Source organism: Streptomyces sparsogenes, assembly GCF_001704635.1.
Classification (GTDB): domain Bacteria; phylum Actinomycetota; class Actinomycetes; order Streptomycetales; family Streptomycetaceae; genus Streptomyces; species Streptomyces sparsogenes.
Genome location: NZ_MAXF01000146.1, coordinates 1 through 41,450, shown reverse-complemented (window position 1 = coordinate 41,450; position 41,450 = coordinate 1). Strand labels below are relative to the sequence as shown.

General features: G+C 73.9%; 41 protein-coding genes. 18 read left to right on the top strand and 23 right to left on the bottom strand.

Annotated features, from left to right (window positions below; all coding sequences use genetic code 11):
- Window positions 1-101: 101 nt before the first annotated feature.
- The gene (locus BBH68_RS30110) at window positions 102-878 is read left to right on the top strand and encodes a DeoR/GlpR family DNA-binding transcription regulator (RefSeq protein ID WP_065966888.1); all 777 of its coding nucleotides are present in this window, start codon (window positions 102-104) and stop codon (window positions 876-878) included.
- Between the two features lie 680 nt (window positions 879-1,558).
- On the opposite strand, the gene BBH68_RS30105 is transcribed toward BBH68_RS30110, so the two are convergent.
- Complete coding sequence (locus BBH68_RS30105) at window positions 1,559-2,155, bottom strand: HhH-GPD-type base excision DNA repair protein (protein ID WP_065966887.1); 597 nt, start codon at window positions 2,153-2,155, stop codon at window positions 1,559-1,561.
- 232 nt (window positions 2,156-2,387) lie between these two features.
- On the opposite strand from BBH68_RS30105, the gene BBH68_RS30100 reads away from it, so the two are divergent.
- Both BBH68_RS30100 and BBH68_RS30095 read left to right on the top strand, forming a co-directional pair.
- Window positions 2,388-3,173, top strand: coding sequence for a SigB/SigF/SigG family RNA polymerase sigma factor (locus BBH68_RS30100; RefSeq protein WP_065966893.1), 786 nt, complete (start codon window positions 2,388-2,390; stop codon window positions 3,171-3,173).
- A gap of 19 nt (window positions 3,174-3,192) precedes the next feature.
- A complete protein-coding gene (locus BBH68_RS30095; protein ID WP_065966886.1) occupies window positions 3,193-3,879 on the top strand; it encodes a dienelactone hydrolase family protein in 687 nt (228 codons plus the stop codon).
- A gap of 41 nt (window positions 3,880-3,920) precedes the next feature.
- On the opposite strand, the gene BBH68_RS30090 is transcribed toward BBH68_RS30095, so the two are convergent.
- Window positions 3,921-4,982, bottom strand: a complete 1,062-nt coding sequence (locus BBH68_RS30090) for an ATP-dependent DNA ligase (protein ID WP_065966885.1) — start codon at window positions 4,980-4,982, stop codon at window positions 3,921-3,923.
- A 77-nt stretch (window positions 4,983-5,059) separates the two neighbouring features.
- On the opposite strand from BBH68_RS30090, the gene ligD reads away from it, so the two are divergent.
- Together ligD and BBH68_RS30080 are read left to right on the top strand one after the other, a co-directional pair.
- The gene (ligD, locus tag BBH68_RS30085; RefSeq protein ID WP_065966892.1) at window positions 5,060-6,064 is read left to right on the top strand and encodes a non-homologous end-joining DNA ligase; all 1,005 of its coding nucleotides are present in this window, start codon (window positions 5,060-5,062) and stop codon (window positions 6,062-6,064) included.
- A 40-nt stretch (window positions 6,065-6,104) separates the two neighbouring features.
- Entirely contained in the window at window positions 6,105-7,217 is a 1,113-nt protein-coding gene (locus BBH68_RS30080; protein WP_079151280.1) for a GlxA family transcriptional regulator, read from the top strand.
- Between the two features lie 27 nt (window positions 7,218-7,244).
- On the opposite strand, the gene BBH68_RS30075 is transcribed toward BBH68_RS30080, so the two are convergent.
- The 3 genes from BBH68_RS30075 to BBH68_RS30065 all read right to left on the bottom strand — a co-directional run bounded on the left by BBH68_RS30075 (window position 7,245) and on the right by BBH68_RS30065 (window position 10,522).
- The gene (locus BBH68_RS30075) at window positions 7,245-9,320 is read right to left on the bottom strand and encodes a SpoIIE family protein phosphatase (RefSeq protein ID WP_065966884.1); all 2,076 of its coding nucleotides are present in this window, start codon (window positions 9,318-9,320) and stop codon (window positions 7,245-7,247) included.
- Between the two features lie 139 nt (window positions 9,321-9,459).
- Window positions 9,460-9,963, bottom strand: coding sequence for a hypothetical protein (locus BBH68_RS30070; protein ID WP_065966883.1), 504 nt, complete (start codon window positions 9,961-9,963; stop codon window positions 9,460-9,462).
- A 133-nt stretch (window positions 9,964-10,096) separates the two neighbouring features.
- A complete protein-coding gene (locus BBH68_RS30065; RefSeq protein ID WP_065966882.1) occupies window positions 10,097-10,522 on the bottom strand; it encodes an ATP-binding protein in 426 nt (141 codons plus the stop codon).
- Window positions 10,523-10,829: 307 nt separating this feature from the next.
- On the opposite strand from BBH68_RS30065, the gene BBH68_RS30060 reads away from it, so the two are divergent.
- Window positions 10,830-11,726: an SDR family NAD(P)-dependent oxidoreductase gene (locus BBH68_RS30060; RefSeq protein ID WP_079151276.1), complete on the top strand. Its 897-nt coding sequence runs from the start codon at window positions 10,830-10,832 to the stop codon at window positions 11,724-11,726.
- 206 nt (window positions 11,727-11,932) lie between these two features.
- Here the strand turns inward: BBH68_RS30060 and BBH68_RS30055 are convergent, their stop codons facing one another.
- Window positions 11,933-13,351 (bottom strand): NsdA family TPR-like regulatory protein, encoded by a 1,419-nt coding sequence (locus BBH68_RS30055; protein WP_065966880.1) that lies wholly within the window; start codon window positions 13,349-13,351, stop codon window positions 11,933-11,935.
- A gap of 277 nt (window positions 13,352-13,628) precedes the next feature.
- Between BBH68_RS30055 and BBH68_RS30050 the strand changes: the two genes are divergently transcribed.
- The 3 genes from BBH68_RS30050 to BBH68_RS30040 all read left to right on the top strand — a co-directional run bounded on the left by BBH68_RS30050 (window position 13,629) and on the right by BBH68_RS30040 (window position 15,578).
- Window positions 13,629-14,450 (top strand): helix-turn-helix domain-containing protein, encoded by an 822-nt coding sequence (locus BBH68_RS30050; protein WP_065966879.1) that lies wholly within the window; start codon window positions 13,629-13,631, stop codon window positions 14,448-14,450.
- Window position 14,451: 1 nt separating this feature from the next.
- Entirely contained in the window at window positions 14,452-14,691 is a 240-nt protein-coding gene (locus tag BBH68_RS30045; RefSeq protein WP_065966878.1) for a DUF397 domain-containing protein, read from the top strand.
- Between the two features lie 74 nt (window positions 14,692-14,765).
- Window positions 14,766-15,578 (top strand): SAM-dependent methyltransferase, encoded by an 813-nt coding sequence (locus BBH68_RS30040; RefSeq protein WP_065966877.1) that lies wholly within the window; start codon window positions 14,766-14,768, stop codon window positions 15,576-15,578.
- A 44-nt stretch (window positions 15,579-15,622) separates the two neighbouring features.
- Here the strand turns inward: BBH68_RS30040 and BBH68_RS30035 are convergent, their stop codons facing one another.
- The gene (locus tag BBH68_RS30035; protein WP_065966876.1) at window positions 15,623-16,849 is read right to left on the bottom strand and encodes an acyl-CoA dehydrogenase family protein; all 1,227 of its coding nucleotides are present in this window, start codon (window positions 16,847-16,849) and stop codon (window positions 15,623-15,625) included.
- 153 nt (window positions 16,850-17,002) lie between these two features.
- On the opposite strand from BBH68_RS30035, the gene BBH68_RS30030 reads away from it, so the two are divergent.
- Window positions 17,003-17,653 (top strand): TetR/AcrR family transcriptional regulator, encoded by a 651-nt coding sequence (locus BBH68_RS30030; RefSeq protein WP_065966875.1) that lies wholly within the window; start codon window positions 17,003-17,005, stop codon window positions 17,651-17,653.
- 13 nt (window positions 17,654-17,666) lie between these two features.
- On the opposite strand, the gene def is transcribed toward BBH68_RS30030, so the two are convergent.
- Window positions 17,667-18,215 (bottom strand): peptide deformylase, encoded by a 549-nt coding sequence (def, locus tag BBH68_RS30025; RefSeq protein WP_065966874.1) that lies wholly within the window; start codon window positions 18,213-18,215, stop codon window positions 17,667-17,669.
- Window positions 18,216-18,452: 237 nt separating this feature from the next.
- Between def and BBH68_RS30020 the strand changes: the two genes are divergently transcribed.
- The 5 genes from BBH68_RS30020 to BBH68_RS42240 all read left to right on the top strand — a co-directional run bounded on the left by BBH68_RS30020 (window position 18,453) and on the right by BBH68_RS42240 (window position 22,943).
- Window positions 18,453-19,691 (top strand): Mur ligase family protein, encoded by a 1,239-nt coding sequence (locus BBH68_RS30020; protein ID WP_065966873.1) that lies wholly within the window; start codon window positions 18,453-18,455, stop codon window positions 19,689-19,691.
- A gap of 38 nt (window positions 19,692-19,729) precedes the next feature.
- On the top strand, window positions 19,730-20,458 hold the full coding sequence (locus tag BBH68_RS30015; RefSeq protein ID WP_065966872.1) for a type 1 glutamine amidotransferase: 729 nt from the start codon (window positions 19,730-19,732) through the stop codon (window positions 20,456-20,458).
- 154 nt (window positions 20,459-20,612) lie between these two features.
- Window positions 20,613-21,638 (top strand): 6-phosphofructokinase, encoded by a 1,026-nt coding sequence (locus BBH68_RS30010; RefSeq protein ID WP_065966871.1) that lies wholly within the window; start codon window positions 20,613-20,615, stop codon window positions 21,636-21,638.
- A gap of 75 nt (window positions 21,639-21,713) precedes the next feature.
- Window positions 21,714-22,664 (top strand): cytochrome c oxidase assembly protein, encoded by a 951-nt coding sequence (locus BBH68_RS30005; protein WP_065966870.1) that lies wholly within the window; start codon window positions 21,714-21,716, stop codon window positions 22,662-22,664.
- Between the two features lie 123 nt (window positions 22,665-22,787).
- Window positions 22,788-22,943: a hypothetical protein gene (locus BBH68_RS42240; protein WP_043488071.1), complete on the top strand. Its 156-nt coding sequence runs from the start codon at window positions 22,788-22,790 to the stop codon at window positions 22,941-22,943.
- On the opposite strand, the gene BBH68_RS30000 is transcribed toward BBH68_RS42240, so the two are convergent.
- Genes BBH68_RS30000 through BBH68_RS29980 form a run of 5 tightly spaced genes read right to left on the bottom strand, consistent with a single transcriptional unit; the run spans window position 22,912 to window position 27,324 of the window.
- On the bottom strand, window positions 22,912-24,414 hold the full coding sequence (locus tag BBH68_RS30000) for a cytochrome P450 (RefSeq protein ID WP_065966869.1): 1,503 nt from the start codon (window positions 24,412-24,414) through the stop codon (window positions 22,912-22,914). The two genes, BBH68_RS42240 and BBH68_RS30000, sit on opposite strands and share 32 nt — an antisense overlap.
- Window positions 24,411-25,052, bottom strand: a complete 642-nt coding sequence (locus tag BBH68_RS29995) for a GTP-binding protein (RefSeq protein WP_065966868.1) — start codon at window positions 25,050-25,052, stop codon at window positions 24,411-24,413. The genes BBH68_RS30000 and BBH68_RS29995 overlap by 4 nt, the downstream gene beginning before the upstream one ends.
- Entirely contained in the window at window positions 25,033-25,392 is a 360-nt protein-coding gene (locus tag BBH68_RS29990; protein WP_065966867.1) for a DUF742 domain-containing protein, read from the bottom strand. Before BBH68_RS29990 ends, BBH68_RS29995 begins: the two co-directional genes overlap by 20 nt.
- A complete protein-coding gene (locus BBH68_RS29985; protein ID WP_065966866.1) occupies window positions 25,389-25,775 on the bottom strand; it encodes a roadblock/LC7 domain-containing protein in 387 nt (128 codons plus the stop codon). Before BBH68_RS29985 ends, BBH68_RS29990 begins: the two co-directional genes overlap by 4 nt.
- Before the next feature lie 25 nt (window positions 25,776-25,800).
- Window positions 25,801-27,324, bottom strand: coding sequence for an ATP-binding protein (locus BBH68_RS29980; protein ID WP_065966865.1), 1,524 nt, complete (start codon window positions 27,322-27,324; stop codon window positions 25,801-25,803).
- Between the two features lie 339 nt (window positions 27,325-27,663).
- Between BBH68_RS29980 and BBH68_RS29975 the strand changes: the two genes are divergently transcribed.
- Complete coding sequence (locus BBH68_RS29975; protein ID WP_065966864.1) at window positions 27,664-28,716, top strand: NAD-dependent epimerase/dehydratase family protein; 1,053 nt, start codon at window positions 27,664-27,666, stop codon at window positions 28,714-28,716.
- Window positions 28,717-28,789: 73 nt separating this feature from the next.
- Entirely contained in the window at window positions 28,790-29,653 is an 864-nt protein-coding gene (locus BBH68_RS29970; protein WP_065966863.1) for a TIGR02452 family protein, read from the top strand.
- 98 nt (window positions 29,654-29,751) lie between these two features.
- Here BBH68_RS29970 and BBH68_RS29965 read toward each other — a convergent pair whose 3' ends face one another.
- From BBH68_RS29965 to BBH68_RS29930, 8 genes are all read right to left on the bottom strand, one after another.
- Complete coding sequence (locus BBH68_RS29965) at window positions 29,752-31,326, bottom strand: alpha/beta hydrolase (RefSeq protein ID WP_174589109.1); 1,575 nt, start codon at window positions 31,324-31,326, stop codon at window positions 29,752-29,754.
- A 90-nt stretch (window positions 31,327-31,416) separates the two neighbouring features.
- Window positions 31,417-32,280, bottom strand: a complete 864-nt coding sequence (locus BBH68_RS29960; RefSeq protein WP_245738367.1) for an urease accessory protein UreD — start codon at window positions 32,278-32,280, stop codon at window positions 31,417-31,419.
- Window positions 32,277-32,999, bottom strand: a complete 723-nt coding sequence (gene ureG / locus BBH68_RS29955; RefSeq protein ID WP_065966861.1) for an urease accessory protein UreG — start codon at window positions 32,997-32,999, stop codon at window positions 32,277-32,279. Before ureG ends, BBH68_RS29960 begins: the two co-directional genes overlap by 4 nt.
- A 112-nt stretch (window positions 33,000-33,111) precedes the next feature.
- Window positions 33,112-33,810, bottom strand: a complete 699-nt coding sequence (locus BBH68_RS29950) for an urease accessory protein UreF (protein ID WP_065966860.1) — start codon at window positions 33,808-33,810, stop codon at window positions 33,112-33,114.
- A 57-nt stretch (window positions 33,811-33,867) separates the two neighbouring features.
- The gene (locus BBH68_RS29945; RefSeq protein WP_065966859.1) at window positions 33,868-35,589 is read right to left on the bottom strand and encodes an urease subunit alpha; all 1,722 of its coding nucleotides are present in this window, start codon (window positions 35,587-35,589) and stop codon (window positions 33,868-33,870) included.
- Window positions 35,582-35,893, bottom strand: coding sequence for an urease subunit beta (locus tag BBH68_RS29940; protein ID WP_065966858.1), 312 nt, complete (start codon window positions 35,891-35,893; stop codon window positions 35,582-35,584). Before BBH68_RS29940 ends, BBH68_RS29945 begins: the two co-directional genes overlap by 8 nt.
- A 16-nt stretch (window positions 35,894-35,909) precedes the next feature.
- Window positions 35,910-36,212 carry an urease subunit gamma gene (locus BBH68_RS29935; protein ID WP_065966890.1) on the bottom strand — a complete coding sequence of 101 codons (303 nt, stop codon included), beginning with the start codon at window positions 36,210-36,212 and terminating at the stop codon, window positions 35,910-35,912.
- Window positions 36,213-36,383: 171 nt separating this feature from the next.
- Window positions 36,384-36,776: an ATP-binding protein gene (locus BBH68_RS29930; protein WP_245738366.1), complete on the bottom strand. Its 393-nt coding sequence runs from the start codon at window positions 36,774-36,776 to the stop codon at window positions 36,384-36,386.
- 191 nt (window positions 36,777-36,967) lie between these two features.
- Here BBH68_RS29930 and BBH68_RS29925 point away from each other — a divergent pair, with 191 nt between their 5' ends.
- Entirely contained in the window at window positions 36,968-37,825 is an 858-nt protein-coding gene (locus BBH68_RS29925) for an RNA polymerase sigma factor SigF (protein WP_065966857.1), read from the top strand.
- Window positions 37,826-37,842: 17 nt separating this feature from the next.
- Here BBH68_RS29925 and BBH68_RS29920 read toward each other — a convergent pair whose 3' ends face one another.
- The gene (locus BBH68_RS29920; protein ID WP_065966856.1) at window positions 37,843-40,170 is read right to left on the bottom strand and encodes a SpoIIE family protein phosphatase; all 2,328 of its coding nucleotides are present in this window, start codon (window positions 40,168-40,170) and stop codon (window positions 37,843-37,845) included.
- The coding region (locus BBH68_RS29915) for a response regulator (RefSeq protein WP_141713087.1) at window positions 40,167-41,450 on the bottom strand (1,284 nt) is incomplete at its 5' end. The genes BBH68_RS29920 and BBH68_RS29915, both read right to left, overlap by 4 nt.

Below are 41,450 nucleotides of genomic sequence, written 5' to 3'. Positions count from 1 at the left end.
CCCGATGCGATGACGCGAGGACGCCCGGTGACGCGAGGACGCCCGGTGACGCGAGGACGCCCGGTGACGCGAGGACCAGAAGGACGAGTGAGACGTTGACGATGCCTGCCCAGGGAGCGCGGGGCCGCCGCGATCAGATCGTCCACCTCGCCACCACCACCGGCCTGGCCAGCGTGGAGGAGCTGTCCCGCACCTTCGGCGTCACGGCCTCCACGATCCGCCGCGACCTCGCCCAGCTGACCGCCGCCGGGCGCCTGGCGCGCACGTACGGCGGGGCGATGGCGCTGGTGGCACACCCCGAGGCGTCGCTGCGCCAGCGCACCGGCGAGGCGTTCGACGCCAAGCGCGCCATCGCCCGATGGGCCGCGAGCCGGGTCGGTACGGGCGAGACGGTCCTGCTCGACGCGGGCTCGACCGTCGGCGCGCTGGCCCACGAGCTGCGCGCGGCCGAGGATCTGACGGTCGCCACGACCGGGCTCACCGCGCTGCAGGAGCTGGCCGACGCGGAGGGCGTCCGGGTGGAGTGCCTCGGCGGCACCCTGCGCCCGCTGAGCCAGAGCTTCGTCGGCCCGCTCGCCGAGGCCGCGCTGGAGCGGATGACCTTCGACCGGGTCTTCCTGGGCGCGGACGGCGTGACCGCCCGCTACGGCCTGTGCGAGGCGGACTTGCGCCAGACCCGCCTCAAGGAGCTGATGGCCCGCCGGGCCGACGCCGTCTATGTGCTGGCCCACTCGGCCAAGATCGGCCGCCGCCCCTTCCACACCTGGGTCCAGCCGCCGCCGGGGTGGACGCTGGTCACGGACGGCGCGGCGGACCAGGACGAGGTGCGGGCGCTGCGGGCGGCGGGGGTCGAGGTCGTGCTCGTCGACGGCGGGTGAGCGCACGGCCGGTGAGGGCGGTGGGCGAGGCCCGGCGGATAGGATGAGGTCGAGGAAGATCCGGAGATTTGGAATCCGGATCAGGGAAGCGTCGCGGGGCGCGCCGACGCCCGTGACGCCGCTCCCGTCGGCCGGTCGGGTTTTCCCGCGATCCGGCGGGGGAGGCGTGGACGGGGGACGGCGGGGCACTCGCGTCGCGATGGATGAGTGGCCGTCGCACGACTTTTGGAGGTCACCGTGACACGGCAGGCCGATCCCCGGCACCTCTCCCCCGACGACCGCGACCCAGCGCCGCCGTCGCCGACCCCGTCGCCCGGCCCGGGTGGACCGGAGCCGGGTCCCGCGCCGGGACCGGAGCCCGGGCCGTCACCCGGCCCGCCGCCGGACCCCGCGCCCAGCCCCCCGCCGGGCCCGCCCCCCACCCCCGCGCCGGGTCCGGTGCCGGGCCCGCCCCCGCACCCGGTGCCCCAGCCGCCCGGCCCGGACCCGGTCCCGGAACCCTCCCCCGCCCCGGGGCCGCTCACCCGGGAGTCCGGCCCGGGGGCGACCGGCTGAGCCACGGCATGGCCGGCTGAAGCCACGGAGCACGACCGGCTGAGCCACGGCATGCCCGGCGTACCACGCCACCGAGGCCAAGCGGCCGGCGGCCGAGGCGGCGGCGCCCGTCAGGAGGGCGCCCGTCAGGACGTGGGCCGCTTGGCCGCCGCCTTGGCGGCCCGCTTGGCCTGTTGCTTGTAGGCGCGGACCTTGTCCAGCGACTCGGGCCCCGTGATGTCGGCGACCGAGCGGTACGAACCCTCCTCGCCGTAGGGGCCCGCCGCCTCCCGCCACCCCTCGGGCCGCACCCCGAACTGCTTGCCCAGCAGCGCCAGGAAGATCTGCGCCTTCTGCCTGCCGAAGCCCGGCAGCGCGTTCAGCCGGGCGAGCAGCTCCCTGCCGGTGGCGACATCCCGCCACAGGGCGGCCGCGTCCCCGTCGTAGTGGTCCACCAGGTACCGGCAGAGCTGCTGCACCCGCTTGGCCATCGACCCCGGATAGCGGTGCACGGCGGGCTTGGCAGACAGCACCTCGGCGAACCGCTCCGGGTCCCAGGCGGCGATCTCCTGCGCGTCCAGGTCCTCGCCGCCCATGCGCCGGGCGATCGTGTACGGCCCGGAGAACGCCCACTCCATGGGCACCTGCTGGTCGAGCAGCATGCCGGTCAGCGCGGCCAGGGGGCTGCGCGCGAGCAGCGCGTCGGCCTCGGGCCGCCGGGCGAGGCGGAGGGTGATGTCCATCGCGCCCGAATACCCCGCGCGGCGCGGCCGAATCAGCCTCCCCCGCCCGGGTTCCCCCGCCCGGGGGACGATCCGGAGCCAATTCGGCCGAATTGCGAGGCATTCGGGACCATGCGAGTCTGGTGGCGATCGTGAATTGGATCAACCAGAGGGAGGGCCGGGAAGAGCGGGACATTAGCGCATCGATGTGCCGCGGGCAGGATGTGACATCGGACCACGGAGACGAGTGACCATGTCAGCAACCGCGACTCGCCACCGGCGCCATGACGACACTCCCGATACCGACGGCGATTTCCTTCGCCTTTCCCGATTGCCGTCGGGGCCGGAGCGCGACGCCTTGCGTGAGGCGATCATCTGCGCCTGGCTACCCGTGGCGAAACGCCTGGCGCTGCGTTTCCGCAACAAGGGCGAGAATATGGAGGACCTCACCCAGGTCGCCTCCCTCGCCCTGGTCAAGGCGGTCGACCGCTACGATCCCGACCTCGGTCACGCGTTTCCCTCGTATGCGATCCCGGTCATCACCGGCGAACTCAAGCGGCACTTCCGCGACTATCTGTGGACGCTGCACGTCCCCCGGAACATTCAGGAAGTCCGCTCCCGCACCCGCTCGGCCCGCGACGCCCTCGAACAGGAACTCGGCGGCCGCACCCCCACCATCACCGAGATATCCACGCGCACCGGAATGCCCCAGGAAGACGTGAAAGCGGGCCTGGAGGCCAGCGCCTCGTGCACCCCGCTGTCGCTCAACGCCGCGGTCCAGGGCGCGGAGGAACGGCTGCTCGCGGAGACGGTGGGCGCGGACGACGCGGCGATCGAGCGCGTCGTCAACCGGGAGGCGCTGCGGGCGCTCATCACCCACCTTTCGGAACAGGACCGGTACGTCCTGTATCTGCGGTTCTTCGTCGGCCTCTCACAGAGCCAGATCGGCGAAATCCTCGGCTTCTCGCAAATGCACATATCCCGCAGGCTCTCCCGGCTGTACAGCGAGTTGAGGCAGGGCCTCCTGGCCCACGTCTGAGCCGCGCAGGAGGTGGCCCATGGTCTCGGCATCGGAGACGGCCCGCATCGCCGCCGACGGCGCGCTGCTGGTGGGCGACCTGGTGGTGCCCCGGGGGGCGCGCGGCGCGGTGGCCTTCGCGCACGGCAGCGGAAGTTCCCGGCACAGCCCGCGCAACCGCGCGGTGGCCGAGGTGCTGCGGCGGGCGGGGCTGGGGACGCTGCTGTTCGACCTGCTCACCGTCGAGGAGGAGCGGGTGGACGCGATCACCGCCGAGCACCGCTTCGACATCCCCCTGCTGGGCCGGCGCCTGGTGGCGGCGGTGGACTGGCTGGGCGGGCACCCGGCGACCGCGGCGCTGCCGGTCGGTCTGTTCGGCGCCAGCACGGGCGCGGCGGCCGCGCTGGTGGCCGCGGCGGAGCGGCCGGACCGGGTGCGGGCGGTGGTCTCCCGCGGCGGCCGCCCCGACCTGGCGGGCGGCGCGCTCTCCCGGGTCCGGGCGCCGGTGCTGCTGGTGGTGGGCGGCGACGACCGCGAGGTGCTGCGGCTCAACGAGCAGGCCGCCGCGATGCTCGCGGCGCCCCACGCCGTCCATGTGGTGCCCGGCGCTACCCACTTGTTCGAGGAGCCGGGGACCCTGGAGCAGGCGGCCGAGGCGGCCCGCGACTGGTTCCTGGACATGACCGCGGCCCCCGCGGCGGGCCCGGGCGGCTCCCGCCGCCGTTAGCGGCCGACTCCGCCGTCGGCTGGTCAGGAGCCGTCGGCGGGTCAGGAGCCCAGCACCTCCCCGAGGTCGTAGCACACCGGCTCCTCCAACTGGGCGTAGGTGCACTCGCGCGGCTCGCGCTCGGGCCGCCAGCGGCGGAACCGGGCCGTGTGGCGGAAGCGGTCGCCCTGCATGTGGTCGTACGCCACCTCGCACACCCGCTCCGGCCGCAGCGGCACCCAGGACAGGTTCTTGAGCCCGCTCCAGCGGCTGGGCGCGCCGGGCATGCGGTCGCGCGCCTGCGCCTCCTCGCTGGCCCAGTCGGCCCACGGGTGCCCCTCGGCCGACTCCATCCGCAGCGGCTCCAGCTCGGCCATCAGCTCCTGCCTGCGCCGCATGGAGAAGGCGCCGCACACCCCGACGTGCTGGAGCCGCCCGGCGGTGTTGTACAGGCCCAGCAGCAGCGAGCCGACGACCGGGCCGGACTTGTGCGCCCGCAGGCCCGCCACCACGCAGTCCGCGGTCCGCTCGTGCTTGACCTTGACCATGACCCGCTCCCCCGGCCGGTAGCCGAGGTCGGGGCGTTTGGCGACGACGCCGTCCAGGCCCGCCCCCTCGAACTGCCGGAACCACCGCTCGGCGAGTTCCAGGTCGTCGGTCCACGGGGCGGTGAACACCGGGTCGGCGGCCGCGCGCAGCGCTTCGGCCAGCGCGTCCTGCCGCTGTCGCAGGGGCGTGTCCATGAGGGACCGGTCGTCCAGCGCGAGCAGGTCGAAGGCCACGTAGCTCGCCGGGGTCACCTCGGCCAGGTGCCGCACCCGTGAGTCGGCGGGGTGGATGCGCTCCAGGAGCGCGTCGAAGTCCAGGCGGCCCCCGCGCGCGATGACGATCTCGCCGTCGAGGACGCAGCGCGGCGGCAGATTGGCCCGGAGGGCGCCGACCAGCTCCGGGAAGTAGCGGGTCAGCGGCTTGCCCGAGCGGCTGACCAGCTCGGCCTCGTCCCCGTCGCGGAAGACCAGGGCGCGGAAGCCGTCCCACTTCGCCTCGTATCGCATGTCCGGCGGGATGGCGGCCGCCGACTTGGCCAGCATCGGCTCCACGGGCGGCATGACCGGAAGGTCCATGCCCCGATTGTCCGTCCCCGCCGGCCCGCGCGCCCGCCGGGAGGTGGCCTGCGGCGCGCGGGCCTAGCGTGGAGCTCATGGGAGAGACGGCGGAGCTCACGGTCGGTGAGCGGACGGTACGGCTGACCAACCCCGACAAGGTGTATTTCCCGGAGCGCGGATTCACCAAGCTGGACCTCGCCCGCTACTACCTGGCCGTCGGCGAGGGCATCGTGCGGGCGCTGCGGGACCGGCCGACGATGCTGGAGCGCTACCCGGACGGCGTAGAGGGCGAGTCGTTCTTCCAGAAGCGGGCGCCGAAGAACCTGCCCGACTGGATCCCGACCGGGCGGATCTCCTTCCCCAGCGGGCGCTACGCGGACGAGATCTGCCCCACCGAGCCCGCGGCGGTCGTCTGGGGAGCCAACCTGGGCTGTCTGACCTTCCACCCGTGGCCGGTGCGCCGGCAGGACACCGACCACCCCGACGAGCTGCGGATCGACCTGGACCCGCAGCCGGGGACCGACTACCGGGACGCGGTGCGGGCGGCCGGTGAGCTGCGGCCGGTGCTGGAGGAGCTGGGGCTGCGGGGGTGGCCGAAGACGTCCGGCGGGCGCGGGCTGCATGTGTTCGTGCCGATCGAGCCGGTGTGGACCTTCACCCAGGTGCGGCGGGCCGCGATCGCCATCGCGCGGGAGCTGGAGCGGCGGGCTCCGCGGCGGATCACCACCGCCTGGTGGAAGGAGGAGCGCGGCGAGAAGGTGTTCGTGGACTACAACCAGACGGCCCGCGACCGCACCATCGCCAGCGCCTATTCGGTGCGCCCCTGGCCGCACGCGCCGGTCTCGGCACCGCTGCGCTGGGAGGAGGTGCCCGACGCCCGGCCGCGCGACTTCGACCTGGCCTCCATGCCGGTGCGGTTCCGGGAGGCGGGCGATGTGCACGCCGACATGGACCGGGAGCCCTGCCGCCTGGAGGCCGCCCTGGAGCTGGCCGACCGGGACGAGCGGGAGCACGGCCTGGGCGACCTGCCGTATCCGCCCGAGCATCCGAAGATGAAGGGCGAGCCGAAGCGGGTGCAGCCCAGCCGCGCCAAGAAGTGAGGCCGGTGGCCGGATGGGCGTGCCGTGCGAGAATCGCGCCATGCCCGCGTCCGTGCCCGCGTCCCTCTCCGTGACCGCGTCCGTGCCCGTGACCTCGGCGGGCTCCGCGTTCTCGCACCCCGGCCGCCACCGGGTGGCCGTCCTGGTCCGGCACGGGCTGCTGCCGTTCGAACTGGGCCTGGTGCACCGGCTGTTCGGCCAGGCGGTCTCGGCCACCGGCGAGCGGCTGTACGAGGTGGTCACCTGCGCGGTGGCCCCAGGCGAGATCCGTACCGCCACGGACGTCAGCGTCAATGTCGCCCATGGCCCGGACGTCCTGCGGGAGGCCGACACCGTGGTCTTCCCGGCCGCGGGCGAGCCCGACGAGCCGCAGACCGAGGGCCGGCTCGGCCCGGCGCTCGGCGACGCCTTCGCCCGGATCCGCCCCGGCACCCGGATCGCCTCGATCTGCACGGGCGCCTTCGTCCTGGGGGCCGCCGGGCTGCTCGACGGCCGCCGGGCGACCACGCACTGGCAGGCGGCCGACCAGTTCCGGAGGCTGTATCCGGCGGTGGACCTGGACCCGGACGTCCTCTACACCGACGAGGGCGATGTGCTCACCTCGGCCGGGGACGCCTCCGGGCTCGACCTCGTGCTGCACATGATCCGGCGCGACCACGGCTCGGCGGTGGCCGCCGAGGTGGCCCGCGGCGCGGTCGTGGCGCCGCACCGCGAGGGCGGCCAGGCCCAGTTCATCCGGCGGCCGGTGCCCGAGCAGCGCGGCTCCTCCACGGCCGCGGCCCGCGCCTGGGCGCTGGACCACCTGGAGCGGCCGCTGAGCCTGCGCGAGCTGGCCGCGCTGGAGTCGATGAGCGTACGGACCTTCTCCCGGCGGTTCCGCGAGGAGGTCGGCATGACCCCGGTCCAGTGGCTGACCCAGCGGCGGGTCGAGCGCGCCCGCCACCTGCTGGAGGAGACCGACCTGCCGGTCGAGCGGATCGCTCGGGAGGCGGGCTTCGGCACGGCGGTCTCGCTGCGCCAGCACCTCCAGGCGGCGCTCGGCGTCTCGCCGAGCGCCTACCGCGCGACGTTCCGCGGTCCCGCCGCGCCGAACCCCCTGGCCGGGGACGGGGCCAGGGACGGGGCGAAGGCCGGGGCCGCCGCCGGCCGGTGACGGACCGGACCGCCCGGACGCCGGTCTTCAGCGCCCGGTCGGCCGCAGCCGCGCCAGGAGCAGCGCCACGTCGTCGTCGGGCGCCCCGTGCAGGGCGGCGAGCACCTGGTCGCAGGTCCGCTCCAGCGGGCCCTGCTGGTGGTCCAGCAGCTCCAGCAGGGTGCGCAGGCCCACGTCGATGGGCTGGTGGCGCTTCTCCACCAGCCCATCGGTGAACAGGGCCAGCAGGGTGCCGGGCGACAGCTCGCACTCGGCCGCGGCGAAGGGCACGCCGCCCACGCCCAGCGGCGCGCCGCTGGGCATGTCGAGGAGTTCGGGCCGTGCGCCCGGGCGCGCGAGCACCGGTGGCAGATGGCCGGCGGTGGACAGCCGGCACCGGCCGGTGCGCGGGTCGCAGACCGCGTACAGGCAGGTGGCGATCGACTCGCCCAGGGCGGTGGTGATGTCGTCGAGGTGGCGCAGCAGCTCGGCGGGCGCCAGGTCGAGCTGGGCGAAGGCGCGGGTGGCGGTGCGGAGCTGGCCCATGATGGCCGCGGCGTGGATGCCCTTGCCCATCACGTCCCCCACCACCAGGGCCACCTTGCCGTCCTTGAGCGGCAGCACGTCGAACCAGTCGCCGCCGGCCGCGCTGACCGCGGGCAGATAGCGGGAGGCGACCTCCAGGCCGTCCAGGTCGCGCGGCTGCTGGGAGAGCAGGCTGCGCTGCAGGGTGAGCGCGGCGTCGCGCTCCCGGGCGTACAGCCGGGCGTTGTCGATGCACAGCGCGGCGCGGGTTGCCAGCTCGCAGGCCAGGGTGAGGTCCTGCTCGTCGAACGGCCGGTCGTTGACCGTGCGGTGCAGGCTGAGGGTGCCGAGCACGCTGCCGCGGGCGATCAGCGGGGCGGCCAGATAGGAGTGGACGCCTTCCTTGCGCAGCACGGCGCGGGCCGCCTCGTTGCGCGCGATGCGCCGCAGGTCCGCGTCGCTCACCCGGGGGAGGAAGATCGGCCGGGCGTCGCGGACGCACTGGGTGATCATGCGGCTGGGGTCGTACCGGGCGATCTCGCCGACGGGGTCCGCCGCGTGGACGGCGTCGGTGGGGTATCCCGCGGCCACGGCCAGCGCGCGGAAGCGGGCCGAGCCGTCCGGGCGCACCCGGGCCACGGGCTCGCGGCGCACCACCGCGTCCAGGACGTCCACGGCGGCGAGGTCGGCCAGCCGGGGCACCGCCACATCGGCCAGCTCCTGGGCGGTCTGCCGCAGGTCCAGGGTGGTGCCGATGCGCACGCCCGCCTCGGCGATGAGGGCCAGGCGCTCACGGGCCTCGGCGATCTCGCTGGCCGCCCGGTGGCGCCTGGACACGTCGATCACGGAGACCGCGATGCCCAGGACCCGGCCGCCGGGGTCCTCCAGCCGGTAGTACGACTCCGACCAGGCGTGCTCGTGCTCCGGGTCGGCCGGGGTGCGGCCGACGGTCTGGTGGTCGAGGACCGGCTGCCCGGTCTCCAGGACGTGCAGCATGGCGCTCTCGATGGCCCGGGCGTCCACCTCCGGCAGCACCTCGCTGAGACGGCGGCCGCGCAGCTCCTGCCGGCCCAGGCCGTTCATGTCCCGCAGCGCGGGGTTGGCCAGGACCCAGCACAGGTCGGTGTCGAAGACGGCCAGGCCCACGGGCGACTGTTCGACCAGGAAGCCGGAGAGGGCCAGATCGGTCTCCAGCTGCCGTACGGTCCGCTCGTCGGCCGCCAGCCCGAGGGCGTACGCGTCGCCGCGGGAGTCGCGCAGGCCCATGGTGCGGAACTCCACCCGCAGGGCGGCGCCGTCCTTGTGCCGGACCGGGACGACCCCCGCCCACATCGGGCCCGCGCGGACCCGCTCGAACAGCTCCACCGCGCGCCGCCGGTTCTCGCGGTCGACCAGCAGCCGGACGGCGTTGCGCCCCAGGGCCTCGGCGGCGCTGTAGCCGATCAGCCGCTCGGCCTCCGGGCTCCACAGGGCGATCCGGCCCTCGCTGTCCAGCACGACGGCGGCGACCCGGAGCAGGTCGAGCAGACCCCCGGGGGCGGCGGCCGGGCCGTTCGGGTACGCCTCACCGTCCGCTCGCGGGCGGTCTTGCGCAGTCATCCCGGCACCTCATTCCCGCTGCCCCTTCTGTCATACCTCAGATGGGGAAGGGCCGCTGCCGGACGACGGTCGGACGGCCGTACGTACGGGCGGAGGGGCAGCCGTACGGACGGCCGCCCCGGCCGGGCGGAGGGGCCGGCTAGCGGAACAGGGCGTACGAGGCGCCCTCCCGGGGCCGGGGCGCCTCGCTGTCCCGCAGCGCGGCCCACAGCGCCCCGCTGTCGGTGAGCGGGCCGCCCGGCCGGACCAGCCAGACGTGGCCCCGCCGCACGCACCCGGGCCGGGGGCAGCGCAGCACCCGGCCGGGCCCGGCGGCGGCCACGGCCCTGCGGCGGCGGTGGCCGGTCCCCTCGAGCCACGCCTTCCACTGCTGGGCCGAGCCGGGCGGCACCAGGAAGGAGAGCACCTGGCTGGCGCCGGCCAGCATCACCGGGCCGACCACCGCGTCGCTGTGCCGCAGCTCCCGGAGTACGGCCATCCCGAGCCGGCCGGACATCCTGACCAGGTCGAAGAGCGGGCCCACCGGGAGGTCGGCGAGGCCGTCGCCGCTGGCCCACTGCAGGCGCACCCGGCCGGGCTCCTCGCCGGCCGACGACAGCAGCCAGTCGGCCGCGCCGGTCTCCACGGTGCCTCGGCTGTGCATCGCGCCTCCGCTCTCCCCTCTGCCTCGTCGGCGTCCCGTCTCCGCCCCGTCGGCGTCCCGTCCGCGTCGTGGCGGCTCCCGGCGGCGTACGGCCGGCGTGCCGGCGGCGTCCACCGGCGGCCTTCCCGTGCCCTTACGGCGTCCGCCCGAGCGCCAGCGTGAACCACACCTTCTTGCCCGCGCCGTCCCCGTCCGGCGGCGAGGTGCCCCAGTCGCTCGCCAGGATGTCGACGATGGCCAGCCCCCGCCCGGCCTCGTCCGTCTCGGCCGGTGTGCGGAAGACCGGCCGGGCCGGCGAGCCGTCGGCCACCTCGATCCGCAGCTCGTCCCCGGCGGGCTCCACCCCCGCGGTGACGGTGACGATGTCGCCGGGGCCGCTGCTGCCGTGCTCCACCGCGTTCGCGAAGAGCTCGTCGGTGGCCAGCACCGCGCTGTCCACCACGTGGTCCAGCTCCCAGTCCAGGAGGAAGGCGGTGAGCATCCGGCGGACGGCGAAGGCGCGGTCGGCGCCGGCCGGGAACCGGGCCCGGAAGAAGCGGCGGGTCGCCAAGGAGATCACCGGCCCCTCCCCGCCCGTCCGCTCCCTGGGGCCGATAACGCCCCTGGTCCGGGTGGTTGGGGCCCCGGTAAGCGGGTAAGCGCGTGCCGGCGGCCTCCACCGCGGCATCCGCGCCGGGGGCGGTGGGTGCCGGGGTGCGGCATGGACCCTCCTCGGAAAACAGCGCGAGACATACATCGGTCATCGTTCACGTAGACAAACGGTTGAACGGTCCGGTCGGCGAGGGGGCACGGGGGTTGTCCGGTTGTGCGGGCGTAGTGGTTCGGGTCGCCGGTCCCCGGGGCTGTACGGTCCGGGCGTGGCAAGCGTGAGTGAGGACCACGGGCGGGCGCCCTGCCCGGTGGGGCGATCCGGGGTGGCCGACAAGCGGATCGTGGTCACCGGGGGCACCCGTGGCCTGGGCGAACAGATCGTACGGCTGCTGCTGGCGGACGGCGCCGCGGTGGCCACCTGCGCGCGGACGGAGCGCGGTTTGGCGGCCCTGAGGGGGGCGCTGAGCGCGTCCCCCCGTACGCCCCCCAGTGCGCCCCCGCCGAACATTCCGGCCACCCCGGCCACCCCGCCCGCCGGATCACCGGGCGGCCGGGGGCGCGAGGCGCTGTTCACCCGGGCGCTGGACGTGGCCGAGCCGGGGCCGCTGGAGGCCTTCGTCGATGCGGCGGCGGAACGTTTCGGCGGACTGGACGGCGTGGTGGCCTGCGTCGGCGGCGCCCGCGGCGGCGGGCTGGAGGAGGCGGACGCCCGGGACTGGACCGCGACCTGGGAGATGAACGTCGGCCACACCGCCCGGCTGGTGCGCGCCGCGGTGCCGCACCTGCGCGCGGCCGGCGGCGGGTCGGTCGTGGTCATCGCCTCCATCTCCGGCTGGAAGCCGGGGCCGCAGGCCCAGTACGGCGCGGCGAAGGCCGCCCAGATCCACCTCGCGGCCTCGCTGGCGCGCGAGCTGGGGCCCGCCGGCATCCGGGTGAACGCCGTCTCCCCGGGGTCGATGCTGATCCCCGGGAAGCGCTGGGACCGGATGCGCGGCGAGGAGCCGGAGGCGTTCGCCAGGTTCGCGGCGGAGTTCCCGCAGGGCCGGCTGGTGGCCCCGCAGGAGGTGGCCCGGGTGGTCGCCTTCCTCCTCTCGGACGCCTCCAGCGGCGTCTCCGGCGCCCATGTCCCGGTCGACCGCGCCCAGAACGCGCCGAGTCCGGAGGGCTACTAGGGGAAGTCAGCTCTGGGGAGACACCCGTGAGCGAGACACCCGTGGGCGAGACACCCGTGGGCGGGCCACCCCCAAGCCCTCGGAACACCCGCGGCTTCGCCCGGGCCCCGTACACCCCCGCTGGTGCGGGGTCCGGGCGAAGCCGCCTTCCGGGCCGCATGGCGGTGCCGCCCGGAAGGAGCCGGGGGGAGGCCCCGCCGGGCGGGTCAGGCCACCGTGCCGAGCAGGGCGCGGGAGCGGAGTTCGAAGTCGCGGACCAGGGGCTCGCCGCGGTGGGGCCCCAGCCGGGTGCGGAAGTCGCGCAGGGCCTGGATCGAGCGCTCGCTGTGCACCCCGCTGAGTGCCTCCAGCGCCTCGTTCGCCGTGCCGATCGCCTCGTCGAGCCGGTTCTGCTGGAGATGGGCGGTGGCCAGCACGGAGCGGCTGATGGCCTGGCGGCGGCGCCGGTCGCCGTTGGCCCGCACCGACTCGTCGGCCGCGCGCTCGGCCTCCGCCGCGTTGCCCAGGTCGCGGAAGCACAGGGCGGCCTCGGCCTCCAGGTAGTGGTGGTCGAGGAAGCGGACCCACTCCGACTCCTCCTCGGCGCCCCGGCTCGCGTCCAGCGCCGCGTCCGCCGCGCGCAGCTCGCGGGCGGCCTCGCGGGGCTGGTCGAGGGCGGCGAAGCCGCGGGCCGCCATGGCGTGCAGGCGCATCAGGCCCAGGGGGCTGCCCGCGTGCCTGGCGGTGGCCACGCCCACCCGGGCCAGCTCGACACCCGCCTGGGGCTGGCCGAGGTTGGTGGCCAGATGGGACAGGCCGGCCAGGATCTGGCCGCCGAGGACCCGGTCGCCGCCTTCGGCGCACAGCCGCAGCGCCTGGGTCATATAGCGCTGCGCCAGGCCGTACTCGGCGTGGTCGTAGCTGCTCCAGCCGGCCATCGCGGCCAGCTTGGCCGCGGCGGTGAACAGCTCGCGCCGCTCGCCCGCGGCCAGGCCGGGCCGCTGGAGCATGGGGACGACCTCGCTCGACAGGTACAGGACGATGCTGGCGCGGACCTGGCCGCCGCCGAAGCGGTTGTCCATCTCGTCGAACATGCTGATCGCCGCGCGGACCTGCTCGATCCGGCCGGCGTCGGCGGCCGCGGCCGGAGCGCCGGCGGCGGGGCCGGCCGCGTCCTGGCTCTCGACCAGCCACAGCAGCCACTCGCGCTGCGGGGTCAGCAGCGCGCCGGCGACGAAGGGCACCGCGCCCAGCAGGCTACGGCGGGAGATGTCGGTGGAGCCGAGTTCGGCGAGCGTGTGCAAGGTTTCCGCCACGTCCTCCCGGTAGGCCAGCGCCCTGGCGACGACCGGGCGCTGTCGGTCGGGGATGAAGCCGAGCTCGGCGGGGGCCACCGGCCGGCCGAGTCGGTGGGAGAGCACGGCCGCGATCAGTTCGGGCGTCGTGCCGCGCGGCTGGCCGCCCCGCAGCCAGCGGGTGACGGACGCCTTGTCGTAGTTCGAGCAGTGCCCCTGACGGCGGCCCAGCTCATTGACGCGCAGGGCCAGTGAGGCGTACGAGCAGCCGGATTCCTTCAGGGCGGCGGCCAGCGCGTGGTTGGGGGCCGAGCCCCCGCGCCCGGCGTCCGGCGCCGCGCCGCCGGTCACCGCGGGCCCTGCTGGGTCGTGCCGCCGGGTGTCCGTAACTCCCTGACCGACAAGGGGCGTTGGGGGCACCAGCCGTAGTACGTGATGTGCGTCACGTGCCCACTATGCGCGCCGGTGGGCTCAGCTCGCAAGCTTCGTTCTGATAATTTCAAAACGATCGACATCGCTCTGTCCGGTGCTCCACGGCCGTGGCACACTGCACCCACATGACGGTGATTCCGGGAGGCAGGACGTGAGTGAGGCACGGCCGGGGAGCGCCGCCCCCACCGTCTTACGCATGGTCCTGGGCAAGCGCCTGAGACATCTGCGGGAGCGGGCCAAGGTGTCGTTCGAGGAGGCGGCCCGGGCCGTCGAGGTCACCCCGCTGACGGTGCGCCGGATGGAGAAGGCCGAGGTCGGCCTGAAGATCCCGTACGTCAAGGAGCTGCTGCGGACCTACGGCGTGCCCTCGACCGAGATCGACGACTTCCTGGACCTGACCCGGGAGGCCAACCAGCCCGGCTGGTGGCACCAGTTCCGCGATGTCGTGCCGGAGTGGTTCAGCGCGTATGTGAGCCTCGAGAGCGAGGCCACCGTCATCCGCGCCTACGAACCCCACTACGTCCCCGGCCTCCTGCAGACCGAGGACTACGCCCGGGCGGTGCTGCGGGCCGGTTTCCCGGGCGACACGGAGGAGGAGATCGAGCGCCGGATCGCGCTGCGCGTCAAGCGCCAGAGCCTGCTCTCCAAGCCGGACGCCCCGGTCATCTGGGCCATCGTGGAGGAGACCGCGCTGCGCCGCCCGGTCGGCGGGGCGGAGGTGATGCGGCGGCAGATCGACCACCTCGTCGAGGCCCTGGCGAGGCCGAAGGTGCGGCTGCAGATCATGCGGTTCGCGGCGGGGCCGCACCCCGGCGCCTTCGGCCCGCTCCACTACTTCCGCTTCGGTTTCTCCGAACTGCCCGACGTCGTCTACACCGAGAGCGTCACCGGCGCGGTCTACGTGGACCAGCCGGCCGAAGTCGTCACCTGTCTGGAAGTGCTCGACCGGATGGCCGTCCAGGCCGAACCGGTCGGCGAGACCATCCCCATCCTGGCCGAACTGCGTAAGGAGCTGTGACATGACGGACCCGGTCTACAGCGGAATGCCCGCCATGGAACTCGGCGCCGAGGGCTGGCACAAGCCCTGGAGCGGCACCAACGGCGGGACCTGCATCGAGGCCAAGAAGCTGCCGGACGGGCGGGTCGCCCTCCGCCAGTCCACGGACCCGACCGGCCCCGCCCTGATCTACTCCCGGGCCGAGGTCGCCTCGTTCCTCGAGGCCGCCAAGGCCGGCCTGGCCGACTTCCTGATCGCCTGAACAACCCCTGCCACAGCGGTAAGTTGGGGCCCCGCAGCACGGCTTCACGCATGGCATGGCAGGAGAATCCCCAGATGACTCATGGCTCGTCCACCCCCGGCCGGCAGGCCTTAGGCAAGATCGACACGACCGTGCCGCACTCGGCCCGGATCTGGAACTACTGGATGGGCGGCAAGGACAACTACGAGGTCGACCGTGTGGCCGGGGACCAGTACCGCGAGGTCGCGCCGACCATCGCGGTCATGGCCCGCGCGTCCCGGGCGTATCTGATCCGCACCGTGACGCATGTGGCCGGCGAGGCCGGGATCCGCCAGTTCCTGGACATCGGCACCGGGCTGCCGACGTACGACAACACCCACCAGGTCGCCCAGCGGATCGCCCCCGAGGCCCGCATCGTGTACGTGGACAACGACCCGCTGGTGCTCCGGCACGCCCAGGCCCTGCTCACCAGCACCCCCGAGGGCGTCACCGACTACATCGACGCCGATCTGCACGACCCCGACAAGATCCTCCAGGCCGCGTCCGAGAAGCTGGACTTCAGCCGCCCCGTGGCGCTGATGCTGATGGGCATCCTGGGCCACATCCAGGACTACGACGAGGCCCGCGCGATCGTGCGCACGCTCCAGGAAGCGCTCCCCTCCGGCAGCTACTTCGTCCACTACGACAGCACGGACACCGACCAGTCGCTCAAGCAGGCCCAGCAGGGCTACGACGACACCGGCGCGGTCCCCTACGTCCTGCGCAGCCCCGAGCAGTTGGCGCGCTTCTACGACGGCCTGGAGCTGATCGAGCCCGGCATCGTGTCCTGTCCGCTGTGGCGGCCCGAGCCGGCCGACGCGCCCGTCGAGAAGACGGACGTCTACGGGGGCGTCGCGCGCAAGCGCTGACGCCCCCGGCGCTTCCGTGCCGCCGGCGCTCCCGGCGCTCCCGGCTAGCGGATCTGCATGCCCGAGAGGGTGCGGGCGATCACCAGGCGCTGGATCTCGCTCGTACCCTCGAAGATGGTGAAGATCGCGGCGTCGCGGTGCATCCGCTCCACCGGGTACTCACGGGTGAATCCGTTGCCCCCGAGGATCTGCACCGCCTGGGCCGTGACCGCCTTCGCCGTCTCCCCGGCGAAGAGCTTGGACATCGAGCCCTCGGCGGCGGCGAAGGGCTTGCCCGCGCTCGCCATCCAGGAGGCCCGCCACACCAGCAGGCGCGCCGCGTCGATCCGGGTGCGCATGTCGGCGAGCTGGAAGGCGATGCCCTGGTTGTCGATGATCGGCCGGCCGAACTGCACCCGGTTCTTGGCGTATTCGAGCGCGACCTCGTACGCGGCGCGGGCCACGCCCACCGCCTGGGCGCCGACGGCCGGGCGCGAGGCCTCGAAGGTCGCCATGGCCGCGTTCTTGCCGCGCTCGGTGCCGGCCCGGGCCCGCTCCCGGGCCCGGGCGAGGCGCTCGTCGAGCTTCTCCTTGCCGCCGAGCAGGCAGTGTCCTGGGACGCGCACCTCGTCCAGCACGACCTCGGCGGTGTGCGAGGCGCGGATGCCGTGCTTCTTGAACTTCTGGCCCTGGGAGAGGCCGGGCGTGCTCGGGGGCACCACGAAGGACGCGTGGCCGCGCGCGCCCAGCTCCGGGTCGACGGAGGCGATGACGACGTGGACGCCCGCGATGCCGCCGTTGGTGACCCAGGTCTTGGTGCCGTTGAGGACCCACTCGTCCTTGGCCTCGTCGTAGACGGCCCGGGTGCGCATCGCGGCGACGTCCGACCCGGCGTCCGCCTCGGAGGAGCAGAACGCGGCGACCTTCACGTCGTCGGCGTCGCCGTACATGGCCGGGACCCAGGTGCCGACCTGTTCCTCGGTGCCGTTGGCGACGACGGCGACGGCGGCCAGGGAGGTGCCGACGATGGACAGCGCGATGCCGGCGTCGCCCCAGAAGAGCTCCTCCATCGTCATGGGGATGCCGAGGCCGGTGGGGTCGAAGTACTGCTGGGCGTAGAAGTCCAGCGAGTACAGTCCGATCTTCGCGGCCTCCTGGATGACCGGCCAGGGGGTCTCCTCCCGCTCGTCCCATTCCGCCGCCGCCGGGCGCATCACATCGACCGCGAATCCGTGAATCCAGTCGCGGACCGCCTTCTGGTCGTCGTCGAGCTCGAACGAGAACTCCGGCATGACCCCTCCACCTGCCTATTACCATCGGTAACAAGAGTCTGTTACCCACCAGTAGACGATGTCAACTCCCGCCGCCGATCCGCCCGCTCCCCGGGCCGGGGGTGTTACGTTGCGCAGGCGCATCAGGACCACCAGGGGGCGGGAGGCGACTTCATGGACACCGGCATCGGCCAGCGCGAGGATCAGCGGCAGGCTGCCCAGCGGCGGCGCAAGGAGCTGCTGGAGGCGGCGGACCGGGTGGTGCTGCGCGACGGGCCCGACGCCTCGATGAACGCCATCGCCGCCGAGGCGGGCATCACCAAGCCCATCCTGTACCGCCACTTCGGCGACAAGAGCGGGCTCTACCGCGCCCTCGCCAAGCGCCACACCGACGCGCTGCTCGCCTCGCTGCGCGCCGCGCTCGACGCCCCCAACGACCGCCGGGAGCGCGTCGAGGCCACGCTGGACACCTATCTGGCCGCGATAGAGGCGCGGCCCCAGGTCTACCGCTTCCTGATGCACCCCGCCGAGGACGCCCCCCAGGCGGAACAGGGCTTCGACATCGGCCGCCACTCGGCCCCGGTGCTGCGCCGGCTCGGCGAGGAGCTGGCCAAGGTGATCACCGAACAGCTCGACCTCGGCCCCGACGGCACCGAGGTGGCGCGCGTCTGGGGACACGGCATCGTCGGCATGATGCACGCCGCGGGCGACTGGTGGCTGCGCGAGCGGCCCTGCTCCCGCGCCCAGTTGGTGCGGCACCTCACCGATCTGCTGTGGGGCCGGCTGACCACGGTGGACGACCGCGTCGCCGCGCCCGGCCGCTGAGCGCGCCCGGCCGCTAGGGGGTGTCCGTGGCCCAGGGCGCCCGCCGCGCCGCGCGCAGCGCCCGGCGGCGCCGCAGCCCGGTGAGCCGGTCGGTGAACAGACGCCCGTCGAGGTGGTCGCACTCGTGCTGCAGACAGCGGGCGAAGAAGCCCGTGCCGACCACCCGCACCGGCTCCCCGGTCACCGTGACGCCCGCCACGACCGCGTGGTCGTGGCGCGGGGTGCCCGCCTCGACGCCGGGCAGCGACAGACAGCCCTCCGGCCCCCGCACCGTCACCCCGCCGACCTCCACCAGACGCGGGTTGACCACATGCCCCAGATGCCGGCGGTCCTCGTCGTCCGGGCAGTCGTAGACGAAGACCCGCAGCCCCTCCCCCACCTGGTTGGCGGCGAGACCGACGCCCTGCGCCGCGTACATCGTCGCGTACATGTCCTCCACCAGCCGGGCGAGGGCCGCGTCGAAGACCGTGACCTCCTCGCAGGGCGTGGCCAGCCCCGGGTCGCCGAGCAGCCGCATCGGCCGCACCAGTCCGCGACTGCCGGGAATCGCGCCTTTTCGCATGGCACCAAAGCCTACGTGGCCGGTGAGGGGCTCACGGCACCGCTCACGGCGCCGCTCACGACGGCGACGGGGGTCACTCGTCCAGGTTTGTGCGGGTGAGATTCGGGAGAGCGCCCGGATCTCGATAGGCTGCTCTCCGACCGTGGCCTCCCGGCTGGCGATTCGGCGCGGAGGGGGCGTACCACCGGCGCCTCATGGGGGCAGGAGCGGCGCCGGCATGCGAGGAGGACGAAGACGATGGCAGGCAACTCGGAGCCGCTGTCGCCGCGGGCCAAACTGGCCGTGACGGCGGGCAAGGCCGCGGCGGCGGTGTCGCGGGCGGCGGGCCGCGGCAGCGGATCGGTGATCGGCGGCAAGGTGGCCCTGCGGCTCGACCCCGACCTGCTGCGCAGGCTAGCGCAACACCTGGACGTGATCCTGGTGTCGGCGACCAACGGCAAGACCACCACCACCCGGCTCATCGCCGAGGCGCTGCGGGCGGCCGGCCCGGTCGTCTCCAACGCGCTCGGCGCGAACATGCCCGCCGGCATCACCTCGGCCCTCGCCGGGGGCTCCGACGCCCGCTACGGCGTGATCGAGGTCGACGAGAAGTACCTCGCCGGTGTGGCGCGCGACACGGAGCCGAAGGCCATCGCACTGCTCAACCTCTCCCGCGACCAGCTCGACCGCGCCGCCGAGACCCGCATGCTCGCCGAGAAGTGGCGTGAGGGCCTGGCCGGCACCAAGGCCGTGGTGATCGCCAACGCGGACGACCCGCTGATCGTCTGGGCCGCCTCCTCCTCGACCAACGTGGTCTGGGTCGCGGCGGGCCAGGAGTGGAAGGACGACGCCTGGTCCTGCCCCTCGTGCGGCGGCGTGCTGCAGCGCCCGGGCGACGACTGGGTGTGCGCCGACTGCGGCTTCCGCCGCCCCATCCCCACCTGGGCGCTCAACGGCGACTACGTGCTGGACCCGCACGGCTCGGCCTGGCCGATCCACCTCCAGCTCCCCGGCCGCGCCAACAAGGCCAACGCCGCCACCTCGGCGGCCGTCGCGGCGACCTTCGGGGTGCCGCCGCAGGTGGCGCTGGAGCGGATGTACCAGGTCCAGGCGGTCGCCGGCCGCTACGACGTGGTCACCTTCGAGGAGCGCCAGCTCCGGCTGCTGCTGGCCAAGAACCCCGCCGGCTGGCTGGAGACCTTCTCCCTCATCGACCCCCCGCCCACCCCGGTGATCCTGTCGGTGAACGCCCGCGGCGCGGACGGCACCGACACCTCCTGGCTGTGGGACGTGGACTACACCCGGCTCGCCGGGCACCCGATCTGCGTGATCGGCGACCGCAAGCTGGACCTGGCGGTCCGGCTGGAGGTCGCCGGCCTGGACTTCCGGGTCTGCGAGAACCTGGACGAGGCCGTCCGGATCGCCCCGCCCGGGCGGATCGAGACGATCGCCAACTACACCGCGTTCCAGGACCTGCGCCGCCGCGTGGGCAACTGAGGCCGTACGAGCGAAAAGGGCACAAGGAATTGCGACGGATGAACCAGAACAGCCTGCGCCTGGTGTGGGTCTACCCGGACCTGCTGAGCACGTACGGCGACCAGGGCAACGCGCTCGTCGTCGAGCGCCGGGCGCGCCAGCGCGGGCTGGACGTCTCCCGCCTCGACGTCCGTTCCGACCAGCAGATCCCCACCTCCGGTGACATCTACCTGATCGGCGGTGGCGAGGACCGGCCGCAGCGGCTCGCGGCCGAGCGGCTGCGCCGGGACGGCGGGCTGAACCGCGCGGTGTCCAACGGCGCGATCGTCTTCTCGGTGTGCGCGGGCTACCAGATCCTGGGGCACGAGTTCATCAACGACCTCGGCCAGCGCGAGCCGGGCCTGGGGCTGCTCGATGTGGTCAGCACCCGGGGCGAGGGCGCGCGCTGCGTCGGCGACGTCCTGGCCGACATCGACGACCGGCTGGGGCTGCCGCCGCTGACCGGCTTCGAGAACCACCAGGGCGTCACCCACCTGGGCCCGGCCGCGCGCCCCTTCGCGCGCGTCCGGTTCGGCAACGGCAACGGCACGGGCGACGGCACCGAGGGCGCGTACAACGACACCGTCTTCGGCACCTACATGCACGGCCCCGTGATGGCGCGCAACCCGCACATCGCGGACCTGCTGCTCAAGCTGGCGCTGGACGTCAACGCGCTGCCGCCGGTCAACGACCAGTGGTACGAGGCGCTGCGCGACGAGCGGATCGCGGCGGCCACCCAGGCCTCGTAGGGTCTGTCGTCAAAGGGGGCGCCCGGGCGTCCGGGCCCCCGGGCGCCCGCATGGCGGACACACCGGGGCCCCGCCCCTCCCTCGCTTGTAGGGTGGCGGGGTCCCGCCGGACGACGCGGTCCGGCCGTCAGCCCACACTGCAGAGGTAAGGGCCATGCGCATTGGTGTGCTCACATCCGGCGGCGACTGCCCCGGCCTGAACGCTGTCATCAGGTCCGTCGTGCACCGCGCGGTCGTCGACCACGGCGACGAGGTGATCGGCTTCCACGACGGGTGGAAGGGCCTGCTCGAGTGCGACTACCGGAAGCTCGACCTGGACGCCGTGGGCGGCATCCTCGCGCTCGGCGGCACCATCCTCGGCTCCACCCGGGTGCAGCCCACCCGGCTGCGCGACGGCGTGGAGCGCGCCAAGGAGCATCTCGCCGAGCTAGGCCTGGACGCGATCATCCCGATCGGCGGGGAGGGCACGCTCAAGGCGGCCCGGCTGCTGTCGGACTCCGGGCTGCCGATCGTCGGCGTCCCCAAGACGATCGACAACGACATCGCGGCCACCGATGTGACCTTCGGCTTCGACACGGCGGTCGGGGTGGCGACCGAGGCCCTGGACCGGCTGAAGACCACCGCGGAGTCCCACCAGCGGGTGCTGATCGTCGAGGTCATGGGGCGGCACACCGGGTGGATCGCGCTGCACTCCGGCATGGCCGCGGGCGCCCACGCGATCGTGGTGCCGGAGCGGCCGTTCCACATCGACGAGCTCACCGAGGTCGTCGGGGCGCGGTTCGAGGCGGGCAAGAAGTTCGCGATCGTGGTCGTGGCGGAGGGCGCGAAGCCGCGCGAGGGCACCATGGCCTTCGAGTCGGGCGGCACGGACGTCTACGGCCACGAGCGGTTCGCCGGGGTGGCCCGGCAGCTCTCCGACGAGCTGGAGCGGCGCCTGGGCAAGGAGGCCCGGCCGGTGATCCTGGGCCATGTCCAGCGGGGCGGCACGCCGACGGCGTACGACCGGGTGCTGGCCACCCGCTTCGGCTGGCACGCGGTCGAGGCCGTGCACCGCGGTGACTTCGGGAGCATGACGGCGCTGCGCGGCACGGAGATCACGCTGGTGCCGCTCGCCGAAGCCGTCGAGCGGCTCAAGACGGTCCCGGCCGAGCGGTACGCCGAGGCCGAGTGCGTGCTGTGAACTGAGCGGTTCTACCCTGGTGCGGGGCGCTTGCGGGGAAGCGCCGGGATGTCGCGTATCACCGGGAGAACATACATGGATCACAGCGGGCACGGGATGCCCATGGATCTGCCGCCGTTCACGCTCTCGCGCGGGCTGGAGTTCGGCGGGGACTCGTTCTTCCTGGTGGGCTGTGTGGTGGCGCTCGGCCTGTACGGCTGGGGCGTGGCGCGGCTGGCCCGGCGCGGCGACCGCTGGCCGGTGGGGCGGTCCGTGTCGTTCGCGGTGGGGGTGCTCACCATCGCGCTGGTGATGTGCACCAAGCTCAATGACTACGGCATGGTCATGTTCAGCGTGCACATGGTCCAGCACATGGTCGTCAGCATGGTCGCCCCGATCCTGCTATTGCTCGGCGCTCCGGTGACGCTGACCCTGCGGGCCCTGCCGACGGCCGGGCGCGGCCGCAAGGGGCCCCGGGAGCTGCTGGTGGCGCTGTTGCACAGCCGCTATGTGCGGGTCGTCAGCCATCCGGCGTTCACGATCCCGATGTTCATCGCGAGCCTGTACGGGCTCTACTTCACCCCGCTCTTCGACTTCCTCATGGAGAGCAAGGCCGGGCACATCGCGATGATGAGCCACTTCCTGCTGGTGGGGCTGTTCTTCTTCTGGCCGATCATGGGGGTGGACCCGGGTCCGCACCGGCCCGGGTATGTGATGCGGATGCTGGAGCTGTTCGCGGGCATGCCGTTCCACGCCTTCTTCGGGATCGCCCTGATGATGGCGAGCGAGCCGATGGTCGGCACGTACGACCACCCGCCCGCCTCGCTCGGCGTCGACGCGCTGTCCGACCAGACGGCGGCGGGCGGCATCGCCTGGGCCTTCAGCGAGATCCCCTCGGTGGTCGTCCTGGTCGCCCTGCTCGCGCAGTGGTACCAGTCCGAGCGGCGCCAGGCGCGGCGCGCGGACCGTACGGCGGACCGGGACGGCGATCAGGAGCTGGCGGCGTACAACGCCTATCTGGCCTCGCTCCAGGCCCGCGGCCGCTAGCGGCCTGCCCGCCCCTGCCGCCCCCGCCGCCGGCCGCCCCTCTTCGAGGGACGGGCTCTAGCGGCGGGGGCGGCTGCCGTAAGACCATGGGTGGAGCCGCCTAAGGCTGAGGAGGTTGCGGGGATGCCCGGATCTGCGAAGGCGATGACAGCGTGCACGGTGGGGGGCCTGGTCCTGGTGACCGCCTATTCGGTGGCCCTCGGCAGCAATGGGTGGCTCTGGTTCGGCTGGGTGGTGCTCGGGCTGCTCACCGTGGGGGTCGTGGTGGCCCGGGCCTGAGGGCGCGCCACAGCGACCGCCACCACGGCCGGGGTGCGGCGGGCTCGGGCCCGGTGACCTCCGCGCGCGGCTCCAGGGGGTCCTGCGCGGACGCGATGCGGTCCAGGAAGTCCGGGCCCAGCAGCCCCCGCTCGGTCTCCAGGGTGTCCCAGTCGCCCCGGCGCGGGGTGAACTCGGCGGGCAGGGAGACGAGGTGGCGGGAGACCCACGAGGCGGTCCACCTCAGCTCGCTCTCCGGGACCGCGAGCCGCAGGTCGGGCAGGCGCAGCAGCAGGGCGTCGATGCCGGTGTCCGTGATGGCGCGGCCGATGTCCTGGCCGGGGCATTCGTGGGGTCCGCCGCTGAAGGCCAGGTGGGAGCGGTTGCCGTACATGGGCGCGGTGATGTCGGGGCGGATGGCGGGGTCGACGTTTCCGGCGGCCAGGCCGAGCAGCAGCATGTCGCCGGCCCTGATCCGGCGTCCGGCCAGCTCGGTGTCGCCGGTGGCCCAGCGGCCGGGGATCACGGCGAGGGGCGGTTCGTCCCACAGCACGTGCTCGATGGCGTCCGGCAGGGTCATATGACCGCCGGCCAGGGAGGCGCGGGAGCGCGGGTCGGTGAGCACCGTGCGCAGGGTGTTGGCCATCAGGTTGGTGGTGGTCTCGTTGCCGGTGAGCAGCACGAGCCGCAGATGCTGGACGACCTCCTCCCCGGTCAGCCCGGAGGGGTGGCTCAGCAGCCAGGAGGCCAGGTCCTCGCCGGGCTGGGCGCGCTTGCGCGCCACCAGGTTCTCCAGGGTCCTGGTGACGTACTCGTTGCTGCTGATGGCCGTCTCGGTGCCCTTGATCAGGTCGCGGCTGGCCTCGACCAGGCGCGGTCCGTCCTCGTCGGGCATGCCGAGCAGATGGGTGAGCACCAGCATGGGCAGCCGCTCCGCGAATCCGGTCACCAGGTCGGCGTGCCCGTCGGCGGCGAACTCGCCGACCAGCTGGTGGGTGAAGCGGGTGACGTGGCGGCGGATCCCGCGCCGGTCGAAGCGGTTCATGCTCTGGGTGAGGGCCGTGCGCAGCCGCTCGTGCTCCTCGCCGTCGGCGAAGGTGCACATGGGCTGCCAGCCGACCACCGGCAGCAGCGGCGAGTCGGGGGCGACCCGGCCCTCCCGCCAGTCGCCCCAGTGGCGGGAGTCGCGGGAGAAGCGGGAGGGGGTGCGGGCCACTTCCAGGTTCTCCCGGTAGCCCAGGAGCAGCCAGGCGGGCAGATCGCCGGCGAGCCGGACGGGGGCGACCGGGCCGTGCTCGGCGCGCAGCCGTTCGTAGAAGCCCGTCGGGTCGGCTTCGTGCTCGGGCCCGAAGAGGTCCGCCAGGGCGTCGGTGCGGGTGGTGGCGGCGCGGTCGTCCGGGTGGGCGCCGGTGCGGGGGGCGGTGTGGGCGGGGCATCCGGGGGGAGGCACGGCCGCGGGGCCGGCGCCCGGATGGTCGGGGGGAGGGGTCACGGGGTCTCCGGGGGCACGGCGATGAGGGACCGCAGATAGCGGACCAGGGTCAGCAGGGTGTCGCGGCTGGACCCGCGGTCCCGGGCATCGCAGTCGATCATGGGTACGGAGTCGGGCAGGTCCATCGCGGCGCGCAGCTCCGCCATGGGGTGGACGGGGGCGTCGGGGAAGGCGTTGACGGCGACGACGAAGGGCACGGCGCGCTCCTCCAGCCGGCCGATCACATCGAAGCCGACCTCGAGGCGCCGGGTGTCGATGAGGACGACGGCGCCGAGGGCGCCCTCGAACAGGCCGTCCCACAGGAACCAGAAGCGCTCCTGGCCGGGCGTGCCGAAGAGGTAGAGCACCAGCCGGTCGTTCAGGCTGATCCGGCCGAAGTCCATCGCCACGGTGGTCTCGGTCTTGCCCTCCACCCCGGCGAGGTCGTCGATGCCGACCCCGGCCCGGGTCATGGTCTCCTCGGTGGTCAGCGGCCGGATCTCGCTCACCGAGCCGACCATGGTCGTCTTGCCGACCCCGAACCCCCCGACGATCACCACCTTGACGGCCGCGCTCACCGAGGGCGGCAGGACGTCCTCGCCGCGCGGTCCGGCGGGCGGTTCGGGGCCGAGGAGCGCCTCAGAGCTTCTGTAGTCCATGCATCACCGCCTGGAGGAGTTCGGGGTCGGGCAGCTCGGCGGCGGGGATCGGCGCCCGGGTTTCCACCTGGTGGTTCCGGAGCAGCTCGGCGAGCACCACGGTGACCGCGGAGACGGGCAGGGCCAGATACGCGGAGATCTCCGCGACGGACAGCGGGAACTGGCACATCCTCAGCACGGCGGCGCACTCGGGGCGGGTCCCCGCCTCCGGCTCGGCCCGCGCCACGACCAGGGTGACCAGGTCCACGTACGCCCGCTCGGTGGTGGGCGCGCGGTCCTCGGTGACGGTGTACAGCCGGTCGGGGACGCCTTCGGCCCAGCGCCGCCGAGGTTCGCTCACGCCGTCCGCCCGTCGACCCGGGGTGGGCTGCTCAGGTGCTCGCCGAGCCGGGCGACCAGGCTCCTCATGCACTGGCCCATGAGCCCGGCGTCCACGCCGGCCTCGGCCAGCACCGCCAGATACGCTCCGACGCCCGCCGCCATCAGATAGAAGAACCCGCCGCCGACCTCGATGGCGACCAGTCTCATCCGCCCGTCGCCCTCGGGGAGTTCGGCGGCGATCGCCCCGGCCAGGCTCTGCAGCCCGGCGCAGGCGGCGGCGAGCCGGTCGGCGGTCTCCTCGTCGGCGCCGAGTCGTGCCATGCACAGGCCGTCCGAGGAGAGGAGCACCACGTGGCGGGTCTGCGGAACGCTTTTCATCAGGTCCCGGAGCATCCAGTCCATGTTGTACCGCGGTTGCGTCACTTTCCTATTCACCCTTATCCGACTCGTTCGAGGTGTGCGAGGGGTCATCACGGGGCGGGCGGCCGGATTCGGTGTTCTCGGCCGCGCCGGAAATCCCGTTGAAGAACGGGGCCAGCCACAGGCCCGGCTGCACGGGCGGCTCCGCCGATGTGGGGGCCGGGGGGCCCGGCTGAGCGGGGCTCGCGCCGGCCCGGCCCCGGACGGCCTGGGGCATCCGGCGGCGCCGCTGCGGGAGGCCGGCCGTGTTGTGCGGCAGCGGGACGCGGCCGAACTCGTCCGGGCCGGTCCGGGCCGCCACCGGGGTGGGCGCCGGGGTGGGCGTCGGGCGCCGCACCGGCTTGGGCGGGGGCAGCTTGGCGGCGATGGCGATCATGCCGCCGGGCGCGGGGGTGGTGCAGGTGATGTCCTTCGGGATGACCAGGACCGCGCGGACGCCGCCGTACGCCGAGGGGCGCAGCGAGAACTGGAACCGGTATCTGGCGGCGAGCCGGCCGACCACCGCGAGCCCCAGGCGTGGTGTCTCGCCCAGGTCCTTGAGGTCGAGGCCGCTCGGGGCGTGGGCGAGCACCAGGTCGGTGCGCCTGCGCGCCTCCTCGGTCAGGCCGACCCCGGCGTCCTCGATCTCGATGGCGACGCCGGACTGGACCTCGACCGCGGTCAGGTGCACCCGGGTCTTCGGCGGGGAGTAGCGGGTGGCGTTGTCCAGCAGTTCGGCCATGGCGTGGATCAGCGGCTCGACGCTGGGGCCGACGATGCCGACGTCCGCCACCGAGTGGAGATCGACCCGCTGGTACTCCAGGATCCGCGACATGGCGCCGCGGCAGACGTTGTACAGCGGGATCGGGTTCTGCCACTGGCGGCCCGGGCGGGAGCCGCCGAGCACGGCGATGCTGTCGGCCATCCTGCCGATGAGCGCGTTCCCGTGGTCGAGGTGGAGCAGGTCGCTGAACACCTCGGGGTCGGCGCCGTGCTTGTCCTCCATGTCCCGCACGTCCATGGCCTGCTGGTTGACGATGGCCTGCACGCGGCGGGCGATGTTGACGAAGGCCTGCTCCGCGGCCTCCCTGAGGTCCTCCTCGGTCCGCACGGTGTGCAGCATCGCCTCCAGGACCGCGCGGTGCGCGGACTCGAAGTCCGGGTCGAGGCACGGCGAGTGGTCGATGTCCTTCATCACGTGGTCGGGCTCCGCACCGGCCCGCAGCCGGGCCACCGCGGCGGGGAGCAGCTCCTTGGCCAGCCGCCTGGTCTCCCTCTCCTGGTCGACCAGGCGCTGTCGCAGGGCGGCCTCCCGCTCGGCGGCCCTCAGGCGCAGGGCCGCGATGGCGTGCCCGCGGCGCACCGCCTCCGCCGCCGCCACGGCCACCGCGAGCGTCGCCGCCAGGCCGCACCAGACGGCCGCGGCCCGCGCGCCGGCCGGGACCCGGGTCATGGCCAGCGCCGCGGTCAGCGCCGTCGCGGCGGGAGGGATCAGCCATAAGAGCGCGGAGGCGGGTCGCCGGCCTCCGGCTGACGAGCCAGCAAAAACCATGGGCGTCCTTAGATACGGCAAGGAGAAGAGGGTGGGGAAACGCGTGCGAGGCGCCCGTGGGACGGGGAAGAGCTCGCTATGAGCCCAGGAGCTTAGCGCTTTCCCCGGATGTCGAGACGAATATGCGTTTTTCTCAGTAATGGACAGGAGTATGAATTGAAATAGCGCAGAAACCGATCAGGTTCTTTCATTTCCCTTGTCTCTTCGAGCTGTTTTGAGCCTTGGGGTGAGCCTTGGGGTGAGCCTTGGGGTGAGCCTTGGGGCCGCTCTGCCCAGAGCAGATCAGCGCAGGGCGAACGGGCCTGGCACGGGCACCGGGCGGGCCCGTAGCGTCCGGCCATGACCAGGGGAAACGCATTCGTGATCGGGGCGTCGGGACAGATCGGGCGGGCGGCGGTGCGCGCGCTCGCCGCGGAGGGATGGGAGGTGCGGGCCGCCTCGCGCGGCGGCGGCCGGGACGAGCGGTGGCCGAAGGACGTACGGACGGTGGCCGTCGACCGGGAGGACGACGCCGCGCTGGCGGCCGCTCTCGGGGACGGCTGTGATGTGCTGCTGGACTGCGTGGCCTACGGCGAGCGCCACGCCGACCAGTTGCTCGGCCTCGCGGACCGGATCGGCTCGGCGGTGGTGATCTCCAGCTGCATGGTGTACCAGGACGACCGGGGCCGTGGCTTCGACACCCAGGGCCAACCGGACGGCTTTCCGGACTACCCCGTGCCCATCCCCGAGTCGCAGCCGACCGTCCCGCCGAGCGAGGCCACCCACAGCACGGCCAAGCGCGCGCTGGAGCTGCGGTTGCTGGAGGCCGGGGACCGGCTGCCGACGACGCTGCTGCGGGCCGGGGCGATCCACGGCCCGTACAGCCCCCTGCCGCGCGAGGCGTACTTCGTCAAGCGGGTGCTCGACCGGCGGCCGGTGCGGATCCTCGCCCACGGGGGCGCCAGCCGCTTCCACCCGGTCCACGTGGACAACCTGGCCGAGCTGGTGCGGCTCGCCGCCGGCAAGCCCGGCTCACGGGTGCTCAACGCGGGCGACCCGCAGGCGCCGACGGTCGCGGAGATCGCGGCGGCGGTGGACGCGGCGATGGGCGCCACCAGCGAGCTGATCACGATCGACGGCGAGCCGCCGCGCCCGGGTCTGGGGACCACCCCCTGGAGCACGCCCCGGCCGGTGGTGTTCGACATGTCGGCGGCCGAGCGCGAGCTGGGCTACCGGGCGGTGACCGGCTACGCCGCATCGCTGCCGGAGACGGTGGAGTGGATCGCCCGTCAACTGGCGGACGGCCGGGACTGGCGCGAGGCGTTCCCCCTCATGGCGAAGGCGTACGGACCGCCACAGGACCTCTTCGACTACGCCGCGGAGGACGCGTGGCTGGCCGAGGCCCGGCGGTAATTCCCTCGCGCCGTGATCGTTCCGGCCCGTAGCCTCGGGCCGGAACGACCCAGGTACGCGCGGAGGTACGCGGATGAGTGCGCGGTTGCGCGGTATCGCCAAGGAGACGGAACGGATCGTCGCCGAGGGGCGGTACCGGGCGCCCCGGGGACACCAGGTGTCCCTCGAGGGGCCGATCGCCCGGGCCGTCGGGGCGACCCGGCTCCACGGGCCCGGGCCGGTGGTCCGCGCCGAGCGCGAGGCGGGTCCGGCGGACCGCGCCACGCGGTTCCAGGTGACCGGGGAGAGCAGCCTGGAGGCCGCGCGCAGACTGACCCGCGAGGCCGAGCGGGCGGAGGGGGCCGGCGGGGCCGTCGCCGTGCTGAACTTCGCCTCCGCCCGCAACCCCGGCGGCGGCTATCTCAATGGCGCGCAGGCGCAGGAGGAGGCACTGTGCCGGGCCTCGGCGCTGTACGCGTGCCTGCGCGCCGCGCCGGAGTTCTACGCCGCCCACCGGGCCGACCCGAGCCCCTTCTACAGCGATCGGGTCATCCACTCCCCCGGCGTCCCGGTCTTCCGCGACGACCGGGGCGCTCTGCTGGACGACTGGTACGAGGTCGGCTTCCTGACCTCGGCCGCGCCCAACGCCGGGGTGATCGCCCAGCGCACGCCCGAGCTGGTGGCCGCCGTGCCCAAGGCGCTGGCCGCGCGCGCCGGGCGGGTGCTGGAGGTGGCCGTCGCCCACGGGTACCGCCGCCTGGTGCTGGGCGCCTGGGGGTGCGGGGTGTTCCGCAACGACCCGGCGGAGGTGGCCGGAGCGTTCCGCGACCGTCTGACGGGCGCCGGGCGCTTCGCCGGACGCTTCGAGCGCGTCGTGTTCGCCGTGCTCGACCGGCGCGCGGACTCCCCCACGCGGGCCGCGTTCGCCGCCGCGTTCGGCACGGCCGCCGCCGTCTGAGGGCCGCCACAGCGCGCCGACGGGCACGCCGACGGCACCGGGCCCCGTCCCGGGGTGCGTTTCCGCCCCCGGGACGGGGCCCGGCCGGTCCGGTCCGGCTACTTGGCGGCCGGGACGGGAGTGGCGTGCGGGCCGCACGTCACGTCCTGGCCGTCCACCTCGCCGGTGAGCAGGTAGGCGTCCACCCGGTCGTTGACGCACGGGTTCACCAGACCGGTGACCCCGTGCGAGCCCGCGTCCTTCTCCGTGATCAGGCGCGAGCCCTTCAGCCGCTTGTGCAGCTCGACGGCTCCGTCGTACGGGGTGGCGGCGTCGCGCGTGCTCTGCACGATGAGCGTCGTGGGCAGGCCCTTGGACGCGCCGACCTCCAGCGGGGTCCGCTGCGGGACGCCCCAGGTCGCACACGGCAGGTTCATCCAGGCGTTCGCCCAGGTCATGAACGGGTAGTCCCGGTGCAGCCGGGTGTTGTCCCGGTCCCAGGTCCGCCAGTCGCTCGGCCACTTGGCGTCCACGCACTCCACCGCCGTGTAGACGGCGTTGCCGTTCTCGGAGGCGATGTTGCCCGCGGTGTCGGACAGGTCCGGTCCCGCGGCCTCGACGAGCCGCTGCTCGTCACCGGCGAGGTAGGCGCTCCACACCGCGGCCACCGGGGCCCACGACGAGTCGTAGTACGGCGCGCTCTGGAAGAAGCCCACCAGCTCGGCCGGGCCGACCACCCCGCCGATCGGGTGCTTCTTGGCGGCCGCGCGCAGCGTCTCCCACTGCTTCTGGACCTTCGCCTGGGTGTCGCCGATGTGGTAGGTGGCGTCGTTCTTGGCCACCCACGCCGTCCAGTCCTTCCAGCGCGTCTCGAAGGCGATGTCCTGGTCCAGGTTGGCCTGGTACCAGATCTTCTCCCGCGAGGGGTTGACCACGCTGTCGACGATCATGCGGCGCACATGGGTCGGGAAGAGCGTCGCGTACACTCCACCGATGTAGGTGCCGTAGGACACGCCGAGGTAGTTGAGCTTCTTCTCGCCGAGCGCGGCCCGGATGACGTCGATGTCGCGCGCGGTGTTCGGCGTCGTCAGGTACGGCAGCATCCAGCCGCTGCGCTCCTTGCAGCCCTGCGCGTACTCCTTGGCCAGCTTGCGCTGGGCGCGCTTGTCCGCCTCGCTGTCGGGCACCGGGTCCGCCTTGGGCGCCTTGACGTACTCCTGCGGGTCGACACAGGAGATGGCGGTGGAGTGGCCGACGCCGCGCGGGTCGAAGCCGACGAAGTCGTACGCCTTCGAGGTCTTCGTCCACAGCGGGTTCTTGGTGGTGACCCGGCGCGGGAACTTCAGACCGGAGCCGCCGGGGCCGCCCGGGTTGTAGATCAGCGCGCCCTGGCGCTCGGCGGCGCCGCCGGTGTTGCCGATCCGGTCCACGGCGAGCTTGATGGTGCGCCCGTTGGGCTTGGCGTAGTCGAGCGGGACGGTCACATAACCGCACTGGATGGGCTTCTCCAGGCTCCAGTCGGCCGGGCAGTCCTGCCAGTCGATGCCCGCCTCGGCGGCCCTGGCCGCGGCGATCCGCACGCCGGCCGCCTCCGCCGCGCCGCCCGGCACCCTCCCCTTGGCGCTGGCCATGGGCGTGGCCAGTGCTCCGGCTACCAGCGCGCCGGTGAGCACGCTTCCGGCCGCGCCGAGCATTGCTGTCCGTCTCACGTAGGTCATCCCCCCTGCTGTGTCGCGCCGCGCGGGGCGGCGGTGATCACCGAGTGTCAGGAGGATCCTCGCGCCTCACCGAGCGGTCGGTACAGGGCAAACCGGGGTTTCTTTGTCAACCCATGAACATCCCGTCATGCGCGGCCCCTCGGCACCGGCCACCCCGTCGAACAGCCGCCGCAGCCGCAGCGCGTCCGGGGCCACGGCGGTGACCAGGGCGGCCGGGCCGGCGAGCGGGGTGAGGACCGCGCTCTCGCCGAGCGGCCGGGCGGGCGGGGGCTCGTCCTCGAAGGCCGGGTCGACGAGGAGGAGCTGACCGGCCGCCCGGTGCCCGCCGAGGACCGCCCCGCCGTCCCACCCCGGCGTCCCGGACCCGTAGCCGAACTCCTGGTCCAGCAGGGGCCGCCCGGCGCGGCGCACGGTCAGACGGCTCGTCAGCCGGCCCGGCGGCTCGCCGTACCGGCCGAGGACCTGCTCCTCGCGCAGCAGCAGGCGGGCGGTGGGGGCGAGTTCGACGCGGCAGGTCATCCTCAGGTCGCTGCCGCGGGCGGAGATGAGCGGCTCGGGGAGCCAGCACAGCGTCGCGCCGTCGCCGACGGTGAGCCGGATGTCGTAGTGGGCGGGTTCGGCCGACCGGCCGGGCAGGGCGAGGGTGGCCGCCGCCGAGCCGACACACAGACGCGCCCCGGGCCCGGTCACCACCTCCAGGGCGATCCGGTCGCCGCCGAGCGGCCCGCTCATGGCCCCCACCAGGGTGACCCGCGCGGTGGCCCCCGCGCCGCGGGTCCGGCGCGGCGCCAGCGGCCCGTCCCCGGCGAGCACCGGCAGCGCGGTGCCGCCGCGCCCGTCCGCCTCGGCGGTGATCCGCGCGGTGGCGCGTACGCCCGACGCCGGGACGGAGGGGCGCGGCGCGGCGGCGCGGCCGGGGGGACGGGTCACGCGGGGGCCGCCGTCCAGGCCGCGAGGCGCTCGCGCACCCAGTCCGCGATGGGCGCCACGCCGTCCTCGGCGACCAGGGAGGTGAAGGCGACGGGCAGGTCGCCGCGTTGGGCCCGCGCGTCGTGGGCCATCCGGTCCAGGTCGGAGCCGACGTACGGCGCGAGGTCGGTCTTGTTCACGACCAGGAGGTCGGCGGTGGTCACTCCGGGTCCGCCCTTGCGCGGGATGTCGTCGCCGCCCGCCACGTCGATGACGAAGATCTGCGCGTCGGCCAGGCCCTTGGAGAAGGTGGCGGTGAGGTTGTCGCCGCCGGATTCGACGAGGACGAGGTCGAGCGGGCCGACGGAGTCCTCGAGGTCCTCGACCGCTTCGAGGTTGGCCGAGATGTCGTCGCGGATCGCGGTGTGCGGGCAGGCACCGGTCTCGACCGCCGTGATGCGCTCCGCGGGCAGGACGGCGTGGCGCAGCAGGAACTCGGCGTCCTCGCGGGTGTAGATGTCGTTGGTGACCACGGCGATGGACAGCTCGTCGCGCAGCGCGCGGCACAGCGCGGCGACGGTCGCGGTCTTCCCGGATCCGACGGGGCCGCCGAGGCCGACGCGCAGGGCGCGGCGGGTGCCGTCGGGGCGGCGGGGGCCGGCGGCGCTGTAGGTGTGGCGCCTGGGGTAGGTGCCCGCGTGGTCGTGGGGGTCGAGGGGGTCGTGGGGGTCGAGGTGCATGACGGCTCCGGGAGTAGGGGGCGCGGTTCGGGGCGGGGCTCGGGAACGGGGCGGGGGGCGGGGCGCGCGGGGGCGGGGGCGGGGGCGGGGGCGGGGCGCGCCGCCGCGGCGCTCAGGACGCGAAGAGGCGTACGGGCCAGGCCGCGTGCGCCTCGGCGGTGATGTCGAGCAGCGGCGCCGAGGCGGCGGGCAGCGCGTCCGGGCCCTCGTCGAGGGCCCGCCGGGCCGCCTCGGCGGCCCGCGCCGCGACCTGGTCGATGTCGGGGACGAGGCGGGCGAGCACGGCGGTGGCCTCGTACGGGTCCAGGCTCAGCAGCCGTACGGCGGCGGTCGCGGGCCCGCTGACCGACTCGTAGGCGGCGATGTGCGCGGCGTCCGGCGGGCCGGCCCCGGCGGCGCGGACGGCGAGGCCGAGGACGACCGGCTGGTGGGCGCCGCGCGGCCGGGCGGCGGCGAGCGCGTCGAGCCCGGGGCCGGGCCAGGTGGCCCGTGCGGCGCGCATCATCTGGCGGCCGAGCCGCCGCGCGGTGGCGCGCAGGGCGGGGGACGGGGTACGGGCGTCGGCGGCCTCGTCGAGGGCGAGCGGGTCGAGCCCGGCGGCGGCCGCGGCGGCGAGCCCGGCGGCCGTGAGCCCGGCGGTGTGCAGCCGGCCCCGGCAGAACTCCTCCAGGGTTCCCGCGTCCCGGATCCGGCCGGCCTCGACCGCGGCCTCGGCACCCCCGGAGTGCGCGTGGCCCCCGGCGGGGAAGCGGCCGTCGGCGAGGACGAGCAGGGCCGCCCGCGCGGCGGGGTTCCCGGGTGTCGTCGGCATGGGCACCCCCAGAAGAGGCCGGAAGAGGTCAGAAGGTTCAGAAGAGATCAGAAGAGGTCAGAAGAGGAAGTAGCGCTGGGCCATGGGCAGTTCCGCGGCCGGGGCCGGTTCGACCGGCTCGCCGTCGATGGTCACCGTGAAGGTGTCGGGGTCGACCTCGACGCGCGGGCGGGCGTCGTTCTCCCGCATGTCGGCCTTGGTGACGCCGCGCGTACCGCGGATGGGGGCGAACCGCTTGCCGAGACCCAGCCGCTCCACCAGCCCGTCGTCGAGCGCGGTCCGGGTGACGAAGTTGAGCGAGTTCCCGGCCGGAGCGCGGCCGAGGGCGCCGAACATGGGGCGGGGCAGCACCGGCTGGGGCGTGGGGATGGAGGCGTTGGCGTCGCCCATCTGGGCGTACGCGATCTGGCCGCCCTTGAGGACCAGTTCCGGCTTGACGCCGAAGAACGCCGGGTCCCACAGCACCAGGTCGGCCAGCTTTCCGGTCTCCACGGAGCCGATCTCCCCGTCCAGGCCCTGGGCGACGGCCGGATTGATGGTGTACTTGGCGACGTAGCGGCGTGCCCGGTGGTTGTCGGCCCGGCCGTCGCCGGGCAGGGCCCCGCGTCGGCGCTTCATGACGTGGGCGGTCTGCCAGGTGCGCAGCACGACCTCGCCGACCCGGCCCATGGCCTGGGAGTCGGAGGAGATGATGGAGATGGCGCCGAGGTCGTGCAGGATGTCCTCGGCCGCGATGGTGGTCGGCCGGATGCGGGACTCGGCGAAGGCGAGGTCCTCGGGGACGGCGGGGTTCAGATGGTGGCAGACCATCAGCATGTCGAGGTGTTCCTCGACGGTGTTGACGGTGTGCGGCCGGGTCGGGTTGGTGGAGCTGGGCAGCACGTTCGGCTGGGAGACCACGGTGATGATGTCCGGGGCGTGTCCGCCGCCGGCGCCCTCGGTGTGGTAGGCGTGGATGGAGCGCCCGGCGATGGCGGCGAGGGTGTCGCCGACGAAACCCGCCTCGTTGAGGGTGTCGGTGTGGATGGCGAGCTGGGCGCCGCTCTCCTCGCACACGTCCAGACACGCGTCGATGGCGGCGGGGGTGGCCCCCCAGTCTTCGTGGATCTTGAATCCGAGGGCGCCGCCGCGCAGTTGGGAGCGCATCGCCTCGCGGGAGACGGTGTTGCCCTTGCCGAGCAGGCCGATGTTGACGGGGTAGGCCTCCAGCGCCTCGAACATCCGGGCAAGGTGCCAGGGGCCCGGGGTGATGGTGGTCGCCTTGGTGCCCTCGGCGGGTCCGGTGCCGCCGCCGACCAGGGTGGTGATGCCCGCGGCCAGGGCCTCCTCGACGACGGTCGGGGAGATGAAGTGGACGTGGGCGTCGATGGCCCCGGCGGTGAGGATCCTGCCGTTGCCCGCGATGACCTCGGTCTCCGGGCCGATGACGAGGTCGGGGTGGACTCCGTCCATGGTGTCCGGGTTCCCGGCCTTGCCGATGCCGGTGATCCGCCCGTCCCGCAGGCCGACGTCGGCCTTGACGATCCCCCAGTGGTCCAGGATCACCGCGCCGGTGATCACGGTGTCGGGGGTGCCGTCGGCGCGGGTGGCCCGGGACTGGCCCATGGACTCGCGGATCACCTTGCCGCCGCCGAAGACCGCTTCGTCCCCGGCGCGACCGGGGCCGCCCGCGCGGTCCTCCTCGATCTCCACGAGGAGGTCGGTGTCGGCGAGCCGTATGCGGTCGCCGACGGTGGGGCCGAAGAGGTCCGCGTAGGCGGCGCGGTCGAGCTCAGTCATCGAGGGGGCCTCCCGTCTCGCCGCGCAGCCCCGGCACGATCCGCTCCCCCGCGATCGGGACCAGGCCGACCTCGACGGGGATGCCGGGCTCGAAGCGCACGGCGGTGCCCGCGGCGATGTCCAGGCGCTTGCCGCGGGCGGCGGCGCGGTCGAAGTCGAGGCCGGGGTTCGCCTCGGCGAAGTGGTAGTGGGAGCCGACCTGGACGGGCCGGTCGGCGGCGTTGAGCACGGTGAGACGGGTGACGGGCCGGCCCTCGTTGAGGCGGACCGGCTCCTCGGCGTGCAGGATCTCCCCGGGAATCACGGCGGACGCCCCTCCGTCAGGCTATGGGCTGGTGGACGGTGACGAGTTTGGTGCCGTCCGGGAAGGTGGCCTCGACCTGGACGTCGGGGATCATCTCGGGGATCCCCTCCATGACCTCCTCGCGGGTGAGCACCTCGCGGCCCGAGGACATGAGTTCGGCGACGGTGCGGCCGTCGCGGGCGCCCTCCAGGATGTGCGCGGTGATCAGCGCCACGGCCTCGGGGTGGTTGAGCAGCACGCCGCGGGCCCGCCGCTTCTCCGCCACGTCGGCCGCCACATGGATGAGCAGGCGTTCCTGCTCGTGCGGGGTCAGTCGCACGCTTCCCACCTCACCACTCGTCCCGTCCCCCCGGGGCCCGTCCTCGAAGGGGGCGCCCGCCGGCGGCGCCTGGTGACGGACCCTAGTTCCGCGGCGTTTCCACCGCGTTAACTCGCGGGTGGACGGCGGTCCCCGGCGGCGCCGGTCTCCGCCGCTCACCGGGGGCGTGGGTCAGCTCAGTGGCAGGAGGGCCCGTATACGCTTGCCGCCGCCGGGCAGCGGGCTCACGGTCACCTCGGCGGCCAGCCTGCACACCATGGGCCAGCCGTGGCCGCCGGGCACGGCCGGGTCGTCGGGCGGACGTGCGGTGGGGAGGGCGTCGCTGGCGTCCTCCACCGTGATCTCCAGCCGCTTCCCCCGGACCACGCACCCGAAGACGGTGATCCCCCCTGCGTGGCGCAGGGCGTTGGTGGTCAGCTCGGAGGTGACCAGCAGCGCGTCGTTGAGGAACCCCGCGCTCACCGCCGGCCGGTGCCGACTGAGCAGCTTCCGCACGGCGTCGCGTGCCACCGCAGCGGTGCCCGGGCTGGTGCGCACCGACATATGGCTGTCGACGGTGGTCACATGGCCTCCCTCCGGCGCGGTCCTTCGCCTCCCTCTCCGGCTTCCCTGCGACGCCGCGCTCACTCACCCGCCGTGCCGGACAGGCCGATCCGCAGAATCATGTGCGAAGTCGTAGGCATACCTCGCGAATGACGGGACAGAAGCGCCTCATAAGCAATCGGCGGCCGGCCCGGCCAGAGCAGGGAGGGGTTATGACGGTGCTCGCGGCGAGCATGACCACGGCGAACGACACCACCAGCCTGACGGGATTGCCGCACGGGGTGGAACCGCGGAGCGTGGCGCCGAGGGACGCCCGAGCCCTGTCAAAGTCCCTCTTCGACCAGCTGAACAACCTTGAGGAGGGCACGCACGAATACGCTTACGTGCGCAACACCCTCATCGAGATGAACATGTCGCTGGTCCGCTTCGCCGCCCGGCGCTTCCGCGGCCACGGCGACGAGATGGAGGACATCGTCCAGGTCGGCATGATCGGTCTGATCAAGGCGATCGACCGCTTCGACCTGTCCCGCGAGGTGGAGTTCACCACGTTCGCGGTGCCCTACATCGTGGGCGAGATCAAGCGGTTCTTCCGGGATTCGACCTGGGCGGTCCATGTGCCGCGGCGGTTGCAGGAGGCCCGCGCCGAGCTCATGAAGGCGACGGACGAGCTCAGCTCGCGCCTCGGGCGGACCCCCACGGTGAGCGAGCTGGCGGCGCTGATGGACCTGTCCGAGGAGGAGGTCATCGAGGCGCGGATAGCCTCGAACGGCAAGAGCACCGCCTCCCTGGACGCCACCTTGAACGGCGACGACCAGGACGGGGAGGCCGTGCTGGCCGACTTCATCGGCGCCGACGACCCCGCCATGGAACTCGTGGAGAACTACCACGCCCTGGCACCGCTGATCGCCGAACTCGACGAGCGGGACCGCCGGCTGCTCCACATGCGGTTCGTCGACGAGCTCACCCAGGCGCAGATCGGCGAGCGGCTCGGCGTCTCCCAGATGCATGTCTCGCGCCTGCTGAGCCGGACCATCGCCCGGCTGCGCGCCGGACTGCTCACCGCCCGCTGAGGCGCGGGCTCGTGGGGTCAGTTCACGTCGATCCCGATCAGACAGGTGTCGTCGTCGGTGTCGGACCGCGCGTGCGTCAGCAGGAGGTCGAGGTGTTCCCCGAGCTCCGGCGGGGCCGCGCCGGCGATGGCCAGCAGTTGTTCGAGCGACTTCTCCACGGAGGTGTCCCGCCGCTCGATCAGCCCGTCGGTGTACATCATCAGCCGGTCCCCGGACGACAGGTCGATCCGGTGTTCCTCGTAGCGGGCCTCCGCGACGGCGCCGAGCAGGATGCCGCCCGGCAGCGGAAGGGCGGTGGCCTCCCCGTCGCGGATCAGCACGGGCGGCGGGTGGCCGGCCCGCGCCCACCGCAGCGTCTGGGTCACCGGGTCGTAGATGCCGCAGACCACGGTGGCCGTCACATGCTCGGTGAGGTGGTGGGCGACGCTGTTGAGCCAGCCCAGCAGTTGGGCCGGGCCGCAGCCGGTGGCGGCCAGCCCGCGCAGCGCATTGCGCAGGACCACCATGCCGGTGGCCGCCTCGATGCCGTGTCCGGCCACGTCACCGACCGCGAGCAGCACCTTCTTGCCGGGCAGGACCACGGCGTCGTACCAGTCGCCGCCCACCAGGTGCCCCTCCTCGGCCGGGCGGTAGCGCACCGCCACGTGCAGCCCGGTGATGTCGACCGGGGCGGGGGACGAGGGCATGATGGCCCGCTGGAGCTGGAGGGCCAGGCGGTTGCGTTCCTCGGCCTGCTGCTCGGTGTCGGCGAGCTTGTCGCGGGTGGCCGCGAGGGCCACTTCCGTCCAGTGCTGGGTTGAGAAGTCCTGGTAGGCCCCGCGCACCGCGAGCAGCCGGCCGGCCGGGTCGGCCACCGGCTCGGCGACGACGCGCATGTGGCGCATCGCCCCGTCGGTACGCCGGAGCCGGAAGGCCGTGGACGCGGAGTGGCGGTGGTGGAGCAGGGTGCGCAGGAACCGCCCGATGGCCACCGAGTCGTCGGGGTGCGCGTGTTCGGCCAGCCGCTCCAGGGGCACGGGGGCGGCGGTGGGCGGGCGGCCGAAGAGCGAGAAGAGCTGGCTGTCCCAGAGGATCTCCCCGCTGATCACGTCCTGCTGGAAGCCGCCGATGCGGCCGAGGCGCTGGACGTGTTCCAGCAGGGCGGCGAGCCGGGCGGCCTCGTTCTCCAGCCGCCAGCTGAGCAGCACCGCGTCGCCGTACCGGCCGATGCCGACGGTGGCGATCCCGGTGATGGACCTGTCGTCGGCCAGGGTGGTCAGGGCCGTCCGCTCGGCGCGGAACGGTTCGCCGGTCGCGTGGACCCGCAGGACGTGTTCGTACAGCCCGCCTTCACGGGCCGCGAGCGGGTACGCCTCCAGCAGCCGCAGGCCCGTGATCATGGAGCGTGGCCGGCCGGCCGGGTCGGCGAAGCGCTCGTTGACGTACGCGATGGCGAAGTCGACCACGTGGTCGTGCTCGTCGAGCAGGGGCCGCAGCACCAGCACCGGGTCGAGCAGGCCGTCGGCCAGGTCCATCAGGGCGTTCTCCGGGACCACCGGGTCCTCGGCGGGGCCGGCCGCGGTGGCCTGGGAGTCCGGCAGGGTGTGGGCGCACAGGTCGGCCAGCGCGTTCAGCTGGCGGCCCACCGGAGCGGGCAGCGGGGGCCGCGGGTGGGGCCAGCACACCTCGAGTACGCCGAGGATGCGGCCGGCCAGCTCGGCCGGAAGCACGGCCCGGGCGCCGTCGCTGCCGTGGCGCTTCCCTATGCCCGGCACCTCGGCGGGCATCTGTCCGAACCACTGGGGGTGGCGCTCGGCCACCACGCGCTGGGCGGGGACGCCGACGCCGGGCGGCACATAGCGCCAGCGGGATGCCTCGCCCCGGGGGAAACCGGCGTGCCCGGCCAGCGCCAGCGCGCCGCCGGAGGTCACGGTCCACAGCGCCACCGCGCTCGCCCCGAGGGGGGCGAGCACCTGCTCGATCAGCGTGTCGACCACGGACTGGGGGTCCTCGGTGAGCGCGCCGGCCTCGGCCGACCGCAGCCGCAGCACGGCGGGCGAGGTGTGCTGCCCGCCGTCGTCGGAGGAGGTGGAGGGGCGGGAGAAAGCCGCGGCGACCTCGTCCCCGGCGGCCCCGTTGACGATGTCCGCGGCCAGCTCCGGCAGCGGCAGCCCGGCGGCCTCCGCCAGCTCCTCCAGATGGTGGGCGGCCTCCGTCGGGCCGCCGTGGCCGCGCTCGACCAGGATGCCGGTGGCGATGCCGACCAGGGCCCGCGTCTCGGCGGCCTCCTGTGACTCGGCGAGCTCCTGGCGCAGCCGCGCCACCGTGGCCGCCAGCGCGTCCAGGCGCTTCTCGCACTCGCTCACCGGTTCAACCAGCGGCGGATGCAGCTCACGAGCGCGTCGGCGTCCAGCGGCTTGGTGATGTAGTCGTTGGCCCCGGCGGCCAGCGCCTTCTCCCGGTCGCCCGCCATGGCCTTCGCGGTCACCGCGATGATCGGCAGATCGGCGTACTCGGGCATGGCACGGATCGCCGCGGTCGCGGTGTGGCCGTCCATCTCGGGCATCATCACATCCATCAGCAGCAGTTCCACGCCCGGGTGCCGGGCCAGCGTCTCCAGGCCCTCGCGTCCGTTCTCGGCGTGCAGGACGCGCATGCCGTGCAGTTCGAGGATGCCGGTGAGCGCGTACACGTTGCGGGTGTCGTCGTCGACGACGAGGACCACCCGCCCGGCGAGGTCGGTCGGCGTGTCCGCCGGCGCCGTCCTGGCCTGCGGGACCTCGGGCGTGGCGGCGGGCCGGGCCGGGGGCCGGGCGTCGGGGGTCACATGGGCCGCGATGCGCCGACGCAGCTCGTCCAGGCTCGGCAGCAGCTCCCACGGCCTGCCCTCGGACCACTGTGCGAGCTGCCGCTCCCAGTGGGGGTCCAGCGGCCCCGTGTGGTGGGCGAGCACCGGGATCCCTTCCGCGGCCGGGATCCGGCCCAGTTCCTCGAGGAACCGCAGGCCGACCTGGTCGGGCATGTCGAGATCCAGGACCACGCAGTGGCAGGGCTCGGCGGCGAGGGCCGCGGCGGCTTCCTGCGGGCCCAGGGCCGTGCGCAGCCGCACCGGGACGGGCGCTCCCCCGTCCCGGTCGCGGTCCGCAGACCCGTCGACGACGCTCTCGGCCAGCAGCGACAGCAGGCCGCGCGGCCGCTCCTCGACCACGAGCAGACCGCGCCGCGCGGGCTGGTCGGCGGCCGGGGGTTCCTCCTGGCCGGCCTGCGGCGCCTCCAGGGCCGGCGGGGTGGCGGCGCCGGGGGTGGCCTTCCGTGCGATGGGCAGGTAGAAGCTGAAGGTGCTGCCCTCGCCGAGGGTGCTCGCGGCGTGTATCGCGCCGCCCAGCAGCCGGGCGATCTCCCTGCTGATGGACAGGCCGAGGCCCGTGCCGCCGTAGGCGCGGCTGGTGGTGCCGTCCGACTGCTGGAACGCCCCGAAGATGGCCTCGAGCTGGTGCTCGGCGATCCCTATGCCGGTGTCCACGACCCGGAAGGCGATCGCGGGACCGTGCTCGCGGACCTCCCGGGGCAGATCCTCGGCGGCGGGCGCGATGCGCAGCTCGACCGCGCCGGTCTCGGTGAACTTGACCGCGTTGGAGGTTGCGCA

Coding starts and splice junctions, on each gene's coding strand:
- BBH68_RS30110 (WP_065966888.1), top strand. CDS start 102: ATGCCTGCCCAGGGAGCGCGGGGCCGCCGCGATCAGATCGTCCACCTC.
- BBH68_RS30105 (WP_065966887.1), bottom strand. CDS start 2,155: ATGGACATCACCCTCCGCCTCGCCCGGCGGCCCGAGGCCGACGCGCTG.
- BBH68_RS30100 (WP_065966893.1), top strand. CDS start 2,388: ATGTCAGCAACCGCGACTCGCCACCGGCGCCATGACGACACTCCCGAT.
- BBH68_RS30095 (WP_065966886.1), top strand. CDS start 3,193: ATGGTCTCGGCATCGGAGACGGCCCGCATCGCCGCCGACGGCGCGCTG.
- BBH68_RS30090 (WP_065966885.1), bottom strand. CDS start 4,982: ATGGACCTTCCGGTCATGCCGCCCGTGGAGCCGATGCTGGCCAAGTCG.
- ligD (WP_065966892.1), top strand. CDS start 5,060: ATGGGAGAGACGGCGGAGCTCACGGTCGGTGAGCGGACGGTACGGCTG.
- BBH68_RS30080 (WP_079151280.1), top strand. CDS start 6,105: ATGCCCGCGTCCGTGCCCGCGTCCCTCTCCGTGACCGCGTCCGTGCCC.
- BBH68_RS30075 (WP_065966884.1), bottom strand. CDS start 9,320: ATGACTGCGCAAGACCGCCCGCGAGCGGACGGTGAGGCGTACCCGAAC.
- BBH68_RS30070 (WP_065966883.1), bottom strand. CDS start 9,963: ATGCACAGCCGAGGCACCGTGGAGACCGGCGCGGCCGACTGGCTGCTG.
- BBH68_RS30050 (WP_065966879.1), top strand. CDS start 13,629: ATGGTCCTGGGCAAGCGCCTGAGACATCTGCGGGAGCGGGCCAAGGTG.
- BBH68_RS30045 (WP_065966878.1), top strand. CDS start 14,452: ATGACGGACCCGGTCTACAGCGGAATGCCCGCCATGGAACTCGGCGCC.
- BBH68_RS30040 (WP_065966877.1), top strand. CDS start 14,766: ATGACTCATGGCTCGTCCACCCCCGGCCGGCAGGCCTTAGGCAAGATC.
- BBH68_RS30035 (WP_065966876.1), bottom strand. CDS start 16,849: ATGCCGGAGTTCTCGTTCGAGCTCGACGACGACCAGAAGGCGGTCCGC.
- BBH68_RS30030 (WP_065966875.1), top strand. CDS start 17,003: ATGGACACCGGCATCGGCCAGCGCGAGGATCAGCGGCAGGCTGCCCAG.
- def (WP_065966874.1), bottom strand. CDS start 18,215: ATGCGAAAAGGCGCGATTCCCGGCAGTCGCGGACTGGTGCGGCCGATG.
- BBH68_RS30020 (WP_065966873.1), top strand. CDS start 18,453: ATGGCAGGCAACTCGGAGCCGCTGTCGCCGCGGGCCAAACTGGCCGTG.
- BBH68_RS30015 (WP_065966872.1), top strand. CDS start 19,730: ATGAACCAGAACAGCCTGCGCCTGGTGTGGGTCTACCCGGACCTGCTG.
- BBH68_RS30010 (WP_065966871.1), top strand. CDS start 20,613: ATGCGCATTGGTGTGCTCACATCCGGCGGCGACTGCCCCGGCCTGAAC.
- BBH68_RS30005 (WP_065966870.1), top strand. CDS start 21,714: ATGGATCACAGCGGGCACGGGATGCCCATGGATCTGCCGCCGTTCACG.
- BBH68_RS42240 (WP_043488071.1), top strand. CDS start 22,788: ATGCCCGGATCTGCGAAGGCGATGACAGCGTGCACGGTGGGGGGCCTG.
- BBH68_RS29995 (WP_065966868.1), bottom strand. CDS start 25,052: ATGGACTACAGAAGCTCTGAGGCGCTCCTCGGCCCCGAACCGCCCGCC.
- BBH68_RS29985 (WP_065966866.1), bottom strand. CDS start 25,775: ATGGACTGGATGCTCCGGGACCTGATGAAAAGCGTTCCGCAGACCCGC.
- BBH68_RS29980 (WP_065966865.1), bottom strand. CDS start 27,324: ATGGTTTTTGCTGGCTCGTCAGCCGGAGGCCGGCGACCCGCCTCCGCG.
- BBH68_RS29975 (WP_065966864.1), top strand. CDS start 27,664: ATGACCAGGGGAAACGCATTCGTGATCGGGGCGTCGGGACAGATCGGG.
- BBH68_RS29970 (WP_065966863.1), top strand. CDS start 28,790: ATGAGTGCGCGGTTGCGCGGTATCGCCAAGGAGACGGAACGGATCGTC.
- BBH68_RS29965 (WP_174589109.1), bottom strand. CDS start 31,326: ATGCTCGGCGCGGCCGGAAGCGTGCTCACCGGCGCGCTGGTAGCCGGA.
- ureG (WP_065966861.1), bottom strand. CDS start 32,999: ATGCACCTCGACCCCCACGACCCCCTCGACCCCCACGACCACGCGGGC.
- BBH68_RS29950 (WP_065966860.1), bottom strand. CDS start 33,810: ATGCCGACGACACCCGGGAACCCCGCCGCGCGGGCGGCCCTGCTCGTC.
- BBH68_RS29945 (WP_065966859.1), bottom strand. CDS start 35,589: ATGACTGAGCTCGACCGCGCCGCCTACGCGGACCTCTTCGGCCCCACC.
- BBH68_RS29925 (WP_065966857.1), top strand. CDS start 36,968: ATGACGGTGCTCGCGGCGAGCATGACCACGGCGAACGACACCACCAGC.